This window comes from Burkholderia sp. BCC1999 (assembly GCF_905339975.1).
In the GTDB taxonomy this organism is placed as follows: Bacteria; Pseudomonadota; Gammaproteobacteria; order Burkholderiales; family Burkholderiaceae; genus Burkholderia.
Map to the genome: position 1 here is coordinate 1 of NZ_CAJPHP010000032.1, position 57,671 is coordinate 57,671.

52 protein-coding genes and 1 pseudogene (1 of these 53 running past the window's edge) are annotated in these 57,671 nt (G+C 56.4%); 26 read left to right on the forward strand and 27 right to left on the reverse strand.

The features are described from left to right. Positions 1–286 precede the first annotated feature (286 nt). Positions 287–730, reverse strand: coding sequence for a hypothetical protein (locus U5809_RS31720; protein WP_322089422.1), 444 nt, complete (start codon positions 728–730; stop codon positions 287–289). Positions 731–1,822: 1,092 nt separating this feature from the next. Between U5809_RS31720 and U5809_RS31725 the strand changes: the two genes are divergently transcribed. The 3 genes from U5809_RS31725 to U5809_RS31735 are packed head-to-tail and all read left to right on the forward strand — an operon-like array spanning position 1,823 to position 5,138. Next, complete coding sequence (locus U5809_RS31725) at positions 1,823–3,340, forward strand: recombinase family protein (RefSeq protein WP_322089478.1); 1,518 nt, start codon at positions 1,823–1,825, stop codon at positions 3,338–3,340. Further along, entirely contained in the window at positions 3,337–4,239 is a 903-nt protein-coding gene (locus U5809_RS31730; RefSeq protein ID WP_322089423.1) for a ParB/RepB/Spo0J family partition protein, read from the forward strand. The genes U5809_RS31725 and U5809_RS31730 overlap by 4 nt, the downstream gene beginning before the upstream one ends. Beyond that, positions 4,236–5,138, forward strand: a complete 903-nt coding sequence (locus U5809_RS31735) for a plasmid partitioning protein RepB C-terminal domain-containing protein (protein ID WP_322089424.1) — start codon at positions 4,236–4,238, stop codon at positions 5,136–5,138. The genes U5809_RS31730 and U5809_RS31735 overlap by 4 nt, the downstream gene beginning before the upstream one ends. A gap of 547 nt (positions 5,139–5,685) precedes the next feature. Here U5809_RS31735 and U5809_RS31740 read toward each other — a convergent pair. The 4 genes from U5809_RS31740 to U5809_RS31755 all read right to left on the reverse strand — a co-directional run bounded on the left by U5809_RS31740 (position 5,686) and on the right by U5809_RS31755 (position 9,926). Continuing rightward, the gene (locus U5809_RS31740) at positions 5,686–6,690 is read right to left on the reverse strand and encodes a hypothetical protein (RefSeq protein WP_322089425.1); all 1,005 of its coding nucleotides are present in this window, start codon (positions 6,688–6,690) and stop codon (positions 5,686–5,688) included. A gap of 2 nt (positions 6,691–6,692) precedes the next feature. Next, complete coding sequence (locus U5809_RS31745) at positions 6,693–8,321, reverse strand: hypothetical protein (RefSeq protein WP_322089426.1); 1,629 nt, start codon at positions 8,319–8,321, stop codon at positions 6,693–6,695. 289 nt (positions 8,322–8,610) lie between these two features. Continuing rightward, positions 8,611–9,276, reverse strand: a complete 666-nt coding sequence (locus U5809_RS31750) for a hypothetical protein (RefSeq protein WP_322089427.1) — start codon at positions 9,274–9,276, stop codon at positions 8,611–8,613. A 110-nt stretch (positions 9,277–9,386) separates the two neighbouring features. Then, on the reverse strand, positions 9,387–9,926 hold the full coding sequence (locus U5809_RS31755; RefSeq protein ID WP_322089428.1) for a hypothetical protein: 540 nt from the start codon (positions 9,924–9,926) through the stop codon (positions 9,387–9,389). A 304-nt stretch (positions 9,927–10,230) separates the two neighbouring features. On the opposite strand from U5809_RS31755, the gene U5809_RS31760 reads away from it, so the two are divergent. Beyond that, the gene (locus U5809_RS31760) at positions 10,231–11,583 is read left to right on the forward strand and encodes an OmpA family protein (protein ID WP_322089429.1); all 1,353 of its coding nucleotides are present in this window, start codon (positions 10,231–10,233) and stop codon (positions 11,581–11,583) included. A gap of 103 nt (positions 11,584–11,686) precedes the next feature. Then, a complete protein-coding gene (locus tag U5809_RS31765) occupies positions 11,687–12,154 on the forward strand; it encodes an HAD domain-containing protein (RefSeq protein WP_322089430.1) in 468 nt (155 codons plus the stop codon). Between the two features lie 22 nt (positions 12,155–12,176). Here the strand turns inward: U5809_RS31765 and U5809_RS31770 are convergent, their stop codons facing one another. From U5809_RS31770 to U5809_RS31800, 7 genes are all read right to left on the reverse strand, one after another. Continuing rightward, a complete protein-coding gene (locus U5809_RS31770; RefSeq protein WP_322089431.1) occupies positions 12,177–12,653 on the reverse strand; it encodes a 3'-5' exoribonuclease in 477 nt (158 codons plus the stop codon). Positions 12,654–12,781: 128 nt separating this feature from the next. Next, positions 12,782–14,155 carry a hypothetical protein gene (locus tag U5809_RS31775; RefSeq protein WP_322089432.1) on the reverse strand — a complete coding sequence of 458 codons (1,374 nt, stop codon included), beginning with the start codon at positions 14,153–14,155 and terminating at the stop codon, positions 12,782–12,784. Positions 14,156–14,481: 326 nt separating this feature from the next. Next, a complete protein-coding gene (locus U5809_RS31780) occupies positions 14,482–15,990 on the reverse strand; it encodes a TniQ family protein (RefSeq protein ID WP_415877977.1) in 1,509 nt (502 codons plus the stop codon). Between the two features lies 1 nt (position 15,991). Next, the gene (locus U5809_RS31785) at positions 15,992–16,930 is read right to left on the reverse strand and encodes a TniB family NTP-binding protein (RefSeq protein WP_310634996.1); all 939 of its coding nucleotides are present in this window, start codon (positions 16,928–16,930) and stop codon (positions 15,992–15,994) included. Next, positions 16,920–18,881, reverse strand: a complete 1,962-nt coding sequence (locus U5809_RS31790) for a DDE-type integrase/transposase/recombinase (RefSeq protein WP_322089434.1) — start codon at positions 18,879–18,881, stop codon at positions 16,920–16,922. The genes U5809_RS31785 and U5809_RS31790 overlap by 11 nt, the downstream gene beginning before the upstream one ends. Positions 18,882–18,894: 13 nt before the next feature. Next, on the reverse strand, positions 18,895–19,524 hold the full coding sequence (locus U5809_RS31795) for a TnsA endonuclease N-terminal domain-containing protein (RefSeq protein ID WP_322089435.1): 630 nt from the start codon (positions 19,522–19,524) through the stop codon (positions 18,895–18,897). Positions 19,525–19,802: 278 nt separating this feature from the next. Next, positions 19,803–20,276 (reverse strand): helix-turn-helix transcriptional regulator, encoded by a 474-nt coding sequence (locus U5809_RS31800; protein WP_322089436.1) that lies wholly within the window; start codon positions 20,274–20,276, stop codon positions 19,803–19,805. Between the two features lie 380 nt (positions 20,277–20,656). On the opposite strand from U5809_RS31800, the gene U5809_RS31805 reads away from it, so the two are divergent. The 5 genes from U5809_RS31805 (at position 20,657) to dndE (ending at position 28,399) form a co-directional block, all read left to right on the forward strand. Beyond that, on the forward strand, positions 20,657–23,233 hold the full coding sequence (locus U5809_RS31805; protein ID WP_322089437.1) for a DNA phosphorothioation-associated putative methyltransferase: 2,577 nt from the start codon (positions 20,657–20,659) through the stop codon (positions 23,231–23,233). Between the two features lie 123 nt (positions 23,234–23,356). Continuing rightward, entirely contained in the window at positions 23,357–24,490 is a 1,134-nt protein-coding gene (gene dndB / locus U5809_RS31810) for a DNA sulfur modification protein DndB (protein ID WP_322089438.1), read from the forward strand. Continuing rightward, positions 24,487–26,019, forward strand: a complete 1,533-nt coding sequence (gene dndC, locus U5809_RS31815) for a DNA phosphorothioation system sulfurtransferase DndC (protein WP_322089439.1) — start codon at positions 24,487–24,489, stop codon at positions 26,017–26,019. The genes dndB and dndC overlap by 4 nt, the downstream gene beginning before the upstream one ends. 11 nt (positions 26,020–26,030) lie before the next feature. Beyond that, positions 26,031–28,022, forward strand: coding sequence for a DNA sulfur modification protein DndD (dndD, locus tag U5809_RS31820; RefSeq protein ID WP_322089440.1), 1,992 nt, complete (start codon positions 26,031–26,033; stop codon positions 28,020–28,022). Beyond that, complete coding sequence (gene dndE, locus U5809_RS31825) at positions 28,019–28,399, forward strand: DNA sulfur modification protein DndE (RefSeq protein WP_322089441.1); 381 nt, start codon at positions 28,019–28,021, stop codon at positions 28,397–28,399. The genes dndD and dndE overlap by 4 nt, the downstream gene beginning before the upstream one ends. A 140-nt stretch (positions 28,400–28,539) precedes the next feature. Here the strand turns inward: dndE and U5809_RS31830 are convergent, their stop codons facing one another. The 8 genes from U5809_RS31830 to dnaA form a co-directional block, all read right to left on the reverse strand. Beyond that, positions 28,540–29,679 carry a DGQHR domain-containing protein gene (locus tag U5809_RS31830; RefSeq protein WP_322089442.1) on the reverse strand — a complete coding sequence of 380 codons (1,140 nt, stop codon included), beginning with the start codon at positions 29,677–29,679 and terminating at the stop codon, positions 28,540–28,542. A gap of 9 nt (positions 29,680–29,688) precedes the next feature. After that, entirely contained in the window at positions 29,689–30,522 is an 834-nt protein-coding gene (locus U5809_RS31835) for an HNH endonuclease (RefSeq protein ID WP_322089443.1), read from the reverse strand. A gap of 104 nt (positions 30,523–30,626) precedes the next feature. Further along, complete coding sequence (locus U5809_RS31840; protein ID WP_322089444.1) at positions 30,627–32,759, reverse strand: DEAD/DEAH box helicase family protein; 2,133 nt, start codon at positions 32,757–32,759, stop codon at positions 30,627–30,629. Between the two features lie 2 nt (positions 32,760–32,761). Continuing rightward, positions 32,762–33,229, reverse strand: coding sequence for a hypothetical protein (locus tag U5809_RS31845; RefSeq protein WP_322089445.1), 468 nt, complete (start codon positions 33,227–33,229; stop codon positions 32,762–32,764). Beyond that, a complete protein-coding gene (locus U5809_RS31850) occupies positions 33,230–35,260 on the reverse strand; it encodes an AAA family ATPase (protein WP_322089446.1) in 2,031 nt (676 codons plus the stop codon). 731 nt (positions 35,261–35,991) lie between these two features. Next, positions 35,992–38,466: a DNA topoisomerase (ATP-hydrolyzing) subunit B gene (gene gyrB / locus U5809_RS31855; protein ID WP_322089479.1), complete on the reverse strand. Its 2,475-nt coding sequence runs from the start codon at positions 38,464–38,466 to the stop codon at positions 35,992–35,994. 192 nt (positions 38,467–38,658) lie between these two features. Beyond that, positions 38,659–39,765 carry a DNA polymerase III subunit beta gene (gene dnaN / locus U5809_RS31860; RefSeq protein ID WP_006756934.1) on the reverse strand — a complete coding sequence of 369 codons (1,107 nt, stop codon included), beginning with the start codon at positions 39,763–39,765 and terminating at the stop codon, positions 38,659–38,661. A 168-nt stretch (positions 39,766–39,933) separates the two neighbouring features. Next, on the reverse strand, positions 39,934–41,508 hold the full coding sequence (gene dnaA, locus U5809_RS31865) for a chromosomal replication initiator protein DnaA (protein ID WP_322089447.1): 1,575 nt from the start codon (positions 41,506–41,508) through the stop codon (positions 39,934–39,936). Between the two features lie 421 nt (positions 41,509–41,929). Between dnaA and rpmH the strand changes: the two genes are divergently transcribed. The 4 genes from rpmH to yidC all read left to right on the forward strand — a co-directional run bounded on the left by rpmH (position 41,930) and on the right by yidC (position 44,556). Beyond that, the gene (rpmH, locus tag U5809_RS31870; RefSeq protein ID WP_004198824.1) at positions 41,930–42,064 is read left to right on the forward strand and encodes a 50S ribosomal protein L34; all 135 of its coding nucleotides are present in this window, start codon (positions 41,930–41,932) and stop codon (positions 42,062–42,064) included. 15 nt (positions 42,065–42,079) lie between these two features. Then, positions 42,080–42,541: a ribonuclease P protein component gene (gene rnpA / locus U5809_RS31875; RefSeq protein WP_322089448.1), complete on the forward strand. Its 462-nt coding sequence runs from the start codon at positions 42,080–42,082 to the stop codon at positions 42,539–42,541. Between the two features lie 75 nt (positions 42,542–42,616). Further along, positions 42,617–42,883: a membrane protein insertion efficiency factor YidD gene (gene yidD / locus U5809_RS31880; RefSeq protein WP_059232865.1), complete on the forward strand. Its 267-nt coding sequence runs from the start codon at positions 42,617–42,619 to the stop codon at positions 42,881–42,883. Positions 42,884–42,891: 8 nt separating this feature from the next. Next, entirely contained in the window at positions 42,892–44,556 is a 1,665-nt protein-coding gene (gene yidC, locus U5809_RS31885; protein ID WP_322089449.1) for a membrane protein insertase YidC, read from the forward strand. Positions 44,557–44,659: 103 nt separating this feature from the next. Here the strand turns inward: yidC and U5809_RS31890 are convergent, their stop codons facing one another. Beyond that, positions 44,660–45,091, reverse strand: a complete 432-nt coding sequence (locus U5809_RS31890) for a transcriptional regulator (protein WP_282506245.1) — start codon at positions 45,089–45,091, stop codon at positions 44,660–44,662. A 336-nt stretch (positions 45,092–45,427) separates the two neighbouring features. Between U5809_RS31890 and mnmE the strand changes: the two genes are divergently transcribed. From mnmE to U5809_RS31925, 7 genes and pseudogenes are all read left to right on the forward strand, one after another. Continuing rightward, the gene (gene mnmE / locus U5809_RS31895; protein WP_322089450.1) at positions 45,428–46,822 is read left to right on the forward strand and encodes a tRNA uridine-5-carboxymethylaminomethyl(34) synthesis GTPase MnmE; all 1,395 of its coding nucleotides are present in this window, start codon (positions 45,428–45,430) and stop codon (positions 46,820–46,822) included. Between the two features lie 140 nt (positions 46,823–46,962). Continuing rightward, positions 46,963–47,190: pseudogene (locus tag U5809_RS31900) on the forward strand (Arm DNA-binding domain-containing protein); the annotation flags it as partial. A gap of 10 nt (positions 47,191–47,200) precedes the next feature. After that, positions 47,201–47,377, forward strand: a complete 177-nt coding sequence (locus U5809_RS31905) for a hypothetical protein (protein ID WP_322089451.1) — start codon at positions 47,201–47,203, stop codon at positions 47,375–47,377. A gap of 75 nt (positions 47,378–47,452) precedes the next feature. After that, on the forward strand, positions 47,453–48,628 hold the full coding sequence (locus U5809_RS31910) for a hypothetical protein (protein WP_322089452.1): 1,176 nt from the start codon (positions 47,453–47,455) through the stop codon (positions 48,626–48,628). Between the two features lie 309 nt (positions 48,629–48,937). Beyond that, positions 48,938–49,423 carry a hypothetical protein gene (locus tag U5809_RS31915; RefSeq protein ID WP_322089453.1) on the forward strand — a complete coding sequence of 162 codons (486 nt, stop codon included), beginning with the start codon at positions 48,938–48,940 and terminating at the stop codon, positions 49,421–49,423. A gap of 460 nt (positions 49,424–49,883) precedes the next feature. After that, complete coding sequence (locus U5809_RS31920) at positions 49,884–50,696, forward strand: HNH endonuclease signature motif containing protein (protein ID WP_322089454.1); 813 nt, start codon at positions 49,884–49,886, stop codon at positions 50,694–50,696. 63 nt (positions 50,697–50,759) lie between these two features. Continuing rightward, complete coding sequence (locus U5809_RS31925) at positions 50,760–51,488, forward strand: hypothetical protein (protein ID WP_322089455.1); 729 nt, start codon at positions 50,760–50,762, stop codon at positions 51,486–51,488. Here U5809_RS31925 and U5809_RS31930 read toward each other — a convergent pair. Both U5809_RS31930 and U5809_RS31935 read right to left on the reverse strand, forming a co-directional pair. Continuing rightward, the gene (locus U5809_RS31930; RefSeq protein WP_322089456.1) at positions 51,428–51,877 is read right to left on the reverse strand and encodes a hypothetical protein; all 450 of its coding nucleotides are present in this window, start codon (positions 51,875–51,877) and stop codon (positions 51,428–51,430) included. The two genes, U5809_RS31925 and U5809_RS31930, sit on opposite strands and share 61 nt — an antisense overlap. Further along, positions 51,858–52,439, reverse strand: coding sequence for a hypothetical protein (locus U5809_RS31935; RefSeq protein WP_322089457.1), 582 nt, complete (start codon positions 52,437–52,439; stop codon positions 51,858–51,860). The genes U5809_RS31930 and U5809_RS31935 overlap by 20 nt, the downstream gene beginning before the upstream one ends. Positions 52,440–52,614: 175 nt before the next feature. On the opposite strand from U5809_RS31935, the gene U5809_RS31940 reads away from it, so the two are divergent. The 4 genes from U5809_RS31940 (at position 52,615) to U5809_RS31955 (ending at position 55,112) form a co-directional block, all read left to right on the forward strand. Next, on the forward strand, positions 52,615–53,064 hold the full coding sequence (locus U5809_RS31940) for a hypothetical protein (protein WP_089484700.1): 450 nt from the start codon (positions 52,615–52,617) through the stop codon (positions 53,062–53,064). Positions 53,065–53,116: 52 nt separating this feature from the next. Continuing rightward, positions 53,117–54,049, forward strand: a complete 933-nt coding sequence (locus tag U5809_RS31945; protein WP_322089458.1) for a hypothetical protein — start codon at positions 53,117–53,119, stop codon at positions 54,047–54,049. Then, entirely contained in the window at positions 54,046–54,774 is a 729-nt protein-coding gene (locus U5809_RS31950; protein ID WP_322089459.1) for a hypothetical protein, read from the forward strand. Before U5809_RS31945 ends, U5809_RS31950 begins: the two co-directional genes overlap by 4 nt. Positions 54,775–54,899: 125 nt before the next feature. Further along, positions 54,900–55,112 (forward strand): hypothetical protein, encoded by a 213-nt coding sequence (locus U5809_RS31955; RefSeq protein ID WP_322089460.1) that lies wholly within the window; start codon positions 54,900–54,902, stop codon positions 55,110–55,112. A 126-nt stretch (positions 55,113–55,238) separates the two neighbouring features. Here the strand turns inward: U5809_RS31955 and U5809_RS31960 are convergent, their stop codons facing one another. From U5809_RS31960 to U5809_RS31975, 4 genes are all read right to left on the reverse strand, one after another. Beyond that, entirely contained in the window at positions 55,239–55,361 is a 123-nt protein-coding gene (locus U5809_RS31960) for a hypothetical protein (RefSeq protein ID WP_021157980.1), read from the reverse strand. Positions 55,362–55,511: 150 nt separating this feature from the next. Further along, complete coding sequence (locus tag U5809_RS31965; RefSeq protein WP_322089461.1) at positions 55,512–56,870, reverse strand: sensor domain-containing diguanylate cyclase; 1,359 nt, start codon at positions 56,868–56,870, stop codon at positions 55,512–55,514. 110 nt (positions 56,871–56,980) lie between these two features. Continuing rightward, entirely contained in the window at positions 56,981–57,229 is a 249-nt protein-coding gene (locus tag U5809_RS31970; RefSeq protein WP_322089462.1) for a DUF2795 domain-containing protein, read from the reverse strand. A gap of 116 nt (positions 57,230–57,345) precedes the next feature. Beyond that, positions 57,346–57,516, reverse strand: coding sequence for a hypothetical protein (locus U5809_RS31975; RefSeq protein WP_322089463.1), 171 nt, complete (start codon positions 57,514–57,516; stop codon positions 57,346–57,348). Positions 57,517–57,667: 151 nt separating this feature from the next. On the opposite strand from U5809_RS31975, the gene speG reads away from it, so the two are divergent. Beyond that, positions 57,668–57,671, forward strand: partial view of a spermidine N1-acetyltransferase gene (gene speG, locus U5809_RS31980; RefSeq protein ID WP_226267621.1) — the beginning only. 554 nt of this gene lie beyond the right edge of the window; 4 of the gene's 558 nt are visible here — the first part of the coding sequence; the start codon lies at positions 57,668–57,670; its stop codon lies beyond the right edge, outside the window.

Sequence of the window (57,671 nt, forward strand, 5' to 3'; positions counted from 1 at the left end):
AGAAATGCACGCGGAGTATTCGGCATGATTGCACGTCGTGCTGCACGCACTGACGCTTGGGATGCCGTCGGATGCGAAGAGGACGGAACGCAACTTTTCGTCTGTTGTGACGATTGTTGACGTTACTCGCAGCTCCGCTGCGGACCATTTGCATCAAGGCGTGTGCCGAAGTACTTCACGCCGAGCCATCACCAGACAACAGAGCGACGCAAAGGGGCCAGCGCTGCGTATTCCAGCTCCTTGTCCTCTTCTTGGGCAGCTGCACCATAGGGCTGCTCTCGCCAGTTCAGCGCGCTGTAGTCGGGCGTGATAATGACCCTTCGGGAATCAAAGTTGAACCGAAGATAGACGCGATCACCCGGCTTGAATCCGAACATCTCGAAATGCGCAGCGAGCGTTGCATCCACCCTTCGATTCTCGAAGCAACGTTGCTCACACCGTACGAACGACGCAACCCTACTCTAAAAATGAAATCATTAATCAGTGCAAGAATAAATGACGAAATTATATAGAGCGTGCTGACAAGCCAAAACTGCCCCTTGTCGAATCCGACGAGATCTTTAATGCCGACATCTTTAAGTGCAAGCAAAGGTGAAGACGCCGAAGCGTGGTCGATTCTGAATAGCAATATCGTCATTAGAAACACGAAGATGATTTGCTCGGTCGGAACAACGCTTAAGATAGCCTCAAGACATTGCTCCTTAAGCTTGTCCGTGACATTTTCACTCATTGTACAACACTCAAAAATTGAATATCGCCTGCATTCGGATCAAATGCATCGTATTCAATTATTGGGCAAGCTATTATCGTCATCTGATCTTCATTGAGATACCGTAGGGCGACTTAGTTGATGAGACGCCGCTCACTAAAAATCAAAGACTTACGAAGACGCCCGCCACAAGCACTTTGTGGCGACGACGGAGTTGTTGCGACTGGTCTACTTCCGCGCCGAAGTAGTAGCGTTTGGGTGCGACCCCAATAATACGTGAGCTCTCTAAGCGGCTCGTGCGACCCTTGGAAGGTCCAGGCCTAGAAAAAGCTCAAGAGCGGCTCCAAGAGCGGGAAAATCTGCGAGGGTGGGACGCCGCGTCCCGTGAGCTGGCTTCAACTGACCCTGGCCCCGAACACGGCCGGCCCCACTGCGATTCCTCTGTGGAGCACGGCCATGAAATCGGATCGGATCTGTGCTGCCTGCGGCACACCCTTCACTCCGCTCGTACATATCCCGCATCAACGCTTCTGCTCAGCCAAGGCGTGCCAACGTGCTCGCCGGCGTGCATGGCAGCACGAGCGCCTTCGAGCCGATCCCGACTATCGAGAGAATCAGATTCGGGCTCAGGCCACTTGGCGAGCCCGACATCCTGACTACTGGCGGCACTACCGCGAGACGCACCCGGCCTATCGCGATCGCAATTGCGCGATGCAGCGACGACGAAATGCGCGGCGCACTGATAGTGCTGTTGCAAACATGGACGTGTGGCCGGCCCATCGCCCGCTGGCATCTGGGTTTTATATCCTGCGCAACGCGGTTGAGGCCGGCGTTGCAAAGATGAACGCGTGGACGGTGCACATCGCCGTGCTATCTGAGCCGAGGCCGGCTCCGGCGTGATTGCAAAGAGATGACGTGTACGACAAGGGTCTATGGCCTGCTACCTTGGCTGTGTACTCGCTCGCATTCGACGTCATTGCAAGGCGCGATGCGTTCGCCGATACAAATCCCCTAGTTGATGTCGGGGATGGCGCAGCGAGGGGCGTTGCCAGTGGGAGCTGGATCGTGGACCTCGATTGCACATGCGAATCCGTTGACGAGCAGGCCTGCAGAATGCGGGCTGCTGAATACGTTCGGATGTCGACGGAGCACCAGCAATACTCGACGGAGAATCAGCGTGATCGCATTCGCGATTACGCTGCTCGTCGCGATCTCGAGATCGTGCGGACCTACGCCGACGAGGGCAAAAGCGGTTTGCGTATCGATGGGCGCCAAGCGCTGCAGCAACTGATCCGGGACGTGGAAACCGGCATGGCTGATTTCCAGGTAATCCTCGTCTACGACGTAAGCCGCTGGGGACGATTCCAGGATGCAGACGAAAGTGCCTATTACGAGTACATCTGTCGACGCGCTGGCATCCAGGTCGCCTATTGCGCCGAGCAGTTCGAGAACGACGGCTCGCCAGTTTCGACGATCGTCAAAGGCGTGAAGCGCGCGATGGCCGGTGAGTACAGCCGCGAGTTGTCAGCGAAGGTCTTTGCGGGTCAGTGCCGATTGATCGAGCTGGGTTTCCGCCAAGGCGGCCCGGCGGGCTATGCGTTACGCCGGATCCTGGTCGACGAGCATGGCCTCATGAAAGGGGAATTGCAACGCGGCCAACACAAGTGCCTGCAGACGGACCGCGTCATTCTGATGCCGGGCCCGGACAGCGAGGTGCGTATCGTCAACCTCATCTACAGCTGGTTCATCAATGAGTCACTCAATGAGCACGAGATTGCCGCACGCCTGAACGGCATGAACGTTCAGACGGACCTTGGGCGACCTTGGACTCGGGCAACGATTCGGGAGGTGCTGACCAACGAAAAGTACATCGGCAACAATGTCTACAACCGTGTGTCGTTCAAGCTGAAGAAATCTCGTGTCACGAATCCGTCGGAGATGTGGATACGCAAGGAGGGTGCGTTCGAATCCATCGTGCCGAGCGAAACGTTCTATACAGCGCAGGGCATCATGCGGGCGCGCGCCCGGCGCTACTCGAGTGAGGAGCTTATCGAGCGTCTGCGAAACCTGTATCGAAGCCGAGGCTTTCTATCGGGCGTCGTGATCGACGAAACGGAGGGCATGCCGTCCACCTCGGTGTATGTGTATCGCTTCGGTAGCTTGATTCGTGCGTACCAGACGGTTGGCTTCACGCCCGGCCGTGACTATCGTTATATCGAAACGAATCGCTTCATTCGGCAACTGCATCCAGAGATCGTTGCCGAGACGGAAAAGAAGATCGCGGATCTCGGCGGATCGGTATCGCGTGATCCGGCGACGGACTTGCTGACCGTGAATCGGGAGTTCACTGCCTGCATCGTGCTGTCACGGTGTCAGGTGCGCAGCAGCGGCCGTAACCGCTGGAAGGTCCGGTTCGACACGAGCCTGCTGCCGGATATCACCGTCGCAGTTAGGTTGGACCAGAGCAACTCGATGGCGCTCGACTACTACCTGCTGCCGCACATCGATTTTTGGCAGCCTCGCATCAGCCTTGCGGACTGGAATCCGATCGAGTTCGAGAGCTATCGCTTTGACACGCTGGACTACTTATACGGTATGGCACAGCGTGCTCGGCTCAGGAGACGAGCATGACTCAGCGTGAGCAGCCCGGTGCGGTCCGAATGATCCCCATCAGCCAGATCGAGGTGATCAATCCTCGCGAGCGCAATGGTCGAGTTTTCGACGAAATCGTCACCAACATCAAGACGATTGGCCTGAAGAAACCCATCCTGGTTACGCCACGGGCAACGGCAAGTGGCGTGGAGAAGTATCTGCTCGTGTGTGGCGAGGGGCGGCTGAAGGCATTCCGATCGCTCGGCGAAACGACGATACCAGCGCTGGTGGTGAGCGTGAGCGACGAAGACGCGTTCATCATGAGCCTGACGGAGAACATCGCGAGACGACAGTGCCGACCGCTCGAACTGCTCGCCGGCATACGCGAACTGCAGGAACGCGGATACGCCCCGAAGGCGATCGCCGAGAAGACGGGCCTCACACAGCACTACGTGCAGGGAATCCTGACGCTGCTGCATCAGGGCGAGGAGCGACTTGTGATTGCGGTGGAGAAAGGCCGAATCCCGCTGAACGCAGCGTTATCGATTGTTGGTGCTGGCGACGACGATGAGGCGATCCAGGCCGCACTGCAGGAGGCATATGAATCGGGGAGATTGCGTGGGCGCCAGCTGATGGACGCTCGGCGCGTCATCGAGCGGAGGAAGGCGCTCGGCCGCACGGCGAATCGAAACATGACGCGCAAGGTGATGGACGTGACCACATCGAGCCTCGTCCGAACGTATCAGCATGAAGTTGAGCGGCAGAAGACGATGGTGCGGAAGGCAGAGTTTACGCAGCAGCGGTTGCTGTTCATTGTCGGAGCCCTCAGGCAGCTATTTGCCGATGAGAACTTCGTCAACCTGCTGCGCGCTGAGGAACTGGCGACGTTGCCGAAGTATCTGGCAGAACGTGTATGGCCGAGCGGGAGCCCAGCATGACTGGCGTAGCACTTGGGTTCATTCCGGAACCACTCTCTGTTCCGATCGCGAGCATCCTGCCATCACGGCGCACGCCTGCCGGCATGATGAACTCGCGAAAATTCAAGCAGATCAGAAGCTCCATCGAGGAGGTGGGCTTGATCGAGCCGCTTTCGGTGACGCCGGTCGATCAGGCATCGGGCAACCACGTCCTGCTCGATGGGCATCTGCGACTGATCGCGCTGCAGGAGCTCCAGTTCAATACCGTGTCGTGCCTCGTTGCCACGGACGATGAGAGCTACACGTACAACAATCGCGTCAATCGACTATCAACTATCCAGGAGCATTTCATGATTCGTCGGGCCGTTGAACGGGGGGTGTCCCCGGAGCGACTGGCGAAAGCGCTGTCCGTAGATGTGTCGCAGATCATCAAGAGGATGGCATTGCTGGACGGGATTTGTGCCGAAGCGACTGAGCTCTTGAAGGACCGGCAGTTTTCACCTGAGCTCGCGCGAGCTCTGCGGAAGATGAAGCCCACACGGCAAGTCGAATGTGTCGAGCTCATGGTGGCAGCAAACAACCTGTCTGTCTCGTACGCTGAAGCGTTGCTCGTTGCGACGCCGGCTTCGCGGCTGATCGAAGGGAAGAAACCGAGGAAGCTTGCCGGCGTGAGCCCGGAGCAAATGGCGAAGATGGAACGGGAGATGAGCAATCTGCAGGGACAGTACAAGGTGGTCGAACAGACTTATGGACAGGATGTGCTCAACCTCGTGCTAGCAAAGGGCTACCTTGCTAGGCTGCTTGAGAACGAGTCGGTGCGCCAGTACCTACAAGTCCAACAGGCGGACTTGCTATGCGAACTCCAGTCCGTCGCGGAAATGATTGCCTTAGAGCAGCCGGCTCTTGAACCCACTGCCTGAGCTCAGGCAGTTTGGCGGTGCATTGTTTCGAAAATCGGCCTGTTGGTCGCGAAAATTGCGCGATCTAGAATTCGTATGTTGAGGCGTTGCGAATTCGTCTAAAGAATCTTACCTTTATGTCGTTATGCGTTTAAAGGGGCTCACTGCGTGTTGCAGTCGAGTGGTTCTGTAGCCTAGATCGTGAAAATAATGAGCAATTTGACTTGTACCCACTGCCGCACCGGTGTCCCGCGCGGCGCGACGGTTTGCACGGGGTGTCAGGCTGAAGTTGAGTATGGACCGGCAAGAGGGCTTTTCGGCACGGCTCTGCTTGCCGCCGCGTTCGCGGGCTATCAAGCGCATCGGCACCTGCCCGAGTCCTTGTCAGTAGCCGGCTGGTTTACAGGTGCAGTTGTGTTTGTTGGGCTTAGCCTGCTCATACAGAAGATGTTCGGCGACCGCGTCGTGTTTAAGCGCGTATACAAGACTCGTCGATAGATGCCGAATGTGATCCGCGACCACTGCATTGTCTACGTCGACGCATTGAACACGGCGCCCGGTCGCTGGATTAATGCACCCACTGCATCACGAGCGCGCCGACTGAGATAAGGATCGCTATCGCAGCCACCGCTGTGCTCCAGCGTGCACGACGTGTAGCACGGTCTGCGATTGCCGAAATTTTCACATCAGTTGCTTCTGCCTGCCCACGCAATTCGCCAATATCGCCCCTGAGCGCGCTCGTGTCGTTCACGGTCTGCATGAGCATCGCTTCTAGCCGCGTAGTCGATGTTTCGTGCACTGCTGCACGCGCTTCGTGGGCGCGCAGCCCAGATGTCACGACCTGCTCGCGCGCCGTGATCTCTGCAAGCGTGGCGGCAATGGCGCGCGAGCGGCTATCGTGTTCATCGAGCCGCGCGGCGAGTGCGCTAGTTTGAGCTTCGACGCGCGATGTTGCATTAGCCTGCGCCGCACTTACCTGAGCGACATCGTCTGCCACTGCTTCGCGCATCGACGCCTGCTCCGTGCGCATCGCATCAATACATGAAGCGAAATGTGAAAGCAGATCGTCGCGAGTGGAATTGACATCATCCGCGATAGCGATGAGCTTCTTCGCACCTTCCTGCGTTAGGCCGCGCAGTTCAAAATACTTGTCGATGAGGTTGCGCAACTCGGTCGCCTGCTTTGCGAGTTCGCACTGCTGCGCGCTGACTTCTTTTGTCTGTTGCTCGATCTCGCGTGTCTGTGCAGCAATTTGATCCTGCTGCAAGCCGATCTGCCGCTGTTGCTGTTCGAGCCGCTGAGATTGAAGCAGGCTGATTACCATTAGCTGTGCGAGGCTCTTGGCGAATTCGGCCTGCAATTCCTGCGCGTCGAGTTGCGCGCCCTCGATTTCGTTCTGATACCACTTGCGCATTAGCCAACTGCGCCGTTCGTGCTCGTTGCGCGCACGCTTTAGGTCGCCGAGACGATGGAAGCGTGCCTTGAATTCGGACAGTACTTCATCGATATTGATTTGGTCGAGCAGATCGCGTGGCACTTCGATTTTCGCGAAATCGTGAATGAGGTCGGTCATGGTCAGTTCTTTAGTCGATAATCGGAAAGCAGGCGGTCGAGTTCGTCATCTTCCTGCTTCATGCGTTCGAAACCGTCATGCAGAGCGACAAGGGTGCCCGCACCAGTGTCGATGGCCTTGGCGCTCGCTTCGATCGTGTCGTTCAGATGTGTCTGCGCGTTCGCTAGATCGGTGACCATCGCCTCGTAAGTCACGAGCATATCTTGATAGCGGCGAGAATTCGCGTACTGCTGCTCAATGAAATTGCCGAGTTTGTTTGTGACATCGACTTGTGCATCCAGCAAGCTAATCTGCGCGTCGAGACGTTCGGTGCCTGGATCGGACAACCAGTCGAAGAGGCGATCGATAGCGAAAATGGTGAGTGCGGTCATCAGCCCGGTGAGAATGCCTGTCACGACCGGTGCGACGAGGCCAGCGATCGGCGCGAGAAACGGAATGGCGACGAGTAGGCCCTTTACCGATTCCTCGAAGATCATGCCGAGGCTCATCGTGATGACACCGGCTATCAGCTTGGTTGCCTCTCGAGCGACGTCCATGCTCGACATATGGGCGGGTGGAGACCAAACGACTTTGAACGCCTGCCACAGCGCTTTCATGCTTTCTCGGATGATAGTGACTATCTTCGCTGATGTCGTGATGAGGTTGTTGATGAGAAACGTCAGCACATTGCTCACGAGGCCCTGCACGCCACCTTTGATGAGCGCATCGAACGCATCGTGCATTTTGTTCGCGACGCTGCGCGCCGTTCGTTCCAAGGCCTGGACTACACGATCAACGAGATTTTCAGCCGGTGTAGGTGAACGCACGATCGCACTCACTTCCACGTAGCTACTGTTTACGAACTCGTGCAGTAGCACGCCCATCGCCTGACGCAGCGCGTTGCGACCTGCTTCGTTGACGCTCGTCGATAGCAACTCGGCGCTCTGTTTCTTCGCCTGCGCTTTGAGCCGTTCGATCTCGAAATGCCGTTCAGAGGTACGATGTGCTTCTTCAAGCCTTTCCATGTCGACACCAAACGATTCGGCGTTCGTCATGCCGGGCGTTTTTTTACGCTTACTATTTGCCCATTCCATCTTGTCCTTGTCGCCCATCGACTGATTGATGGGGGCCTCGACAGGCCGTAGGTTTTCCGGTGCATTCGCCATGTCAACGCGTTCAGCCTTGTTCATATATAAGTTGGCGCGGCTGTCGCGTTCGATGTCTGCTACCGATTTTCCGTGATCGAGATGGGTCTGACCGTCACGTGGCAATTCCTTCCCCGTGGCTGCGCTGATGATAGGTTCAGGCTTCTGGAACAGTTCCTTGCGCTTGCGCGGCAAGTCCTTGTCATACGCCTTGCGATCGATGGAGTTGTTTTGCGCATGAACCCAACCTTCGTATCGCGACGCATCTTCGGCGGTGGCTGTAATACCTTGCTCGAAGTTGTGCGTAGTGGTGATGTTGCCACCTTGCTTGTCGTCAAACATGGTAGGCGTGAGACCGAACGGACCGATAAGTTGCGAGAGCGTTTGCGTTCGACAACTCTCGAGCAACTCGTCGATGCGCCGCTCGCGCAATTCGCGACGCCCCAGAGCAGGCACAGACGTCTCCAGATACGACGCCGCATCGTCAGTCAACGACGAATGTTTCATTTCTTATCCATTGTGTTGGATGAACGGTCCGAAGAGGCCTTTCGGCCTGAAATTTGGCGCAACCTGGTTGATCTCGTCGACGATCGCCTGCGGAATACCTGTTTCCTGCGTGGTGAGATATTCGTCTCCAGTGCAACGTCAATAGGAGACGGCTCTTCTCCGGGCCTGGTCGGGAAACTTCGTGCCTGCTGCGAAAAGCCCTTGATGTCCGTGGTTCCTGAGCGGTCTGCAACGATCACTCGCGAACTCGAGCTGAGATCCATTTCCAGCTCTTTTCGGCTCTCTTAAGCTAACGAATTGTCGGGTCCACAAACTTCGCGAAGAAGAAACCTAACCAAATTCCCGCGGCATCTGCACTGACCTGACCCCACTCGATGAATCCTCGGGCCGGGTGAGAAATGGATACCGCGACAAACGGTTGTTGCCAAAGCTCGTACCAGAATGCCCCCAGTTGGCAAGCAATCGCAACGAGCAAATACAACCACCAGCATTGCGCCTTCGCCTTTGAGGCCTTCACTTGCCTCTCGTTCCTCTCCTGCTTTTTCTTCTCCCACTTGAGGACGAACGGAGCGACCACGAAGAACACCATGCCGACCACGACAAACGAAATAATTGCCTGCCCGACCGCTGCGAAGTAGGTCAACGAGTGCGCGATCAACCAGTCCTTCGCGAGAAACGCCGGACCAGAAACGAAAACCGCAAGAAGGGCTAGACCGATGATCGGCTGCCGCCCGAGCGAATAGTTCCTTGCCTCCAGCGTTGTGCCCGCTGCGAATACGACGACTCCAAAGAAACCGATAGCATGTGCCATCTCGGCCCGCAACGTCCATGAGAGGTATGCATGCGCACTCTCCAATGCTATCCCGATGAGCACAGCCGCCGTGCCAAGCGAAGGCAGATAGCGCCCGATATCTATCCGGCAGTTCTTCGCCGTGCGGCCGAAAGAGTCACTCATGCTGATTTCCGATTCTTCTTAGTTCCGTTGCGAGCGGACGCGCCACTTCACTCAGCCCAACTGGACGATGTGAGTCGATGGCCGCCCGGCAGCCAGTTGTGCATGTACTTCTAGTCGAATGACAGGCGGTCACCAGAACCGTCTTTGAAACCGTCGGCAATCTGGGTGATTCGCACTTGCGCACCTGTAGGCAACTCCTGCCAAAACGTCGTGAGCGCCTGCTTGTCGGCCGCCCACGCCATGCTGTCATCGACGATCATGTCCACGCCGAGACGGTGTGCGATTTGGTACCACCCACATGCGGCGCGCTTCGCTGCGATTTTTCGCTCCTCAGACAGCTCGCTGCGAGCAGCAAGAACCACGAAGTGCCGTGCCAACCACAATGCAGCGTCCTGCGCCGTCGTCTTGATCGCCGCGTGGCGCCCCTCGTGCACGGTCTGCTTGAGTGATTTTCGTTGTTCCACACTTAGCCGGATCTTCTGGCCTCGCCAGCGAACAATACTCGCGGGGGAAGGCTCCCAACCGGAAGCCGCGTATCTGAGGAACTGTGTATCTCCATTACTCAGCTCAACTTCGTACTCGCCAGTGAAAACAGGCTGTTTACTTCTAAACCACCTAGTCTGCTGAAACTTGAGTTCCATTTCGATCAATAGCGGCTCCCGGCCGATACGGGGCGCGACGTGCGCCGTTGGTTTCTAGATGCTTGACCGTGCTGCGATCGCGGTTCGGATCTAGGCTAGCACGTTGGCGTTTTAGCTGTGTCGTCCCCGATCCAGAATTTATCCTGAAATCCATCTGAGCATCACATCTGCGCCAAATTTTTTTAAAGAATTCTATCGCGGTGTCGTTATGTGCGTAATGCACCCAATGCCTAATTGGGGGGGCGTAAATTCTATACAGTGCAGATCTGTGGATCTTGCCGTACTGCACAGAGTGATCGTAAAGGAAAACGCAGTGGAAGAGAGCGACAAAAGAGATATGAATTCGTGCGACAGTTCCGATGACAAGGATTTGAAGGGCAGTGCCTTCAATCTCGATGACATGGATAAGCTGCTGAGGCTGTCTGCAAAGCTCGTTCCGATATTCGGGGTAGTGATTTTATTTGGCTATTGCACAAGCATCAATTTCTATCCGAGTGGACTTACGATTGGTGACACGATATTCTTCGTTTTTGCGATAATTGCCTTCGGTACAATATACGGATTTATTATCGCTGCGGCAATTTATTGTTCGGCAAACATATACGGCCTGATCTCGCGTATTTTATCGAAAGCGTCGCGGAGCGCTTTTTTTAAAGCTTTGTGTGAGCGGTCTTGGGGTAAGGTGGCCGAAAAGATTGTCACTATCTTCTGTCTTGTCGTCCCATTTTTGGCTGGCTCGTTGATCCTTTGGTTAATTTGTGAGCTGATTAACAAATCGGATTCGACTTGGGGGATCTTATCGGTACTTGGGTTGCTCGCTATAGGTCTTTGCATCTGGGTCATCATGGGGGTGCGACGAGATCTATTCAAAAAGAATCCAATTGTGGCAACTCTGATTGTTATGGTGCTAATATTTATGCCCCTTATCATGGTGCGAGGCTTGGGAAAGGCGGCAATAAACACAGCGATGCAGATGGTTGGTGTGAGAATCGAGCGGGCTTTGATTGACATACCTCTATCTGAGTACGCTCGGGTGAAGGCAACGGCCAGTCGCGCAGCAATGAGAGTTCCACCCTGCCGAAAATTCGCCCGTGATCGATGTATGTTGCGGGCAGACGTACTGTTTCAAGGCGTAGGACAACAGGCGCAAATTCGGCTTCCAGTTGGCGGTGCACAAAAGGATGGAAATGATGTGCTGCTTGAGGCTGAGATTTTTGTGACCTTGCAGCAGAAAGATATCCAATTTAGTGCAATCAACCCGTTTACTTATGGGGCCGATATAAATTCGGACACTACTTTCGATTTCGATTCGGCAAAACTTAGCGATGTGGGACGTTCAAGGCTGAATGAAATCGCTAAGGACGTTGAAAGCTACCGTATTCTAAGCCTAGAAGTAACGGGGCATACGGACCGTCTCGGCTCGGACAAGCACAATCTTGAGCTTTCGCAACTACGTGCGCAATCCGTGGCGGACTATTTGGTAAGTAGGTTCGATAATGTGTCCCCGAACGTTGTACATGCGCGCGGTGTCGGTGCTTCGGACCCGCGTCTCGATCAGGGGAACTGCCCTGGGAAAAGCGCAAGTCCTGCTTTGCAGCGTTGCTTAACTGAGGACCGCTTTGTTGAAGTCGATATCGTTGCAGTCAAGAGGTCGACCAAGAGATGAGGGTAGCGAACTGGCATAGAATTGTACGGTGAGGTGGCACGCGTGCCTGCGCTATCAGTGCCAGCCTGCTCCTCTTCTCTTGTTCTCTATAGGCGGTTTGGCTATGAGCAGAAGGGTAACGATATTCCTCGATATCGATGGCGTACTACACCCTAATACCGTAGGTGAGCTCGAATATGGGCCGAACGGACCGGTGGTGACGGGGCTCGGAGTGTGTGCGTTGCAGACGAAACTGGCGGAACGGGTCAGAGGGAAGGCGGTCGACATCGCGATCCATAGCACCTGGATCTACATGTTCGACCTCAAACGCTTGCACGATGAGTATCTGCGTGAACTGAGCGCGGCCGCCAAAATTTATCTCACGAACCGGCGTATCGAGAGCCGCTCGCTACGGATAATGGACTACATGCGAAGACACCGACTGACGTTAGCCGATGTCTTAATTCTGGATGACGCCCCCAACGAATTTGCCTCCGCCCCGCAACTGCAATCCCGCCTTGTTATATGCGATCCCGCTCGTGGGATCAACGATCCGACCGTACTTCAACGGATCGATGAGTTCATCTCCTAGGCAATCCGGCCTTCAATCGATATCAGTCGGAGCGCGGTTTCGCAGGATGTGTAGACGACGTTCCGTCTTGCACCGCGTAACGCAGGGCGCGGGCATCGTGTAGTGCGTGGTGTCGGCCGCCAAATCGCTTGTAATAGGACTCCAATCGGACCTGGTCTGCCTGATCACGTACAAGCAGCCCTTGCCAGCCATTCGGTACACCGTCGAGGGCGTCTACAAGAAGATCCCAGTCTCCAGGGAAATCCATGCAGAAGGTGCCACTCTCGAACGGTCGGAGCCACTCGAGGAGTGCCGACCGAAGGTTCTCGCGAGAGAACACACGATCAGGATATTGACCTAGCTGTTGCAATACCGCTTCATGGACGAACGGGCTGCAGGTGCGTCGCTCGAAATCGTTGCGTTCACCGTAAAATTCACGGCCGTCTTCGGCGACCAATGCAATGCTGATCAGTTCGCAATCGATGAAATCGGTGAATTCAGTGTCGACGTAAACTCGCATCGTTGGCTCGCTTGCTTTGCGCACTCAGTTGATCAAGGTCTGACACCTCCGCATCATGCAAACAAGTTGCATGGTGGTCGTCACGTGCCATCGTAGCGTGGACCGGACCGTCGTTGAACGGCGGTTCGTCACACATCCGGTTCAATGCTGGCGGGTTTGTCCCAGTCGACTGGTTTGCGGATCCAATACTGTCGCCCGCCATCAACTGACGGACCCGTGATGATCTCTATGCCGTGCTGTACTGCCCAATCTGGGGCATTGCGTACGGAGATTCCGGCTGACCGTGCGAACACGGCCAATGGTAGAAATGTTGCGGTGAAGTCTCGCAGGTCGTCTATGTTGACGGCTCGTATTGTGCGATTCCGCCGTCTAGCGATTCGTGTCCTAACGAGTCCGGCGTTGACGAGGTGGTACATCACTTCCTGTTTGATGCCGAGCCGCTGAGCAGCCTCAACGATGGACATCAACGTTTGCGATTCCGATGGAGTTCGACTGGCCGAAATTGCGTCGCCCTTGTCGATGTAGATCGTTCGCAATGTCGGCGTTTTGTCACGCGCGACAGCAAGGCGTACTGTGCCGTCGGTGAGTCGACGGACGAACGCGGCGGATGCGTCAATAGAGACATACAGCCGCAAAGCCTCGGCGATGCTAATCGGGTCTTCAAGGGGCCGAATGCCTTGGCCGCCGGCAGCCACAATGCTATCGAGTAGACGATCGAGTGACTTCGTATTGATCCGTTTTCCATTCGTGTCAATTATGCCGGCCTGAGCTAGTGCCTCGACACGTTTGACCGACATCTTAATGTAGCGGGCAGCAGTCTTCGGCGCGACGAGCGACCTCTGGATCTCCATGAGACGCTGAACATCGGTCTCATTGATCACAAACTTCTTTCGTCCTGTCCGAGTTCGTCGAATCGGCGCCACTTCGCCTGTCTGGGCGAGCATATTGGCAATCGTTCGGCTTCCGATTGGGCGACGACCGGGCTTATCAGTGTCTGCCGCAGCCTTAACAATTCTTCGTCTCCACGCGACCATAGGCTCATTGCCAGACGTATGCTCTACGTATTGGTCTAATAGATCGAGCATCCAGCGACGCTGAGCGTCGTTCAACTGCTTGCGCAACATGACGAGCAACTGCGGGAACGCTTCTGATAGTAGCGGGACGTTTTGTCCCTCGGTTCGAGGAGCGCGGAGGCGACTCAGCAGTTCGAAACAATCACAACGATCGCCCATCAATGGCGCACCAGCCGTCACGACGATCCGCTCGATATTCTGTGATTGCCGCGAGGACTTCTTCAACGGTTTGCCGTCTAGTCCGAACATTGACAATGCCCCAAGAAAGCGGGCGAGGCCCCAACGATCGGAAGCAGATAGCAGACCAGCACCGGTCTCGAACTGGTCGTTCAGCAACTGCAGGACATCATCTGAAAATGCTTCAACCTCCGCGCTTTGGAGCGATGCGCCGCAACTACAAGTCTCGAAGCGAACGTGTTTCCAGCGCAACGTTCGTCTGCACATCGCGCATTGCGAAGTGAGCCAGCATTTGTGAACGACGCATCCGGTGTTCCCCGCGTACCAATCATCACGCCAGTAGCTATCAGATGTTGCGAGGCAGTAGGGACACCAGCGCGCAACGCCGTGAGTCTTCGGTAGGTCTGGCCCGGAGTAGGTGAGCCAACTAGGTCTGGAAAGACCGTTCGCGAATGCGACGCGTAAGCGATAGCCTAGAAAACTCTCATCGGAATGTGCGGAGGGGCGCACCAAGAAATGATCCGAGAACAGGGCCATTCCAGTGGTGCGCCAATGTTCGCCACGGACCGGCTCACGCTTCATGACGGCAACAATGAAAGCTGGCCGGGCATACGCTCTTCGTACTTGCGCCGCGCGGTTTCTATGCGCCTGAGCTTCCGGAGGAGTTCGACTGCATATTGATCGATGAAGTAGGCCGATAGCCCGGTATCATCGGTTTTCTTGAAAACCGGTAGCTTTCCACTAAGTGCCTCGTTCACCAAAGTGAGCGAGGGGGTCATTGAGCGCTGGTGCCAGGACATCCAATTACCGAATAGTGGATAGAGTCGAGGGCCTTCAGTAGCAAACGGCTGCGATACTCTGTCTAAGGTTCTGCAGATATCAGTCACATCCGATTTTCGAACGAAGGTGTGCCGGTCAACAGTAAGCGGCCGAAGCAATCCCATGCTCGAAAGCGCAGCGTATCCTCGGTGCTCAATGTGAGATCTGCTTTGTACCTGCCGTAGGGGAACCAGCGACGCAAACCATCGTCGGCACGCCTCGACAGTCCGCCGCGGAAGATAGGTCTGGTACGTCATACCATATGCCACGATGCGAGCATACGAACCGAGCCTGTTCAGCGCAAGGTGCTTCAGAACACCATACGGGCATCCGATGAAAGACGCAGCTTCACGGAGCCTGACATAGCCGTCTGGTACACCATGAGAATTGGGGCGATACTGGTGGGCCGCCGCAGTACCGTCCGACCAATCGCTCATAAAATATCGTTGTCGCAGTTCTTCGATAGGTAGTTTTGACAGGCAGGTTGGTCGATGAGGCTCCTCAAGCAGCATGCGACGAAGACGGGAAAGTACCGCGAGCCTCGGGGCGCCTGTAGCCTCCTGCAAAAATGAGCGTATGCCGTCGAAGTTCGGCTCGAACGGAAGCTGCATTCTTTCGATTGTCTCGGCGACTCGGGTTGATCGTGGAATATCAATGTGTCGATATCCGACTTTGTCCACAGCTACCACAACCGCGTCGAACAGCGCTTCCAGGAACAGTATGCACGTGAGTTGAGCGTACGCCTGCGGAACTTGGCCGTCGACGATCAAGCGTTCGAAACCAGACCATAGCCGCTGATAGTGACGCCGCTCGACTGGCATGGGGCATACCGCGCCTTCACATAGCTGTTCATTCGTCACTTCGGTGAGGAAATGCTTGTCAGATTGCTTGTAGCCGAGTGTCATCACCGGTTCGGCTAGATCATCTTTGAGGCGAACACTGTGGATCGTGCACATCTCGAGCCGCGTTAGGCGCCAGCGTGATCGGATGTGCCGTGACTCCAGCATGCACTCGGGGCAATACCGAATCTTGTTGGCGCGGGTGACAACGCTCCAACGGGGTAACGCGGAATCGCCCCAAACGGGATAGCCAGTGGAATTGGTCGCAACTGTTGCCGCGAGTGTGGGTCGAATCCTCTCGATATCGCATAGTCGAGGGCGGTATGTACCATTTGCTCTGGCAACTCTGAATAAGTACGTCTCGGACCACTCATCCGGTTGAGGAGCCGGACGATACAATGGCTGGCCGCATGGAATCGTGAACTTCATGTTAGCGCTCCACTGGTGCAAATGGTTCGTCGCCCTTCACCAGCGGCATCTCGTTGAACTGTTTGTGGAAGGGATTCCGTTCGTTAGGACAGCCGGGGTAGATGACAGATCTGAAAGCCTCGGCAAGGACCGAGGTGGTCAGCTGCGGGGCCGGCTTTGCATAAGCTAATTCGACGGCACGAACCAAGAGCCTGCGAATGTCGCGAAGTCGCCCGTCAGTCGCAAATGCGAATACCCGGACCATGACCTTGTTCGAAATGTCCACTGTAGGCAGGTCTCTCAGATATCCCTTGAAAACGTTCAGTACGCTTCGGAACTCATGTTCGGCTCGGGCGTTTGCGACGGAGAAGCGCTCGATTTCGATGACTTCTCTGAAGCGTCCACGCAATTGATCGTTGGTCGCGAGTACACGTCTGCTGCGGGGGATGCCAGCAAGGACAAACGACACCCTGGTAGCGTCGACGAGACGTTTGAGCCAATCCGCGGTGGTATGTAAGGTCTTTTCTCCGCCTCGATCGACCAGATGATTGACCTCGTCGACAATGACAATTCTGACGCGACATGTTTTGATCAGGAAGACGAGTCTAGCTGTTAGGTCGGCTTCCTTTCCAAGATTCCACTTGGGATCGCCGAGTGCTAGGAGCATGGTGCTTGCCATCGTTTTCGGGGAAGGGGCCTGCCCAAGCGGCACATAAAGCACGGGTATCTCGGTGAGTTCTTGGTGCTCAATGACGGGATGCTTTCGCGCGTAATTGCTGAGGAGCGTCGACTTGCCCACGCCAGACTCGCCTATGAGCATGAGGTGCTCCGCTTCTTCATGCATGCACTGGTATTCGTACATATGTTCCAACCTCGCGAGCACGCGCTTGACGTGATGAAAGTGGACGAAGTTCGATCTGGCATCCTTAATAATTAAGGAAAGAGAGGGATCAATTTTCACGATCCACCTCAATATCAAAGGAATCGAGATCAACGTCGATGAGCTCATCTGCATTCGACGAAAGCAGATCTGAGTCAATATCGGATTGTTGCGTCGAGGGCGGGACTTGGGGGCGGTTGGCTGATTTGGATGTGATGTGTCCCTGACGTGCACCACGCTTGCGGTCTTTGAGCTTCTTCGACAGCATTGCGTCGTTGCTCATCTCACGAATTGTTTCCTCCGCACTTGCCCGAGTTCGTTGGTACGCGTCAACTTTTTTGTACTGATTCTTCACGGCCTTGGCTTGTTCCACCGTTAGATTCAGATACTGATCATCAGTGTTGCGTGCGCTTAAGTAGCGATTTTCGATCGGATCCCATACGTAGATCACACCAGCGTTTTCGTACGGCGCCTTGATATGTACGGTAGGGTTAGCTGGCATCATGAGCCGCAGGGTGCGTAGCTCTTGTGAGGTGTAACGGAAGGTGTTGTGGTCAATGCCGTAGTGCTGCAGCTTGCATTCAGCGTGTTCGCCAAATTCAATGCTTAGATCCTCGGCGTTGCATTTCAACAATGGAGGATGTGCAGTGGCGCCCTCGTTCCAGACGTCGATTGGCGCGCGTCCGTTCAGTCCCTTATGAGGTCTCAGGTGGTAGATCTGCGTGATCCAGGTATGGATTATCTCATTGAGCTTCTCGAACGTGAGGCATGCGTCATCTTCCGCCTTGAATCCGATGCGGTGATGCACTTTTGCGAGGGTGGTGCCGGGAAGTTTGTGTATGAAAGAGTAGTTGAACGTTTTGAGAAAACGTTCGACAAATGGTTTGTCGTTTGGGGAGCGCGATGCCGCATATTCGCAGATCACACCCAAATTGTTCATCGCGTCAACAACCGCCTCAGCATGCATTTCTCTCCCGTTGTCCATGAGTAAGCGTTCGGGCCAACCATGGCATGGCCATTCGTGCTCCAACTCCGGATAACGCTCTCGCAGATAGCTCTTGGGCATCATGGCGTGCCGTAACGCTTCGAACACCGCATGGACGCCATGTCCGGCCGAACTGATACAGAAGCCAAGAACGCATCTGGAAAACCGATCGATGACGACTGTAAATATCGGCCTATCGATAGCGCTGCCACTCGTATTCGTGTAAATGAGATCTATGGGCGTATGGTCGATTTCGACGATCTCGAGGATTCGCGATACCTGTCGTGCGCGATGCTGGTCAGCGAACCGGCGCCGAGCCTCGCGCAAGCCAAAGCGAGCTGCCGCTCGGTCGTATGCAGCGATGTCATGGATGCGCCTTTGAACTGTACGAAGCCCTGGAACCTTGAGCCACTCTGACTCGATGCGCAGCGAGTTTTGTAGTTGAATTTCGAGAAAAACGGCGTTGTGGACAGCTTCGGCAGTTCCCGTTTTGCTATCGAGGAAAGCTGTTTCTATTTTTTCGTGGATGATACCTTCCACAATCGGATCTAGCCTTGATTTCCTCTTTCCACCCCGATGTTCCGTCTGATCGAGCAGAACACGGATATCGAACCGCGATATGCGGTATCGGCGGCGCCATCGGTATATGGTGGTCTCGTGCGGCGGTTTGGGATCGGCGAGATCTATCGCGACTTTTTGAATGGCTTTGCATAGTTCAGATCGGTGATCCCCGAACGCGTCCATTCGATCGAGCATCGTTAAATAGTTGACTCGTCGGCGGGTCTCGAAATCGCCGACGTCGCACGTGGGGGCGGCGGCCTCCAATGCATCCCGGAAAGTGGCGCGTTTCGGGGCGCGCTGATATTGCTTGCTATCGGCAGTACGAAGATACCCTCGCACATATTCATCCAGAAGCTCGGCCTCGCTGTGGCTGGAGAACTTGCCCGTAACCGTGTTTTCCAACTGCGCAATGTCATCTTGTACCCGGACGATGCGAAATGAGCCTTCGCCCCGGAAGATGATCTGATCCATGATGAAGTTAGCCATGGTGAATCTCCAGTTAACGAATCGAGACAGGAAGAAGATCGTCCGGGTCGCGTTTCATGATCCGGTGGAGCAGTGCATCACACTCTCGTTTCGCGCTATCCCATTGCTGCTGCATCTCTGCCGACGGATGGGTTCCGTACTCGGGATCCCAGAGGGTTGCGTCGATACGTGGCCGATACCTGCCAGGCATTGGACGCGCCCTGAAGATTAGTTCGAGCTGGCGCTGGAGGTCGTTGGTGATGAGATCGCTTCGCAGCACAAGGTGAAACCGGACGCGACGTTGCCGGAAGTGCCGGGCGGCAGCTGAGACTCGAACGGCAGCTTGCGAGTGCTTGGTGATCGACCTGTCGTCCTTGACCTCGAGAAATATTGATCCGGCGGCCGTTTCGATTTTCACGTCGGGTGTGTAACGTCGCCTGCAGGGACCGTCGAGATATTCAAATACTTGTGGCTGAGTGGCGATTGATTTGACCGACGGGGCGATCTCCAGAATTCGCAGCATCATCACCTCGATGAGGCTTTCGTACTGCGCGGGCTTGGCGGATTTTCGACTGGGAAATATTCCACGCGCACCGTGACCAGAAACGGTCACGACGCGGCGTGGCCTTCGTGATGACGAAGGAGTTGGTGATGATTCGAGCACGAGTTTGCTCCCTCGCGTCTAAAATAGACGCGCGCGATTGAGAAAGCGCTCCCCTTTCGACGACTATTCGTTGTCGAATCGGGCCCCGAAAAGTGCCAAGGAAGCCGGGATTCAACTAAAGGTTGTTGAATCCGGGGAGGCGCGCAAATCGATGGGCAGCAGAAGGACTTGACGCTGCGATCAGATGGGGGGAAACTCAGTCCGCCAAGACAAGTTTTACCGTTCCACTGACTGCGCAGCGCTACAGGCCTTCTATCCGGGTTTGTGGCGCTTTTCTTTTACATAGTCCCTCCATCAATGCTAACGGCAGCTGCCGTGGCGTTTCGAATCTGGACGATCGCAGCGTGTACCTTCGCGATCGTATCCATGTCAGCTTCTGTCAAGTGTTGATCGCGGACCAGAGCCGCGATTACTTGATATTTGTATAGGGGGAGCGGGTCAGATAGTCGCAGTAGTCGCTTGGAGCTTTCAGCGACCGCCTCGAGTTCAAGCCGACCAGCCGCATCTAGCGCTAGAGCGCGTCCCAACTGATCAATAAACACGACGTCGCCGGGCGTGCGAACTCCGCGCTCGATTGCGCTGATGTACGCGTCATCCACTCCGAGCAGTCGAGCGAGTTCGGTCTGCGTCAGCTTGAGCGCTTTGCGGCGGGTGCGAACGAATTTTCCAATGTCTGTCACGTTAAGTTCAACGACAAAGTTTTCTTGAATTTTTGCAGAATAAGATCGGCAAAAGCGAAGGTCAACAATCAATCTTGTCGAAAAGTAGACAGACAAAAGGCATATATTTTTTTGATCAATGGCACGCAAAAATCCAAATATGTTTTTAGTAGCTTGCCAGCCTTGCTGAGCCAGAATTTCTAGAAATGCGTGCGCTAGGTGAGCGATCGTATCGATGCGAGGTGTGGCTTCGAGCTATCGCGGTTGGGAATCGAGAGAAAAAAGTGATTGATGTAACGTGCCCTAAGACATCAGAGCAGGAGCGTACAGTCAGTGCTTGTCAGGCACGCTGAAATCTTGGTCTTCGGCAGCAGTGATGGCTAAAGCGAGTGAGCGGTGCCGATCGCGGAAGGCGGCGTCGATGTGGGACGTCGTCCGGAATGTTTGGATGATCGAGCAGAGGAGGTAGTCCGATGGAGAAGAAGTTCGCGTACTCACGCTCGTTTGGTGGCGTCGGCAAGCGTGTCGTCGATGATTGGTATGTCCACCGAACGGCGATCGAGTTCTTGGAGGACGAACTTAAGATAGCGATTGCAACGGAGCTCGAATCTGCCCCTGCGACTGCGCTCGAGCGAGCCAACGTGGTCAAACTGAACGTCTCATCTTCACGATTCTCGCTGCTCCGATACGATGATTTTTTCGAGACCCCGTTTCCCGTGCTGCTGGAGTCTTGGACTCTCCCCGTATCAAACGATCGCGCGGCTACATATCGCTCCTATCGCGACTCACTAAACCCTCCGATACTCCATCGTAAAGAGCTGCTGCTTTCGCCTGCGCATCCGATGCGGCCAAAATTTGAGGAGGTTACCCGTCAAGCTGAGGCGCTCGGCCTATTCGACGAAACGGCAACGATCGGATTTCGAGAAGATTGGTTTCGTCTGGTTGCAAGTAAGGGGTACAAGATCGTCGGATCTGACTTCATGCCCGTCGGAAATGAGGAACAGGAGTCAGATTTATCTCACTCTGATTTTTCTGAACACGCTCCGGTACGTCGGCACCTCACGGCTCTGAGTCGTGTGAGCCTATCAGCGCCTGTTCAGCTTTTGCTGCGACATGCGTTGCTATCGCTCGGGAAGGAGCTGTTCGACTACGGTTGCGGCAAAGGTGACGATATGGCGGCCTTGGGTGCATTGGGTTATTCGGTGCGGGGCTGGGATCCTTTCTATGCCGCCGAATGTGAGATCGCCCGTGCGCATGTAGTCAACCTCGGATTCGTGTTGAATGTCATTGAGGATTTTGAGGAGCGCCGCGACGCGTTACACCGGGCGTTTCGTATTGCCGACGAAGTTTTGGCTATTTCCGTTATGTTGGCGGGCGGGGCGACGCCTGGGGTTCCGTACCGCGATGGTGTACGTACTTCTCGGAACACCTTTCAGAAGTACTTCTCTCAAGAAGAACTGAAGCAGTACGTTCAACGAGAGCTTGGTCAAGAAGCCTTCCTAGTTGGGCCAGGCGTATGTTTCGTGTTTAAGGACAAGGACGTTGAACAGCGATTCATCGCAAATCGCTATCGACGCCGAGACTTGGCAAATCGGATCCTCAAACGGCCGCAACAGGAAGCTCGAACACGCACTCGAAAATTGCCGCGCGTTCGCGAGCCATTGTCGCACGATGCTCGCATTGTGCTCGAGCGTTTATGGAGTCTAGCGCTTGATCTAGGGCGACTGCCTGAGCATGACGAAATTCCATTTTTGTCGGACATTGAGCGGCATGCGGGATCTTACAAACGGGCGCTACGTGCGATTGATGCAGAGTTCGAACGAAGCCAGTTGACCGCAGCAGCAACAGCTCGTGCTGACGATCTCCGTCTCTTCTTTGCGATGGGCCATTTCGCAAAGCGAGCATCATACAAAACCCTCGAGGCAAGGTTGCAGAGAGACATCAAGTCATTCTTTGGCGATTATCGGTCGGCGCAGGCAGAGGGCTTGAGGTTGCTCATGGACGCTGCTAACGCGGATGCAATTCGATTGGCTTGTCAGGGTGCCGCGGAGCAGGGCATTGGATGGCTAGATAGCGAAGGTGCCTTGTACATGCACACCGTTGCGATAGATCGGCTCCCTGTCGTGCTTCGCGCATATGTCGGATGCGGCCTCTTGATATATGAGGAAGCTGGTGTTGCCCAGCTGATCAAAGTCCATCCATTATCCGGAAAGCTCACGTTGCTCGAGTATGAGGACTTCGATACGTCTCCTCTGCCGTTTTTGGTCAGACGCATAAAAATCAACATACGAAGGCAAGACTATGAGGTCTTCGAGTACGGTGGAAGATACGAAAAACCGCATCTATATTACAAGTCGCGCTATCTAACCGAAGAGTACCCAGGATATGCCGATCAATTGATGTTTGATCGTGAGCTAGAGCAACTGGCGCTGTTTGATCCAGACGGGCGTGGTGTTCCGGCGAGTGAGCTCGCCGACTTGCTCGAGTTGAGTCGTCGATCAATCCGTGGCTTCTCGTTGGTGCGAAGCGATACTATTCCACCAGTGGAGCAGCGATGCGGGAAATATTTCCGCTACCGTGATTTCGTCGAGTGTGGCGAAACGCAGCTGCGCTCTAACCTCGAGAATGTTCCACGGCAACCGGAATCGTTCAACGCGTTGCACGATTTGGCCACCAAGATCTTGGACCCAGTGATTGACTACTTCGGCGGTATCAGGCTGACGTATGGATTCTGTTCACATACGTTAAGTAAGAAAATCAGGGAACGTATCGCGCCGGAACTGGACCAGCACGCCTCCTATGAATGCAATTCGCGAGGGAGGCGGATTTGCGACAGGGGAGGCGCTGCGTGCGACTTCATTGTCCCGGACGAGGACATGGAAGAGGTCAGTCGTTGGATCATGGAAAACTTGTCATTCGATCGACTGTACTTTTACGGGAAGGCTCGCCCCGTGCACGTCAGCTATTCAGAGAAGCCTCAAGGCGCGGCGTATGAGATGCGTGAGGCAACTAACGGGCGTAGGGTCCCGAGGACTATGACCCTACGCTGATCTCACTGCTGGCGGCAAGGGCGCGCGGGAGCATCTGACGGCATGGCTGGGCGTTCAGAACCGTGGGGCCATGTCAACAAACGTTTGTGTGTTCATACACAAACTGCTAGAATCCCCTGCACTATGGCAGACGGTTTCACATATGTTTTCCCGGCGATCAGAGGGGTGCAGGCGGGACGTGAATACTACGTTTCCATGTGCCCGATGCGGCTATTGCCTCGCCTCTTCCAATTTGACAACGAAGAGCTTGTTCCGGAGCTCAGGGCTCAGCGTACCCTCAACAAAACCCGTCTCCCGGAGATTGTCCGGTACATCGTTGAGAACAAGGATAGCTACACGTTCTCGGCGATCACTGCCTCAGTGGACGGAGGGGTAACGTTCACCCCAATGGGGGCGGACTCCTCAACATCGTTTCGAATGGGAAACTTGTCGGTTTCCATGGAAGCCAAAATCATCGTGAACGATGGGCAGCATAGGCACGCTGCGATAAAGCAGGCGCTGGAAACAGCTCCCGAGCTCGGCGATGAAACGATTGCTGTGGTGTTCTTCTTGGATCGTGGACTCGAGCGGTGCCAGCAGATGTTTGCTGATCTAAATCGCTACGCAGTCAAGCCGTCAGCGTCGCTAGGCATTCTCTATGATCATCGGAGCGCCGCGGCGAGTGTGGCGCGGCACCTCAGTAGGACCTCTGATGTATTCAAGAATCTCATCGAGACGGAGCGCTCATCCCTATCGGAGCGGTCCCGTAAGCTTTTCACTCTAAGCGCCCTGCATTATTCGATCGTAGAGCTGCTGACAGAGCACGAGCTTGAAGATTTTTCGTCGGCAACAAAGAAGTGCCTCGACTTTTGGGAGCTTGTCGGGCAGCAGATACCCGAGTGGATCTATGTCCGTGAGTCGAAGATGACCGCAGGCGAAGTTCGTCGCGATTTCATTCATTCGCATGCAATTGTGTTGCAAGCGATCGGGAGAGCAGGAAGGGCGCTCTTCGAGTTGCCCAAGTCGGATCTAGCGAGACGGATCAAAAGGCTCCGGGCCGTTGACTGGTCCCGCAAGAATGCGGCTACTTGGGAAGGGCGCGCCATGATTGGCGGCGCTATGGCAAAGTCGGGGCAAAACATCACCCTGACGACAAACGAGCTCAAGCGTGTACTCGGTCTTCAGCTTTCTGAGGACGAGGCGGCGGCGGAGCAGGCATTGATGGCGGCCCGGCAAGGGGCCCAGCGCAAAAGACGTACAGCGAAAGGTACAACGTGACAACTCCAGTATCTGACATCATCAAGGAGATCCAGGATCTCTATCTGTCGGATCCGGTACCCTGGATCATTGGGTACAGCGGCGGCAAGGACTCGACCGCATCTCTCCAACTGGTCTGGAATGCGGTCGCTGCGCTCCCGAAAGAGCGTCGGCACAAGACAGTGCATGTGATTAGCACGGACACGTTGGTCGAAAATCCGATCATCGCTGCATGGGTCGAGAATTCGCTCCTCTGTATCAAGCTGGCGGCTGCCAATCAGGATTTACCGTTCAAGGCGCATCGCCTTACCCCAGCATTGGAAAATCGGTTCTGGGTCAATCTCATTGGCCGAGGTTACCCAGCTCCGCGACCGAAGTTCCGGTGGTGCACGGATCGCCTGAAAATTAGTGCTTCGACGCAATTCATCCATGACCTTTCTGAATCAAGCGGAGAGGCAATTCTTGTGCTTGGTCAACGTCGTGGCGAGAGCGCTGCACGTGACAAGGTTATGGAGCACTACAGCGGTAGTACGCGCGATCGGTTGAGCCGCAACAAAGATCCTAAGTTGGCGCGCGTCTGGGTCTATCTGCCGATTGAGACCTGGAGTAGTGACGACGTCTGGGAGTACATCATCACGGAACCGAACCCGTGGGGTGTCGACAATCAAGAGCTGTTCAACATCTACCGTGGCGCCACAGCCGACGCTGAGTGTCCGGTCGTAGTGGACAAAACTACTCCCAGTTGCGGTGACAGTCGATTCGGATGTTATGTCTGTACGATGGTCACGCAGGATAAGTCGATGCAGGCCATGATCCAAAATGACGACCAGAAGCAGTGGATGCAGCCGATCCTGGACTACCGGAATCGTTATCTGGCTGTAAAGGATCGCGAGAAACGTGATTTCCGTCGAATGAACGGTCGTTTGACGGTCTTCAAAGAGGAGCTTGTCCACGGTCCGTACACGCAGGAGTATCGAGCAAAGCTGCTGCAAGAGCTGTTGAAAACGCAGAGGGGCGTGCAAGACGCGGCCCGTAGTCAGGGGAGCGGCGCCATCGAGCTTATCTCATTGGAGGAGCTCGATGAGATTCGCCGAATTTGGCTAGATGAAAAGCGCGAAATCGAAGATCTCGTGCCTTGCATCTTTGAAGAGGTTTATGGCGAACAGTATCCAGGCAGGGAGGTGGAGCCGTTGCCGCTCGAGCGCACCGATTTGTCGATCCTTAGGGAGGTCGCCAACGAGTTGGATCCGGACGCCTCGGATGAACTGTACAAGCTTACTCGCTCGCTGCTTGGCGAACAGTTCCAGGCTATGCAGACTCAAAAGCGCTCCAAGCATCTTGACCGTCTGGAGAGTGTCTTGCAATTTCATGCATTCCGAAATGAAGGCGAGGCCCTTGAGTTCGCTCTTTCAAATAGGGAGGGGGACATCCGCTCAGCGGAAAGCGATACGCCGCCAGGAAACCTCGAACCAGAGATCGCATCTGCTGGGGCAGATGATGCCCCTGAGCTAATGGATGAGCCCGTAGAGCCGGCTCCTCATCGCCCGTAATTTATTCGTTCATGGCAAAAATCACTTTTTCGAGCATCTCGATCCAGAATTTCGGTCCGTTTCGGGATCGACAGACGCTTGAGCTCTCTGTTTCCGCATCGCGTCCGGTGATTCTCGTTAAGGCGCTTAATGGCAGTGGCAAAACGACCCTGCTGACGGCATTGCAGGTCGGTCTCTATGGTGCTGGTGCCATTAGCTCAGGACGACGTTCGGACTACGAACAGTTAGTTCAGTCGCTTCAACGGGCCGATGCTGCAGGCAATGCGGTTATCACAATTGAACTACTCATTGACATTGGGGGTACCCGCCAGACAGTAACAGTCTGCCGCGAGTGGTTGCGACGCACAACGTTCACCGAGCGCTTTTCCGTGCTGATTGACGGCACTGAAGACATGGAGTTCACGTCTGGATGGGAACGTTTTATTGGCGACATTCTCCCAGGAGAATTGGTTCAATTATTCTTGTTCGATGGCGAAAAGATTGAAGCCCTCGCTAATCCAGACAGACTTCCAGATTTGCTGCGACGTGCGACAGAGGTATTCCTAGGGATCGGCGGCATCGACGTGCTGGGCAACGACCTCAAAGCTGTAGAACGGAGGACTGTCCTTCGAAGCAAAGGTGGTTCGACCGAATACGAGTCTGCTAAGCAAAACCTGTTGGAGTTGGATGCCCAGTTTGAGTCCCTCGAGCGTGTTCACGCCGATCAACTACAGGAGCAGGCGGCGGCACGCAACTCTCTGGACCAAGCCAGCTTGGTGTTGGAGCGCTACATCGCAGAAGCTAAGCGCAACGGACTTTCGGCATATGAACAGGCGGCGAGGATTCGGAGCGATGTCACTGGTACGCGGATGCAGGCGAAGTCCATGCACCACGCATTAGTTGATGCGATGTCCGATCCATTGCTGCCCATTGCCTGGCTGGGGGACATGTGGGCGCAGTACGAGACAGAATGGAGTCTCGACGAACAAAGTCGACACACTGCGAGGTTGAGCGAGGAATTCAGGAAACGGGACCGTCGGATATTGGCGGCAATGGCCACTGAAGTTTCTGGGAAATCGATAGATGTTTTGAGAAATCTACTGAAACAGGACTTAGCAAAAGCAAAAAGTATCGAAAATCGTAAGCCAGTTCTCATCGCCGAGGGTAATCCAACAGAGGTGAACTCGAATGTCGCAGATTCTCGTTTGCGTGTTCGGACTACTCTAAAAGAGCTAGACGGAATTCAACGAGCACTGGATGTTGCTGAGCGTGCTCTCGGAGAGATCCCCGCCGACGAGCAACTTGCCGATGTACTCCTGACCATGAAGGCTAGGTCCCAAGCTGTTGCGGTTGCCGAACAGCACCTCGAGAGCATTACGGCGGCATTGGCCGATACATGCAATAGCCTCAATCACGTACAGGCTCGCTTGAACTCTCTGCGGGCGAGAATGAACACTGAATTCAAGGACCGGGCGATCGAAGCGAAGGGATTGGAAGCCGCCGCCCGAGCACGGCGAGCGCTTGTCCTTTTTAAAGAGCGGCTTCTCGCATCCAAGGCACAGTGGCTTTCTGGTGTGATCACTGCTGAATTCCGGAATCTTCTTCGTAAGCGAAAGCTCGTATCAAATGTAGTTGTTGATCCTGTCACCTACCAGGTAAAGATTGAGGATGGGAAAGGGCAGGAGCTTCCCATGGATCGTATGTCTGCTGGTGAGCGGCAGATGCTTGCAATCTCTGTTCTGAGTGCTCTTATCAAGGAGCGAAAGGGGCGTTTCCCGGTAGTCGTTGATACCCCCCTCGCTCGCCTCGATGGGCAGCATCGAACCTCGTTGATCAAGCGATTTTTCGCGACAGTGTCGCATCAGGTGCTTGTCTTGTCGACGGACGAGGAAGTTGAAGGTTCGGCATACGATGCGCTGCGTCCGCATATGAATAGGGAATATATCCTACATTTTGATGACGAGCTGGGTTGCACGAACGTTTTGCGACCTGAAATTCGATCGAATACGTTGGAGATCGCATGAGCGTGATTGAGCGAGTAAAGCTAACATCTGTTGCAAAAAATCAACTCATTGCACTTAAGCGAAAAACCGGAATTGAGCATAACAATGTGCTGTGTCGGCACGCATTGTGTCTTTCACTCGCGAACGCATCTGCCCCCCCCGAGGAAACTTTTAATTTCTCGGGGGGGCTTGAAATTGATTGGCGGACTTTTACCGGGGGCAATGAGGGTCTATATAGTAATTTGCTTATTGTGCGACTACTGCGAGACAAGATACAGCCTACGCCTAATTCGATTCGTCAGGCTCTTCTTCTTCATTTGCACCGTGGACTTTCCTACTTGGCAAGTCGGCGCGAGGAAGATCTGCTTATAGAACTCGCACGCGCGGTATCTAGCTGACATTTCAGTAAAAAAGACCCGCAAATTCGATGATTTGTTGCGGTGAGGTGCGGCGTGAGGTACCGCCGCCAACTGGGCACCCACGAGTGGGTGCACCAATTGAGTGGCGGTGTAATGTTATCGGCCAGGGCATGTGTTAATCAACTTGCCTGGTCCTCATCGGCACCTGCTTGCCCGGACTTGATAATTTTGAGATCTGTGTACCATGGTTGCTTGTAGCGCATATTTTGCTGAATATTTTTTAAAGTTTCGTCTATTTCGTCTCGCACCGATTTTGTGTCAGAGATTGAAATGGACCAATCAGCTAACCAAAATTGTTCATCCTGCAGGGCAAGTACACGCTTTACGGCTTTCGTAACATCATCTGAATTGGATAAATTGAAATCGTGGTCACTGAAACTGGCCATGAAATCAACCGTGTCGACGACGTATTTTGTCATCGAGAGCACACCAACCTTAGATAGTAATTTACTTGTCTTTGAAAACGCGCTGCTCCATGCTTCCTTAATCGTGGACCACATGGAAATAAAGAATTCATATTCTGAATCCTCGTCAACTAGTTGCCTAAGTTTCTTCGACTGAATATATGCAATAGAAGATTCGATGGCAGCTGGAACCACTATTTGGTTCTCTTCGGGAACGGCCGGCAGCGCAACAATTCCACGGAACGGACTCTCATCAGATTCATTCGCTGCACCGACATAACTAATATTTCTGCTTAAAGAAAGTCGTGCAGTCTTCAGTCGTCCTTCCAGTCCCTCATTTCCGTCACTATCGGTAAAATTCAGCGACAGAGCTCGAATGTGGTCGGGGGCGACTTTGGAAACCTTGTTATTTATGACAATGAATTGGAATGCCTTTTCCTCATTTGTCGAATCGAGAATCGCAACTACTGGAACTTCAGACTCCGGATTGAACTCATTCAATCCGTAGAGGCGATGCTGTCCATCAACTACAAATACGCCATCACGATTTTCTGGGTCGATCGTCAGCTTCTGAAAATCAGCTTGTCCATCCACTGGTGAGAGTGTATAGCTACCTGGTGTGAACGTGAGAACGATCGCAGTTGGAATAGTGTTTCGCTTATCATCGACGAGGAATTTTCGTATTGCTCGAACCTTGAAATTATTTCGAGCTCTTTGAATTCCCTCAGTATCTTCGGGAGACAAGCGTGGAATTGTGGTCCAAGAGATTACTTCTCCAACGGGCGCCCGGAAAACACAGAATCGAGGTGCTTCTTCCTCTTGGCGCTGCGAGAAAACGATGCATGGATAGTCCATATCGAATGCCTAGTAAAAGTTGAAATTGAAGAAGTCAACGGAGTCTTCAACGTCATGTTGCGTAATTTGTGACATATTGACTGGCCCAACTGCAAGTGCGGCTATCTTAACAGAGGTGCCATCGCGACACGCGTGGTCGTAAATATTCATAGTGTGCTTCGCAATCTTTTCACGTCTGGAAATCGACTTGAGCTCTTCCTCTGACGGCTGTGGCTTCAAGACAAAAGACGAAACATGACCGGTTTGCCACAAGAGCATATGACCTTTCGCTCGATTACATGCAGGGCAGGCTGGTAGCAAATTCTCCGCAATGCTATTTCCACCAAAACTCGCCGGCCACAGATGCTCAAACTCGGCCTTCGAATCGGGGTCCTCGGTCTTACGGAGAACTATTGCACCGCAAATATAACAATTAAGCTCCGTGCGTCCTGCACAGACTGCGTCTTTAACTGCATCCGAAATCTTCCTCTTTGAATCAGCTGCCGCAACCAGTGCCATACTCGCAATGCGTTGAATGGCGTCGGATTCACTTCGACGAGGAATTCCCAAGCTTGCCTGCATATATCGAATCATTTCAGGTTGATGTAAGTTGGGATCGTCGATGGATCTGATTCGCTCAGCCTTTTTGATCATCCTTGCGAGGATATTGAAGCAGCTAATTCCAATAAACAAATCTGAAAAATACTCGGAACGAGCGCCGAAGCTTAGCATCGGCAGAGACTGCAGTGAAATCATTGCATTGTTTCCATACAGCTCCCTCATAATCAACTGAAAAAGGCGCTCCCCGGAAGTCTCTGCGATGTGATCGAAATACTTCATTTTGTCGGATTCAAGGATGTGCAATTTATGATCCTAAAATGGCTCTGGCAAGCCATCGATCTGAATCATATCATCTGTCGCTTTTCGGATTTTTCCCTTCAGAAATTGCTTGAAGAAATAGAATCTCGTTAAATCAAGTAATGCTCTAGATCGTATCGCTTCAAAATCGGGCGCAACATCATGTACGCCTCGCCTCTATTCTTCGCCAATTTCGCAAACTCAGCGACACGGCGAAGTTCAGCCAAAAATAGGTTTCGCTCTAGAGTTGGGACACCCAAATCAAGATCGGGCAGCATCACAACGTAGTCATGAATCACTGCCTCCTCTTTGCCCGGGGCAGATCTGAGCAGACGTCCCCGCCGTTGGATGAATTGACGAGGATTCCGTCCACTAGCAAGTATGTGTGCGACTCGGCAGTCAGGAACATCGATCCCCTCATCCAGGCATCGAATTGCCACGAGGGCTTGGGTCTCTCCGATGCGAAAGCGTTCCAATTCGGTTTGGCGTGTGCGCGCACTTTGTCGTGATGTAAAGTGAGCAACGCGCCAACCCAAATTAAAGAGATTTTTCGAAATGATATCTGCTTGGCGCTCGATTCCATTATCATCGTTTCCCTCTACGGCGCCGTCGCCACAGAAGAAGAGATAAAACGGACTGGGGGAGGTGTCTGACAGGGCTTTCATTAAAGCATCGATTTTTCCTTCCGCATTGGCCAGTAATCGGGCACGCTGAAAGAGGAGCATCTCTATTGAGCTATCCCCACTGCGCTCGACGCTTGCTGCATCATCATTTGCCGCCATACGAGCCAATTTTTGAGATAGATCGACGTAGCGTTCAGCTTCTTCGTGCGTGAGCTCCACGAAATGCAGGTGATACCTGTACGGGCACAGGACTTTGTCCATCGCTTCAGCGAGAGTATATTCGTAAGCGATTTCGCCGTAGTAACTGGTGAGCCGAGATGTACGTTGTACGTCAAAATAATGTTCCGGAGTTGCAGAGAGTCCGAGCCTCATTTGGGCTTGGAGGGGCAAAGCCGACGAGACATTCTCCGCAGCATGGTTGTGACATTCGTCACCAACGAATAACAACGTTTTTCCGTCCACCCGCTCTAAAATTTCTTGAAATGCAGGTGTTGCCAATGTCCGATTGACCACCACGCAAGCGATGAAGGGAACAACGCCAGCTTTGAAAAGTTGCGCACGTTGGGTGATTTCGTCGTACCAAGACTCACGCGCCTCGTAACAACGGATAGGCTGTATCCCGAACCGCGTCAGCTCATCGACCCATTGATCCGCGAGTGCCTGATACGGAACTGCGATAACGAGAAATAATCGTTTGATTTGTTGAAATATGCGTACCGCACCATAAATTGCGGTGAAAGTTTTCCCCGATCCTGTCGCCATGGCAAGTATTCCGCGAAACTCCCGCGCCCGCCACGCATTAAGAGCCTTTAGTTGATGCTCTTGCATCTTGAATGGGCGTCCGTCGATGAATGCAGGTACCGATATTTCCGTACGAACTTTCGCCCCTTGTTGGCGCCGCTGCATTTCCAACCATAACGTCCGCTCCCCTTGTGACGTGGGCGGTTTGGAGCTTTTTGCGATCTCTATGAGCTTCGCTTTGGCCGCCTCAGGAAAATCGACGACGATTGTATCTCGGGTGGTGTTGTTCCAGAGGCGCTCAAAGCCATCAATATATGGCACAAAGTGATCACTCAGCTCGACTCGCCAGCTTGGAAAGACATTTATCGATTCAAAATTAAAATCTGGCAATAATGCATGCGCAGTCTCATTTGCTGAGCCCTGAAATACCACTTGATCGCCATTTGCATCCGTAAAAATGCCAATCTTCTCGTGATACATGCCGCGACGTTTCAGAGCCAACTTTATATCTAGCCAGCCATTGGCGACCATCCATGACAATGCGGTTAGTCGATAATGAGCTAGGCGATCCGCGGTCTGTTCTATTGTCGAGACAAATTCAAGTCCAAGTTTCTGGATCGAGGATCGCATTTCGTATCCCGTCGTCATTGCATTAAGGTCATCTTCAGAGATCTCCCCTCCGAAAATTAACCTCATCCGACCGCCATTTTCTAATAGCTTCGAGATGCCTTCTGCCGCGTATGAAAGCATCGCGGACGAAAAAAAACCTACGGCGCGATCATATCGAACAGACTGAGAGAGGGCAGGGACGTAAAAGTCCTCTAGCAAATTGTCACTCTCGGATCGATATACTCCTTTGAATTTGAGTAACTTTAGCATGGCTAGAAAGTCACGTCTTGAATGGCTTGCTCAATGTTAATGGTCGGATTTTTGATGAAGCCGTTGTCGGTAAATCCGTTGAGTAGGGCGTCAAGGCCGTATACGTCGGATGATGTTTTTGTGAACCATTCTGAAATGGTACGTAAGCCTGTTGCTGCGTATTCTTCAAAAATTCTGAGCATCTCGTCTTCGCGATCCGGTGCCAGGATTGTAGCGTCTCGACTTTCTGTTAACGCAACCAAATATATAATGTCAGAGGAAGGAGCGTGCGTTTCAAAGACCCGCCCGTCGAGATCATGCGTATCACTGGGAAGCGTCAGACGAGTTCCAATATGAACGCCGAGAACTGCACAGAAACAAAGCAGATCCCGTTGTGTGACGAATATCGGGCGATTCCCATATTGCTGCGATCTTTCTGTCAATAATCGAAAGATATCTTCATGTGCAGCCGCGCGTCGGATATTCCTCATTTAAAGCACCTCGCGAATCTCAGTCATGTTACGCTCGCTGTCGTAAAGAGTCGTCTTTACCAGCTCGCCACCGACCTCTAGCAAGTCATCTGCTTTTCCATCCTGGGAGCCGGAATTATGAGCGATCAGTACATATTCCTTGCCAACACGTCCTGCAATCGCCGAGCGGACATCCTGACTACCCTGTGATGTAGACACTAATAATACGACTTGTGGGGACATTTTGGGGACAAAACCAACGGTGTCTAGCCTGTACTTGTCATCAAGTTGCCCAAACGGAGAATCAAGCACGAGCGGAGCAACTGTAGCAGGAATGTAAGGCCCAGCATCCTTTAGTTGGCTACGGCTTTCTGCCAATTGAACAAGGGCTGCGATAAACGCGAGACTCATTAGTTGATTCTCGCCGCTGCTCTTTGGGGACGGTCGGCCATCCTCCATCAGTAATCGAATGTCGAATGTCTCGCTAATCTCAATTCGATAATGCCGGCGTGCCACGAGACGCAGTATCTCGTTCACTGCACTCTCTATTTGCTGTCTAGCGTCATGCTCGTAGGTTCGTTGGAGTTCGACTAACATTGCACCTGCGCGGTCAGCAACTTCCTTCCGAATCACCAATCGGCGTGCTTGCACGCTTTCCAGCGCGAGATCTGCGATCTTTCGATTGATTGCTGTCTTTTCATTCGTGTCGTGCTCGATATCACGCTGAATTCGGACTCGCTCCATTTTGGTATTTTCGAGATCGCGTGATACTTGCCGTCTTGCGAATTCCCTTTGCTGAAGCTCGGCGACGGGAAGATTTGCAAGTTTCGTCTCTATTTCGACTTTTTGCTGCTCAAACATTGATCGTCGCTCAAGCAAAGTGGCCAATTTTTCTTGATAGGACAACAGCAATGCCGGTGCATCTTCGCGTTGCTCCGTAAGCGCAATCACTCGAGAACGCGCTCGGACAACCCGCTCTAAAATCTCAACGTTCGCCGCATCTTTTAGCAGATTTTGGACGGATACCCATTCGGGTGTGCCTGGCAATAACGGTCGGTTACAAACGCAGTTTTCCGCGTGGAGGAGTCCTTTGACAAACTCTTCGTTATACGGACTCGGAATGCGGCCACGTAGGCTTTCTTCGTCGACAAAGTCGAGAGCACGGCTGGTGAGCGAGAGAGAGACAAGAGCGGTAGCTTTGCTACCGACCCATTTTTCGATGTTTGCCCGACATTCGCAAATTTGCGATTCACAACCCTCGAGCTGCCCAACTATCGCCCTACGTCCCGCCTCTAGCGTGGCAGATTCTTGCGCCGCAGCCAGTTTCTGCTCTATTTCGGTGAGCTGATGCTCCAGGGCAGAAATATTATTGGTTAGCTCCTCAACTCGCAGTTCGTTTTGAGCGATTCTTTTATCGATATCGAGTACCGAGTCTTCCAATTGTGTTATTTCAGCTTCGCCGGGGAGCTGAGCCAGTTCCTCACCGAATTTTCGTTCAATGTATTTTAGGTCGGCGATCGTCTCGATTACAAGTGAGGATCCCAAGACATTGCGAATTGCTTCTGATATTGCTTTCGAATTCGTTTGAGAGGCGTATGTCTCCGCTTGCTCGCCATCAAAGAAAAAATAACGAGCCATTTCCCGGGGGATGACGGAATTAATAAATGTGCTGGGATTGGGGAGTGCATCCGAAAAAGTGCCATTCGGATTTATTTTGACTATTGAGAAGCGCGATCTTCCGTTGCCGCGAGCAGTTGTGCAATCGCGCTTCGCAAGGTAAATAGCCCCCTCATGCTCGAATGTTACTTCGACAGTTGCAGTTTGGATTCCCTCTTTCTCGGCGACGTAGTTGAGAATTTGTTCTTTCTCTTCAAATTTTGAGGTCGTCTCTTCGAATAGCGTCCAAAGCACTGCATTGAGTAACGTAGTCTTTCCTACTCCATTTTCGGCGTGGACCAGTGTAACGTTCTTGTTACCCGGTGGCGCGACCTGAATGCTCTGGTCTCCATAGAATTGTCGAAAATTCTGGAGGCGTATTTTGTCTAGTCTCATTTCTGTGCGCCCTCCAAGTGCTCCGATACCATTCGATCAAGCAAGCGCTTCAACTCCTCTCGACGTGCCCGCTGAACTCCTGCTTGTTCATGGGCATATCGTTTTTCGAGTTGTAAAGCGCTTCCGAGGAATTTCTCGAGAAAATCAGGAGAAAGTGGCTGCATCTTGTTGACCCCTGTTTATCATGATTCATTTTTATCAACTATTTGAGGCTTAAGCGCGGATCTAATATGAAAGCGACGTTGGCCCCAACATTGCTCAAAGTCCTTTGTCCTAGGTCATGACCATTTTGACCATGGCGGTGATGCCATTTTATCGGGGCCCTCTCGTGCTTAGCAGGCAGGAAATCTGCGAATGCGAACGGCTGACCAGCCTTGTGCAGAGCCCTCAACTGGCTCCAGCCTGAACACGATACGGTCATGATCTTGCTGGGGCCCAAATACCTGCGAACGTGTCTCGTTGCTGCGTTCGGGCATCGTTGTTCGTCAACTACTGATGAAACGCCTCCGCCACCGAGTGCTCCCACACGCGTAGCTGTCACGGAGCTCGGTATCTCGACGCGCTTCGGCGTCGACTTGCTCCATCTGGGTCAAACTTCAACTTTTTGAACGATTCGCCAACAATTATTGGATGTTCGCCCCAAGTTGGCCAGTCGCACCAACTTTGTCGCCCAGTCGCAAAACTGTGGCGCCAGTCGCACATACTCTGGCGCCCTACGACTACAGTATGAGTTAAACGTCAATATTCCCCGCCCGCAACGCATTCGACTCGATAAACGCTCGCCGCGGCTCCACATCATCCCCCATGAGGGTAGTAAAGATCCCATCCGCAGCAATCGCATCCTCAATCTGCACACGCAGCAGACGCCGCACGGCCGGATCCATCGTCGTTTCCCACAGCTGCTCGGGGTTCATCTCGCCGAGGCCCTTATACCGCTGCTTCGAAACATTCCGCTCTGCATCCGCCAGCAGCCACTTCATCGCGCTCTTGAAGTCCGCAACAGCCATACTGCGCTCACCGCGCTTGATGACCGCACCTTCGCCGATGAGCCCCTTGAACGTATTCGCGGTGGTCACGAGCTGCTGATAATCCGCCGTGTGCTGGAATTCCTGATCGATGACCGAAACTCGCACGTTGCCGTGATGAGTACGTTCGACATGCAGTGACCGCTGCTCGCGCACCGGATCATACGAAGGCACCACACGCACTTCGTTCTTCAGCGCATCATCATGCAAAGCAGCATGAAGAGCCTTCGCCGAAGCCTCAGTCGAAGCCTCAGTGGAAAGATCGATCACCACCCCATCCATGACAGCTTCCAGCGCGGCCGGGTCATACAACCGGCTCAACCGTTCGATCACGCTCTGCGACAGCAGATACGACCGCGCCAACTCCCCAAGCGCATCGCCCGAAATCGCAGCAGCATTCTCACCCGGCACCAGCTCCGACCCTTGCAGCGCCAACCGCAGCATATGCGCGTTCAGCTCGACATCATCCTTCAGATACCGCTCGTCCTTGCCCGCCTTGATCTTGTAAAGCGGCGGCTGCGCGATATACACATACCCGCGCTCGATCATGTCCGGCATCTGGCGATACAGGAACGTGAGCAGCAGTGTCCGGATGTGCGCACCGTCCACGTCCGCGTCGGTCATGATGATGATGCGGTGATAGCGCAGCTTGTCGAGGTTGTAGTCTTCCTTGCCGATGCCGCACCCAAGCGCGGTCACGAGCGTGACGATCTGTTCCGACGACAGCAGCTTGTCGTAGCGCGCCTTCTCGACGTTCAGCACCTTGCCGCGCAGCGGCAGGATCGCCTGGAACTTGCGATCACGCCCTTGCTTGGCCGAGCCACCTGCCGAGTCACCCTCGACGATGTAGATTTCGCACTTAGCCGGGTCTTTCTCCTGGCAGTCCGCGAGCTTGCCCGGCAGACCAACGCCGTCGAGCACGCCCTTGCGGCGCGTCATCTCACGCGCCTTCCGCGCAGCATCCCGCGCACGCGCGGCTTCAACAATCTTCCCGCAGATGATCTTCGCGTCGATCGGCGTTTCGAGCAGGAACTCTTCCAGCGCCTTCGCCACGACTTCTTCAACCGGCGCGCGCACTTCCGACGAAACCAGCTTGTCCTTCGTCTGCGAGCTGAACTTCGGCTCCGGCACCTTCACGGACAGCACGCACGACAGCCCTTCGCGCATGTCGTCGCCGGTCGTCTCGACCTTCGCCTTCTTCGCGATTTCGTTGTCGGTGATGTACTTGTTGATGACGCGCGTCATCGCGGCCCGCAGGCCGGTCAGGTGCGTGCCGCCGTCGCGCTGCGGAATGTTGTTCGTGAAGCACAGCACGTTTTCGTTGTAGCTGTCGTTCCACTGCATCGCGACTTCGACGCCCACGCCGTCCTTCTCGCCGTTGGCGAAGAAAATCGTCGGGTGCAGGTTGGTCTTCGTCTTGTTGATGTACTCGACGAAGCCCTTCACACCGCCGGCGAACGCGAAATCGTCTTCCTTGCCCGAGCGCAGGTCCGTGAGACGAATCCGCACGCCGTTGTTCAGGAACGAAAGCTCACGCATCCGCTTCGCGAGGATGTCGTAGTGATACTCGACCGTGCCGAAAATGGTCGGATCGGCCATGAAGTGCACTTCGGTGCCGCGGTTCTCGGTGTCACCCGTCACGAGCATCGGCGACACTTCCACGCCGTCCACCGTCTCGAGCACGCGATCCTGCGCCACGCCACGGTGGAACTCCATGAAACGCTTCTTGCCGTCGCGGCGCACGGTGAGGCGCAGCCAGCTCGACAGCGCGTTCACGCACGACACGCCCACGCCGTGCAGGCCGCCCGACACCTTGTAGCTGTTCTGGTCGAACTTGCCGCCGGCGTGCAGCTCGGTCATCACGATTTCCGCAGCACTGCGCTTCGGCTCGTGCTTGTCGTTCATCTTCACGTCGGTCGGAATCCCGCGGCCGTTGTCGGTCACGGAAATCGAGTTGTCGGCGTGAATCGTCACGTGGATGTCGTTGCAGTACCCGGCCAACGCTTCGTCGATCGAGTTGTCGAGCACCTCGAACACGAGGTGGTGCAGACCGGTGCCGTCCGACGTGTCGCCGATGTACATCCCGGGGCGCTTGCGCACCGCTTCCAGACCTTCGAGGATCTGGATCGACGAGGCGCCGTAGCTGCTGTTATCGGGTTGCGAATTGTGCTGTTCACTCATGGATATCTTCCGGTTCTGCGAGGCCACTCAAGCGGCGGCGCGGTGCGTTTTCTTGCGAAAACGCCGGGCCGCTCCAGTTTTCCTGGCCCGTCCGAGGCGCCGTTAGGGCACCAAAGGGACGGGTTGTCGGTTCGCCATAAAAACGCCAAAGGGGCTTGCCGCCCCCTGGTGTGTGTCTTGATGTCGTGCGCGTCAGATGCGCATCGGCATCACGACATACTTGAACTCGTCGTTCTCGGGCACGGTAATCAGCGCGCTCGAGCTGGCATCGCCGAGGCTCACCTGGACGGTGTCGACCTTCAGGTTCGCGAGCACGTCGAGCAGATACGTGACGTTGAAGCCGATGTCGACGGTATCGCCCTGGTAGGCGATTTCCAGTTCTTCCTGCGCCTCTTCCTGATCGGCGTTGGTCGACATGATCTTCAGCTGGCCCGGCGCGATGATGCAGCGCACGCCCTTGAACTTGTCCGAGGTCAGGATGGCCGCGCGCTGCAGCGAACGCTGCAGTTCTTCACGGCCGATCTCGAACGTGTTCTTGTGCGCCTTCGGGATCACGCGCTGGAAGTCGGGGAACTTGCCCTCGACGAGTTTCGACACGAGCTCGACCTGGCCGAACGTGAACTTGGCCTGGGTTTGCGCGATGTCGATGGTGACGGTGTCGTCGATGTCTTCGAGCAGGCGCTGCAGCTCGAGAATCGTCTTGCGCGGCACGATGACTTCCTGGCGGCCGAACGTGCCGCCTTCGAGCTTCATCGACGAGAACGCGAGGCGGTGGCCGTCGGTGGCCACGGCCATCAGCTGGTCGCCGTCGACGACGAGCAGCATGCCGTTCAGATAGTAGCGGATGTCCTGCTGCGCCATCGCGAAGTGGACCATGCCGAGCAACTGGCGGAACGACTTCTGCGGGACGGTCAGGGTCGCGCCGAAATCCTTCGCCTGCGCGACGGTCGGGAACTCGTCGGCCGCCAGCGTCTGGAGTGCGAAACGGCTCTTGCCCGATTGAACGGTGAGGCGCTTGTCGGCGAGCGACAGCGTGACCTGGCCGTCAGGCATCGCGCGCAGGATGTCGAGCAGCTTGCGGGCGGCGACGGTGGTCGCGACCTGGTCGCCACCGACGCCGAAATCGGCGCGCGTGGTGATCTGCAGCTCCAGGTCGGTCGACAGGAACGAAACGTCCGGGCCGTTCTTGGTGATCAGCAGGTTGGCAAGGATCGGCAACGTATGGCGGCGTTCGACGATGCCGCTGACCGTTTGCAGCGGCCTGAGGAGGGTGTCTCGTTCGGTCTTGACCAGTTGCATAGAGTTCCTTCGTTGAGTAACGGCCTGCAGCGCAGCAGCCTCGCAGCGCCCCGCCGGCCGGGCTCTTGGCCCGCCACCACCGGGGCGGTCAAACCAGTATTGTGCCTCAAAACCGAACCGCCCCCCTTAAATTGGGGCGGAGGCCGAATTATCAAGCGCGCCGCGCGCTCAGCCCTTCAGCGTCTGTTCCAGCACGTGCAGCTCGTGGTTGAGCTGCGCGTCCTTGCTGCGTTCGTCGGCGATCTTGCGCACCGCGTGCAGCACGGTGGTGTGATCGCGCCCGCCGAACAGCTCGCCGATTTCCGGCAGGCTCTTCTGCGTGAGTTCCTTCGCGAGATACATCGCGATCTGCCGCGGCCGCGCGATGTTCGCGGGGCGCTTCTTCGAATACATGTCGGCGACCTTGATGTTGTAGAAGTCGGCGACGGTCTTCTGGATGTTCTCGACCGAAATCTGCCGGTTCTGCACGGTCAGCAGGTCCTTCAGCGCTTCCTTGGTCAGCTCGATCGAGATCTCGCGGCCGTGGAACTTCGAATACGCGAGGATCTTGCGCAGCGCGCCTTCAAGTTCGCGCACGTTCGAGCGCAGGTGCTTCGCGACGAAGAACGCGACGTCTTCCGACAGGTTCACGCCTTCCGACTGCGCCTTGCGCATCAGGATCGCGACGCGCATTTCCAGCTCGGGCGGCTCGATCGCGACGGTGAGGCCCGAATCGAAGCGCGAGATCAGGCGATCGTCGATGCCCGAGATTTCCTTCGGATACGTGTCGCTGGTGATGATCACCTGCGCCTTGTTCGCGACCAGCGCCTCGAACGCGTAGAAGAATTCCTCTTGCGTGCGCGACTTGCCGGAGAAGAATTGAATATCGTCGATCAGCAGCAGGTCGAGCGAGTGGTAGTAGCGCTTGAAGTCGTCGAACGCCTTGCGCTGGTACGCCTTCACCACGTCGGACACGTACTGTTCCGCATGGATGTAGCGGATCCGCGCGCCAGCTTTGTCGAGCAGCAGCTGGTTGCCGATCGCGTGGATCAGGTGGGTCTTGCCGAGGCCGACGCCGCCGTACAGGAACAGCGGGTTATACGAAATGCCCGGGTTGTCCGCGACCTGGATCGCGGCGGCGCGCGCGAGCTGGTTCGCCTTACCGGTCACGAAGTTGTCGAACGTGAGCACCGGGTTCAGCTTCGAGCGTTCGTACATCGAATCGGCTTCACCGCCGGCGGCGGGCGCGGCGCCCGAGCCCGGTCGCCACGTACGGCGGCCGGCGGCTGCTTCGTGCGCGGGCAGGCTCGGCAGGTCGATGTCGGCGTCGTCGGCGTTCAGGTGGTGCGCGGCGGCCGCCGATGGCGTCATCGGCACGTCGGCCGGCGCGGCAGCGGCATTCGCGGCGAGGTTGGCGGCGATCGCGGCGACCGTCGCGGCCGGGCCGCTCGGGGCCAGCGGCGCGCGCGGGGCAGCCGGTGCGGCGCCGGTCGCGGGCGGTGCACTGCGCATGCCTGCCTTGGGATCGAGGACGAATTGGACTTCGATCGGCGCATTCCAGAAATCACGGGCCAGATCGGAGATGCGGCCCGAAAACTGGCTCTTGACCCAGTCCAGCTTGAAACGGTTCGGCGCGGCGATGGACAGCGTGTTCGCCGACGCATCGAAGGCCACCGGGGCCAAGGGTTTGATCCACGTCACGTACTGCTGGGGCGTCAGCTCGCGCTCCAGCAGTGCGGAACAGTGTTGCCAGAAATCGTTCATCAAGTAACTGTCGTTTTTTGCGTGCACAGCGCGGCTCGCCGGCGCCCTTGTCGCGGTTGCGCAACAAGGCCCGAAGCGGTCGTGCGAGCGTGCCTCGGACGCCTGCGTCACAGTCGTGGAGGGGCAGGCGCGGGCCGAAGCGGCGTGCGGGATTCTTGGAGATAAGGCGAGATTCTACCGCCAAACGCGGCCACAGCGCGAGTTATCCACAGGCCGGGTTTGTGGGGCGCGGGGCCGGATCGCCCGGGGCTTGCACAGGCGATCGACTCCTAAAGTATTGACCGTCAACGGAAAAACGGTTTAAATAGCGGGTTCCGCGAAAACCAATCCTGTATTCCCGGCGATTGCGTTCGCCCGAATGCCTCCGGTTAAGGGCACGCGGTCCCCTGAATTTCGACATTCTCGAACAAGTGAGAACATCATGAAACGTACTTACCAACCGTCCGTGACGCGCCGCAAGCGCACCCATGGCTTCCGTGTCCGCATGAAGACGGCAGGTGGCCGCAAGGTCATCAACGCTCGCCGCGCGAAGGGCCGCAAGCGCCTGGCCATCTAAGGCAGGTTGCGCGCTGTGTCCGCCGTCCGCAGTCCTGCGGAAGGTGCCGTCGAGCCGGGTGCGAATCCGTCGCAGACGAAAGCCGCCTTCCCGAAAGCTGCGCGACTTCTGAAAACGGATGAATTTTCATCCGTTTTTCGTTTGCGCCCCTGGCGGCGCTCCGCGCACTTCGTGATCTACGGCAAGCCGACCGGTCAGCCCGCGCGTCTGGGGCTCGTCGTCGGCAAGAAGTATGCGCCGCGTGCAGTAACACGTAACCTCGTGAAGCGGCTGGCGCGCGATGCGTTTCGCCTGCGCCGGACCGAGTTCGCCGGTTACGACCTGCTGCTGCGGCAGCACACGCGCTTCGACAAGAAAGCGCTGCCGAGCGCGGCTTCCGCCCCGCTCGCGGCGATGTGCACGGCCGAGATCCGCGAACTGCTCGACAGGGCAGTCCGGGAAATCGCCCGCCGTGCGTCGAAGCCCGCGTCCGAGTGACGCATCCGTGCCCGGTGCGGCGTTCGCGCCTGCCCGGCCGGTTTTGACGCGGCGTCTTACGGCGCCGCCCAAGGTATGGAAACGGTATTGATCGCCTTGCTGCGCTTCTACAAGGTTGCCGTGAGCCCGATGCTCGGCAACCGTTGCCGTTTTTATCCTTCCTGTTCGGATTACGCGCGCGAGGCAATCCAGTATCATGGCGCCGCGCGCGGCACGTATCTCGCCGTCAGGCGCGTGTGCCGATGCCATCCGTTTTCCGCGGGCGGCATCGACCTCGTCCCGCCGCCCAACTCCGACACTCGCGCTAGCGGCGAAGCCGACGCGCGGTCCCATCGACTCTGAGACAACGCATGGATATCAAACGCACCGTCCTATGGGTGATCTTCTTCATGTCAGCTGTCATGCTGTACGACAACTGGCAGCGGTCCCATGGACGCCCGTCGATGTTCTTCCCGAGCGCCACGCAGACGACCCCCGCGGCCGCTGCCGGCGGCGCATCGGGCACGGGCGCGACGACGACCGCAGGTGAAGTGCCTGCTGCCGCAGCAGGCACCGCACCGTCGACCACCGCTCCGGCCGCCCAGGCGCAGCTCGTGAAGTTCTCGACCGACGTGTACGACGGCGAAATCGACACGCGCGGCGGCACGCTCGCGAAGCTGACGCTGAAGAAGCAGGGCGACGGCAAGCAGCCCGACCTGTACATCACGCTGTTCGACCACACGGCCGGCCACACGTATCTCGCACGCACGGGCCTGCTCGGCGGCGATTTCCCGAACCACAACGACGTCTACACGCAGCTGAACCCCGGCTCGACGTCGCTGACGGGTGACCAGAACGCGCTGAAGCTGTCGTTCGAGTCGCCGGTGAAGGGTGGCGTGAAGGTCGTGAAGACCTACACGTTCACGCGCGGCAGCTACGTGATCGGCGTCGATACCAAGATCGACAACGTCGGCACGGCGCCTGTCACGCCGACGGTCTACATGGAACTGGTGCGCGACAACACGGCCGTCGAAACGCCGATGTTCTCGCACACGTTCCTCGGGCCGGCGGTCTACACGGACGCGAAGCACTTCCAGAAGATCAATTTCAGCGACCTCGACAAGAACAAGGCCGACTTCGTGAACTCCGCCGACAACGGCTGGGTCGCGATGGTGCAGCACTACTTCGCGTCGGCCTGGATTCCGCAGCAGGGCGTGAAGCGCGATATCTACGCTGAAAAGATCGATCCGACGCTGTACCGCGTCGGCGTGAAGCAGCCGGTCGCCGCGATTGCGCCGGGCCAGTCGGCCGACGTGCAGGCACGCCTGTTCGCCGGTCCGGAAGAAGAGCGCATGCTCGAGGGCATCGCGCCGGGCCTGGAGCTCGTGAAGGATTACGGCTGGGTGACGATCATCGCGAAGCCGCTGTTCTGGCTGCTCGAGAAGATCCACGGCTTCGTCGGTAACTGGGGCTGGGCGATCGTGCTGCTGACGGTCCTGATCAAGGCCGTGTTCTTCCCGCTGTCGGCTGCGAGCTACAAGTCGATGGCGCGGATGAAAGAAATCACGCCGCGCATGCAGGCGCTGCGCGAACGCTTCAAGAGCGATCCGCAGAAGATGAATGCCGCGCTGATGGAGCTGTACAAGACCGAGAAGGTCAATCCGTTCGGCGGCTGCCTGCCGGTCGTGATCCAGATCCCGGTGTTCATCTCGCTGTACTGGGTGTTGCTCGCTTCGGTTGAAATGCGCGGCGCGCCGTGGATTCTGTGGATTCACGACCTGTCGCAGCGCGATCCGTTCTTCATCCTGCCGGTGCTGATGGCCGTGTCGATGTTCGTGCAGACGAGCCTGAACCCGACGCCGCCGGACCCCGTCCAGGCGAAGATGATGAAGTTCATGCCGATCGCATTCTCGGTGATGTTCTTCTTCTTCCCGGCCGGCCTGGTGCTGTACTACGTCGTGAACAACGTGCTGTCGATCGCGCAGCAGTACTACATCACGCGCAAGCTGGGCGGCGTCAAGAAGAAGCCTGCCTGACACCCGTTGCACGCGTGGGCGGCCAGCCGCCCGCGACGCACGCAAAAAAAGCCGCATGGTTCGTGACCATGCGGCTTTTTGTTTTTGGGGTTCCGGTGCGAGTTCAGCCCTTCTTCAATTCGCCCGAGTCGCCGTAGAACTGCTCGACCAGTTCCTGCACGAGGTAGCGATGATGCGGCGACAACGCTTCGATCTTCGACGCGAGTTCGATCGTCTCGGGCGTCGGCGGATAGCGCTCGTCGCGCGGCAGCGGTTGCGGCGTCGGGTGTTCGATCACGCTCGGCGACGGGCCGTAATGCAGCCAGTGGAGTTCGACGCGCAGCCATTCGGCAAGCGTTGCGAGTTTGTCCGACGTCGGAATCGTGCGGCCCGTCAGCCATTTATGCGCGGTCTGCGGCGAAACGGGTTGCGCTCCGCGGTGGCGCAGATTGAATCGGTTCGCCAGCTCAGTCGCACCAGTGACCTTCTCCGGGCTGCGCCGCAGGGCGAATTTCAGGCGTTCCGAGAACGCGGCTTTTTCTTCGGATGTCGGCATGGGGGAGATTGTGCAATTCCACCGTCACGTTTCAGACAACCATTCAAGATAAACATATCTCATTCAGACGAATCCCAATCTTGATCAGAGTAGGGGGCGGAATTGAGGGCCGCAGCGTGGGGCCGCTCCAGCAGGCATACTCGTCCGAAACGACGCCTGTGACATCACGCTGGACTGATACTTGGCTTATCCACGGCGGGATAAATTCGGGCGAGTCCGAATGCGGCGTGGCGACCGATGGTGTGTGAGCCGGCACGCTACAATGCCGGCGTTCCGATGCCCGAACTGTTGCGCGGGCGCACCATATTCACCGATCAACCGATTCATCCGATTCCCATGCTCGCTACCGATTCCGATCCGATCGTCGCCATTGCCACTGCTGCCGGCCGGGGTGGCATCGGCGTCGTCCGTGTATCGTTTGGGCGCGGCGGCGAGGCGGCCGCGTTGCCGCTGATCGACGCGTTGTGCGGGCAGAAGCTCGCACTGCGCCATGCGAGCTACGTGCCGTTCCTCGACGAGCACGGCGCGCCGCTCGACCGCGGGATCGCGCTGTATTTCCCGGCGCCGCATTCGTACACGGGCGAGCATGTGCTCGAGCTGCAGGGGCACGGCGGGCCGATCGTGATGCAGTTGCTGCTGCAGCGCTGCCTGGATGCGGGGCGCGGTTTCGGGCTGCGGCTCGCGGAGCCGGGCGAGTTCACGCGGCGTGCGTTCCTGAACGACAAGCTCGATCTCGCGCAGGCCGAGGCCGTTGCCGACCTGATCGAGGCGAGCACCGAAGCGGCGGCGCGTTCGGCCGGGCGTTCGCTCGACGGCGCGTTCTCGCGGCAGATCCATGCACTCGTCGACGACGTGATCACGCTGCGGATGCTGGTCGAGGCGACGCTCGATTTTCCGGAAGAGGAGATCGACTTCCTCGAGGCGGCCGACGCGCGCGGCAAGCTCGCGAAGATCCGCGCGCAGCTCGCGCACGTGCTCGGCGATGCGCGGCAGGGTGCGCTGCTGCGCGAAGGGCTGTCGGTCGTGCTCGCGGGACAGCCGAACGTCGGCAAGTCGTCGCTGCTGAACGCGCTGGCCGGCGCGGAGCTGGCGATCGTCACGCCGATCGCGGGGACGACGCGCGACAAGGTCGCGCAGACGATCCAGGTCGAAGGGATACCGCTGCACATCATCGACACGGCCGGACTGCGCGAGACCGAGGACGAGGTCGAGCGAATCGGCATTGCGCGCACGTGGAGCGAGATCGAGCGCGCGGATGTCGTGCTGCATCTGCTCGATTCGCGCAACGGGATGACGGCGGATGACGAGACGATCGCCGCGCGGTTTCCGGGCGGCGTGCCGGTGGTGCGTGTGCTGAACAAGACTGACCTGACCGGTGTGCCGGCGTGTGTCGAGCATCCGGCGGCGGAGGGCGACCTGACCGAGGTGCATCTGTCGGCGAAGCGCGGCGACGGGATCGACATGCTGCGCGCCGAACTGCTGCGGATTGCGGGGTGGCAGGCGGGGGCGGAAGGCGTGTATCTCGCGCGCGAGCGGCATCTGATCGCGCTGCGGGCCGCGCAGGAACATCTCGCGCAGGCGGCGGATCATGCGGAGCAACGCGCTCAGTCGCTCGATCTGTTTGCCGAGGAGCTGCGGCTCGCGCAGGAGCAGCTCAATTCGATTACCGGGGAGTTCACTTCGGATGATCTGCTGGGGGTGATTTTCAGCAGGTTTTGTATCGGAAAATAACCAGTCGCCCAAGGTTGTCCAGGGGCATCTGGATCACCCTCTCAAACCATTGAAAACACTAGGATTGACTGCCTAGCGTCGCCCAGGTTTGTCTATTGATATCCAGCCTTTGATGGTACACATTTAGGTGCGAAGGGACGTTGTGTCCCAATCGATGTGTACCAACCACGCCGAAAACCGTTGTCCCACTGAATGACACTCGCATCAAGGCGCTCAAGCCGAAGGCGGCGCGCTACTGTATTTCGGACGGTGGCGGCCTCGTGCTGGAGGTCATGACGTCGGGTTCGAAGGTCCGGCGCTACCGGTACACACTGCACGACGAACGGCAGCCGATGGTGACGATCGGCGACTATCCCGCAGTCACGTTGCAGGATGTCGATGCCATTGCAATACTCTATGTCGTTTCTTGCTAAAACCATCGTCGGGATAGAAGCGCTTTGGCCAGATACACGTCTGGAAATGAGCAGTGACCTAAAAGACGCTATGGACGGCTGGCTTCTACTTGCCGAACGAGGCGTCATGGATATTGATCAAGAGGTATCAACGTTGTCGTAGAGCGTGCTACTGCCCCGCGAGAGTCGGCCAGTGTGATTCGCGAACACATAAGATCAACAGGAGAGCCTCTCGAAAATGGTTACTTTCAACCGAAACGGATCTTGGGTTCGGCTCTGGCTCGTGGCTTCCATTGCGCTGATATTGGCTGCTTGCGGCGGGGATATCAGTTCAGAAGGTGCCGGCGGTGGAGGTGGTGGAAGTGGCGGCGGAACGCAGCCTCCTCCACCGCTGCTCACGCTCGGAAGTGGCGGGAAGATGCTGGCTGCTGATGGCAATAGCCTGCTCTACGTCGCGGCGGACGGCTCGGCCCGCATGAGGAATTTCGGCAGTCAGACCGAAGTCGTCCTGAATGGCTTTGCGTCTTTGCAGAACGCCGGAGATTGGCAGCTTAGCGGTGGCTACGCTTACGTCTCCGCGGTTGATGCCGACTGCCCTCAGCCTTTGCCCTTTCATTGCATTTACCAGTGGGACGCGAAAGGCGTGAAGACGAACATGTCGATACTCGCTGGGACAGCCGGTCAATCCGATGACCTGGCGCCATCCGCGCATGACGGGTACCTGCTTTGGAACAGTTATGGGAGCGGTGCCCTTTATAACCAGTCGACAAAGACATTCATACGTCTTCCGCCTGGGGAGAGTGCTGTCGTCAACAGTTTCACTGTTTCGAATGGGATCGTGACTTACTACTATTGGCACCAGTTGCCCGAGGCCTTTTTCCCACAGCAGGTATACATGTGGTCATCTCAGACGCAGACGTCGACAGCGTTGTGGCAAATGTTCCCAGGTGGATCCGTTCAAACGGATGGACAGACCCTCGCTTGGCTTGGTGGTATCTATGCTCAGGGTGGGACGCACATCCAAAATTTGTTTTGGCAGGCTGCAACGGGCGGCCCCGTTTCGATTTCGCCTGATGAGGTCGGCGGAGGCGCCTACTTTCTTTTGTCAGAAGGGGTGCTCGCTTGGGTGGAAACACAGCAGACATTCTCTCGCCTCGATCTTCGGGCAGTGGTGGTGTCGACCGGGAAGATCAACACGCTGTCGACTGACATGACTGCTCGACTGCTCGGCAATGCAGCCGGAAATGTGATCTACCAAGAATCGGCGGCGAACAAGGTGTATCGCTGGCAGGCCTCGACGGGTGTAGTGACCCAACTGCTCGATTCAGTGCCAAACCAACTGATCCAGTCCGGGACGTACGTGTACTACACGCAGGGAAGCAACAACGACGTTTATCAGATTCGGTTGCAGTGAGGATCGGTGGCAAAGGTCGATGTGCCGATCATCGGGGCACGGGACAGGGCTTCCTCGCCGGCCTCACATCGTGCCGTTCGTGGGCGTGTGCCGGGAGGCATGGTGAAAGCTCTATTTGGCCGGACGGGCGCCGCAACCGATTCAACTATCCCCGCGGTGCACGGTGTGGAAGAACACGGAGATTCATCGCTATCTCTCCGATCCATTGCGATATCGAGACGGGTAATTCTAATTGTGGCGCACGTGAGGCAGCGTCACTCAAGTTAGATCGTTGGTGACCGATATGACGTGTCAAGGAGGTGTGACTGTATGGACATGGTAGAACTTGGTAATTCATTCGGCATCGCTTCGCTCATTGGTGCCATCGCTGTACTCTTTGGGGTGAAGGGGGTCAAGCCATATAGTTTCACGACCTTCCTGGTAGGCGCTGGGTTGGTCATAGTTGCGGCAAAAACAGCGGCAACGTTTTCGAACCTGGAAGTGCTTGCGAAGGCTCTCCACTTACAGCATCGGTTGAGCGACAAGGCGCTGGAGGAGAGTCTCCGTGTCAATAGTTTATGGGTGCTCATATACCCGGCGCTTGTCGGAGCGATGGGCGTAAACCTCTTGACCGCATGGTTTCAGTCGAGCAAGCCAAAGACGGATAAGGATTCGATCGAGGCGACTGTTCTGAGGCTGGTTGCGGAGCAACGCACCGCGAATGTCGACAGTAATGTTCAAAGCGATCAAGGATCGTCTGGACCCATGCGACGAGTGCGGAAAAATGAGAGAGCGACGCTTGTGCGGAGGCGCTGAGAGCCTTGCTGAGAAGCGGCCTTTGTATTCCGCGTCACGTTACTGGGATCGTTTGCCCCGACCTTCGGCTACTTGTTGGCTTAGCACGAAGAAGGAAAACAGACGTGGCGGACGAGAGGGCCGTAGCCGATGCGACTATATCGATCAGTCAAACGCCCGGACAGGAAGACCGGTGAGCACATCAAAGGGGCACTATGAGGCGGCTGCTGAGTGACGTGTACGAAGCGTGGTTGAATCTATCGTTGAAGGCGAAGGCCGCCATCGTTATGGGAATCGTAGGATTGGTTCTTGGCGTACCCACAAGTGAAAGAGCGATGATTTGGCTTGGGTTCAGGCAGAGCATGCAGTTGCAACACTGCGCGGACGATGTGACGAAGCCAATTTTGAGCGCTGCGACGAGTCTTGACGCGGAGGCCGTAGGGCGGGCTTTCAATACAGACCAGATGCGCGATATACAGAAATGCGCAAGCGAGGCCATCCAGAAACCGAAAGGCAGCGTCAGCTTTCTGATCGACGAATACCGCCGCCAAACAACGCCATGACAAAAATTACAACAGATCAGATCAAGGCTGCGTGCGAGGTAGCGAGCGCCGTTTTTGACGGCGATGTATCGACGCCTGAGGGGGCGCAAAGGCTCAACGAGAATCATGGACTGAACCTTGGAAGCGCCCGGGACTTTATCGAAAACTACCGACGCCTGATGGAGGGTAGAGAGTTTCAGCGAACCCTCAGCCTCGAGGCGATGGATTACTTTCTGCACCGAATCGAGGTGGACCGAGGTGCAGCGGCCGTAGATAACGCGATCGCTGCTGCATATGCGCATCTGGACTACTACGCTGGACTAGAGAGGGGAGGCCCGCAACCATCACTGCGTAAACTCATCGATAAATGGGCGGAAAAGCGGGCGGCACATTGTGATCTCGGTGCAATGCAGGCACAGTTTTCGGCTGCGGTGGAGCGGGCGCTGGGTGACTCACCAGCTTTGCGAAGGGCTCGGCTTGGAGAAGCCCCCAGATTGCCCCAGAAGACTCGGGTTGTCACCGAGGCCTATATTCGGAATCCCGATGTGGTTGCCGAGGTATTGATCCGAGCCAAGGGGGCTTGCGAGCGATGCGCGAAGCCGGCGCCTTTCATACGACGCAGCGATTGCACACCCTACCTAGAGGTGCATCACCATGTGCAACTGTCTGCGGGCGGGGAGGATGTGGTCGAGAACGCGATCGCTCTCTGTCCCAACTGCCATCGAGAGTTGCACTATGGCAAATTGGATTGAGTGCGAGATGTGCAAACAGGTTTGGGGTGCGCACATGGAACCGAGGTCTGGTGAGGTGGCCGAATGACGAATTGGGCCGAGGTGGACGCCGCTTTGCAAGAGGCAAAGGAAGTTGCGTCTCGGTTGAAGGCGTCGTTGCCCTCATCAGTCGACGCGGCGCAACAGGGCATCATGTTCAAGTCGTTGTTTTACGCCTTGGTAGTCCGAGAGGCGTTGTTGCATCGAATCGTGGCGCTTGCGGATGATGCTTTTGCGCTTCACCACGCGTCACGTTCGCTAAGTGCCGCCATCATCGCACGTTCGATGTTAGAGACGATGTCGATACTCGGGTACCTCCGAGGAGTCTTTGAGAAATTTGAAGTTACCGGAGACGAGAAGGTCCTGTTCGACCGGATAGCAAAGGCGGTTGTGGGCGCCAGAAACATGCAGGACGAGGCGCCCACCGCAGTTCATGTTTTGAAGGCGATCGAGGAGACGGAGCAGCGCATCGGTGTTCCAGGATTGATGGCGGTTTACGAGTCTCTTTGTGAGTTTACACATCCGAACTGGAGTGGGGTGCTAGGCTCTTTCGGCGAGCATGAACATGCGCATCGCGTGGTGTTCGGAACGCCCCCGAGAGCTATTCCTCCGGTGGAGGTGCATCTCGCAATTATCCTGACTACGTTCGAGCAGTTCTATACATGGCTCGGCGAGGCAATCTTCACGGCGAACGCAAGGCTTGAACAGAATCGTCAACGCGAAGGATCGTCTTCCTCGACGAGTTCGCGAAGTTTTTCGCAGAAGTCTCCGTAACGCATAGCGATGCAGCGCTTCCCTGTTGGAAAGCGCCGTAGACTGCGACGGTCCTCGGAGATGAACCAATCAGCGGCCGTAGCCGCAACATCAACGATAAAGGCATCTGCTTCGCTATTGGATGTGCCGCGGTGAGCGTCATAGACTTCGCCAGAGCCCAAGCAATCACCGGCGCGCATGATGCCGGCCCGCGCGACGGCGTGGCCAATGATTTCGACTGGGAATTGATCCGGGAAGCCAGCCTCGCGCTGGTGTAGCTCTTCAGCAACTTGGCGCGGCATCAGAATCGCGACAGCTTGCTGTTCTATTAGGTTGAGCAACAGCTCGACTCTCTCTGCATCCTGCTCGAGACGATCATAGATGTTTGAGTCAAGGATGATCTGGATCATTGGAGTTTGTTTGGCTAGGGAGCTGGGACGAGGGCGCGAGAAGGGTGGACAGTCTTCGAGCCGTCTCGGAGGGGGCGTCGATAGCGCCGGAGATTTCAGGCCAGGTATAGACGTGCCGCCCTGTTGCCCGAGCTCGTTTGAAATGACTGTCGTTCAAATTGTTGGTGATTACGACGGCACCTTCCGATAGCGCGACCAAGAACGCGTCCGTGCGGTTCTTCGGGATCGCTTTGCCGGGCCGCTCGGTCACTTTGACTGACTGCAGCGTCTGGGTCGCGCCTTCATCCGCCCAGTAGCCATGGTCGAACCCAGAATAGCCGTTACTCGAGCCGTCCGGGCCCGCAAAGCCGAAGACGCCGCGCTCGGGTGCGACCGCCAGGAGGTGCCGGCAAAGATCCTTCTCGGCCGCTGTTGCGTTGTTGCTCTGGATGCCCTGCTGGTACTCGATGGCAAGGTCTGGCGTCACCGCTAGAGTGAACTCGCTATCCACCAGCGCGGCGACAGGGTCGACGCCAGCTCGAGCCAGATCGGCCAAGGTGTTGTTGTCGAAGTAGACGTTCATGGCACAACTCATTAAGGGCGACAGGTCAAATGGTAGGACACGTTTCCCCTCGTGACAGCGTGATCTCTGGGTGTAAGGACTACGAGAGCTTCCAAGGTTCGCCTTCGTGGACGGTGCGTTGTGACAGGCGCTATTTTTCCTTTTGAAATTAAGAGTTTAGAGCTAAACTCCGAACATGCCGAAAAACGACCAACGTCCAATTCTTGAGTCTTTTACAGCTGCGCAGGCCGCTCGGCTCGGCGGGTTGTCGCTGGACATGGTCAACTACTTGTCGCGATATGGGATCGTTGTTGCAAGCGGCAATCACCGTCGCGGGCGAGGTTGCCAGAGAAAGTACCTATATGTCGACGTGTTGCTCCTCAAAATCGTGAGCAGTCTGCTGGAGAGAGGTGTCTCGGTCCTTCGCTTGAGGCGAGCAATGGCCGCGATTTTGAGACGGCGCGACAAGGGCGATATCTTGTCGGCACGCTACTTGGTGACGGATGGACGTGCGATGTACTTTCGCGATGGTGATGTACTAGAGGTCCTAGAGTCTGGGCAACTAGCCTTCGCCTTCGTCATGGATCTGTCAGGGGCACGCAAGGAGTTGGATCGTGAGATTCGCCGCGAGTCCCGCGTCGCATGAAAATCGTGACAGCTGCGTCCGGTGCTATGATGCGCCGCTCAACCGAGATGATGTGAACTACGTGAACGACATTCGCGTCCGTGTGACCCCTGAATTGGTTCGGGCCCGCTTTGGGCAGGATGCCGAACGTTATCTCGCCAATAAGGGGCGTGGCGGCGAAAATAACTTCAAAGGCGGCCGATACGAGCAATTTTTTGCGGCGCATCGCATTGCTCAATTGGCTGTTGCTTTTGTTAGCGACGGCGCAGATGCTTTGGTTGAGGCCCAAGCATATGGATTTGTCGACGACCTCGTCGTGACGACATCTGGCGACGGAGCATATAGCGCCTATCAGCTTAAGAATTCTGGCAACGTCAGTTGGACGGCTGGGGAACATCCAATCGCTGACGACTTCAGAAATCAGTACTCGATCACTCGAGATTTCGGTTACGCAAGCATCAGGCTGAAGCTGGTGTGTTCAGACGAGGCCTGTTGCGGGAGGCTGGAGCGCGACGTGCCGGCCGACATCAGCGAGTATTCGGCTGCTGAGCACTTTCCGTATGCAGCGGCCACCCACGAAATTTTGATGAGCAACGCTCGGCTTAGAGATGATTTTGCGAGCTTGCACATCAACGAGCGTGGAGGGGCACTCGAGAGTGATGAGGTCGCGAGCTTGCTTATTGGGGCTTGGGCAAGCTTGCCACCTGAAGCCAAAGTAAGCGACGTCTACGCAAAGGTCCGGCGACTCTCTCCAACGATCATTCGACCAGCACGTTCGGATGCTGATGCGCTGGCGATGTTGCTCCCCGCATGTAAGGCAATACTTGACGCTGTGCAGCACTTTTCATACAACATTCGTCGAGGTGTGTTTCGATGGAGCGAAGAATTCGGACTGTCCGGGCAATTGTCATACGATTGCTTTGACGACCGTTTCCGAGCGTTTCAGGACCGGATTTTGGACGCGCATCCCGCGACCCTTGACGACTTGCTGGAGTTGTTGCGATGAAAGCATACGGTCGCACTACCACTGACTACTCCTCGCACAATACGGACACGCTCCTGGCGGCGCTTGCTAGTGAGCGGACGGACGTCGAGCACTACCGTGAGACCATGAAATCACTCGGTGGTGAACTGGCGCGCGCGATTGTGCCGAAGGTTAAGGGGCCGGATGCTGGCTCCACGATTTGTATCGCTTGCACCGTAGAGGATGCTGACTATTTGGCGCAAGGTCTGATAGATGGGCTCGTCGCACGTGGAGTCGGCGCGGATAAATTGCGCCTCTTCTGTTTCTGGAATGAGCGACTGACGCGTTTCGACGATGAGCAATCGGGATCGTTCGATATCGCTCCCATTGTGAAGCAGTACGAGGAGCCGGTTGATCTTGGCAAGGCGGTATTGGTCGTCATTAAGTCGATCATCTCAGGTGCTTGCGTGGTCAAGACCAACTTATCGCGGTTGATCGATAGGGCAGAACCCGAAAAGATCTTTGTAGCCGCTCCAGTTATGCACGTAGAGGCGAAGAAGCGTCTGGAAGAACAATTCCCTCCCAGTGTTTCTGAGCGCTTTGATTTCGTAACGTTTGCGATTGACCGCGTACGAAGCGCAGATGGGCACACGGTGGTTCCGGGCATCGGCGGTTCGGTATACGAGCGATTGGGCTTTGAAGATCGACTTGGTGCATTGCCATCTTTGGTTCTGTCCCGCCGCAAGGAGCGTCAGCGCGCAGCCTAGCGATTGGAGCACAGACGTTTTAAGGTACACACTACGGTACACAAAGGCCTCGCCTATTTGGCGGGGCCTTGTTGTATATGGCCAAACAGGAAGTTGCTAGGTTCTGTATCGGAAGCCGTTGCCCGATGCCGTACATCGACGGCAAGCGGCCATACGGGGATCGCACTTACTACCCGTTCGACATGGCCGAACTGTTGGGTGAGCCATACAAGCGGGACGCTCGCGGCGATCTGGTCAAGGACGGGAGAAAGGACGCGCGCCTGGAGCGGCTTCACGGCGAAACGCTCGCCGCGCTACAGGTATTCCTGATGCATGCCGATCTGACCGGGCGCGCCTGATCGGGTTTCGGTCCGGTGCGTCGATCGCGTTGCGAACAACAGGGCGATCGACGGATTCGAACCCTTCACGACGACAACGACGCTTCGCGCCTTTACGCGATCGAAGCGCCGACATCTTCACCTGCCTCAATCCCAATGCCGGTGATGGTAATACCCGCCACCACCGTAATATCCGCCGCCGTCAGGCACCACGATACAGCCGCTCAGCAACACGGCGACGCCGGCAATCAGCAAAAGAGTCTTCTTCATGGCACTCACCTGCTCGGGTTCGATATGAAACCCAGCATAGCGAGCGCTTCCAACACCGGCTGTAAGCGATCGTTTCCCTGTTACGCAATCCGTAACGGCGGATTATTCCGGTCACAATGACCGTAACAAATAGCCAAACAGCAGACGTTTTCAGGTGGCGACGACCCGGTTTCGCCCCGTATCCTTCGCGCGATACAGCGCGGCGTCGGCGGCTTCGATCAATGCATCGGGCGTCGACAGATCGTCGGTCGACACAGTCGCGCAACCGACGCTGACACTCACGCGTCCGGCCGGCGAGTCGGGCATCTCGAGGTCGAGCCGCAACACGGCTTCGCGCGCTTCGTCGGCCACCACTCGCGCACCGCGCGCACCCGTGTTCGGCAACACGATCGCGAACTCCTCGCCACCGTAACGCGCGACGATATCCGCCGGCCGCCGCACCGCGCCGGCAAGCGCATTCGCAACCGCGATCAGGCACGCGTCGCCTTTCACGTGACCGAACGTGTCGTTGTAGGCCTTGAAGTGATCGACGTCGACCATCAGCAGCGACAGCGGTTCGCCCTGCCGCCGCGCCTGCAGGAACAGCATGTGGAAATGGTCGTTGAAGTGGCTGCGATTGAATGCACCGGTCAGCCCGTCGCGCGCGGATGAACGGATCAGCGTCGCGTGCGCCTCGAACAGCTGCTGATACAGCATCGTCACTTCCCACGCGAGCACGCACACGAGCACGCCGGGCGTGAACATGCTGAACACGCGCGCGACGTACCAGCCGACCGTGAAGCGGTTCGTCGTCAGAAGGTTCAGCGTCGTGTCGGTGAGGCACGCGAGCACCGCGATCGCGAGCCACAGGTCGAGCGTCGTGCGCAGCCGGCCCGTGACGAGCACCGCGACGAGCGCGAGCGCATTGAGGATCCACACGACGAGCGCGATGCCGTTGAAGGGCAGCACGGCCGCATTGCCGGGCGGATGGAACGCGGGCGGCAGCGACACGTTCAGCGCGAGCGCGCACAGGAGCGCGGCCGCGACGGCCGGCCCGCCGACGAGCGCGACCGTCCAGCGGCGCGTCTCTTTCTCGCCGACCGGCGCGCGCGTCAACCGCTCGCGGGCGAACAGCGCGGCCATCACGAAGCACGGGAAGCCGGCATGCCAGAAGACCCACATCCACGCGGCGCTCTGCGGGCGCGCGCCGAGCAGGCCATGCGGCGCGAACACGCCGGGAAAGGTGAGCAGCTGCAGCGCGACGGCGAGGGCGGTGAACGCATAGGCGCCGCCGAGCGCGCCGAGCACGGGCTGGCGCGTCACGGTGAACTGCGCGCCGAGGAAGAACGCGGCGATGCTCGCGGTCGTGAACACGGTGAGCGCACACATCGGCATGAACGGCTCGACGGCCGGCAACGTGACGTTCGCGTGCGGCGCGGCAATCCCGAGCGCAAGCAGGATGACGAGCGCCGTCAGCGCACCGAACCAGAGCTGACGTCGCGTCGTATGCTGGATCAGGATGCCTTCCATGGAGTCCCCCGGACACGCGTGCTCAAACACCCGTTCTTGCGCCGGGCGGCACGCCTCCCGATCGCGGCGCGACCGGTGCGGCCCGATCCTATCGCGTTATTGGCGTCCGCTCAAATGCCGAGCCCCGGGCCGAAGTTGCCGGCGACCCACTGCGTGACGGCATTGACGTCCGCATAGTCCTGTTCGGGCAGGCCGTCGAGCATCGACAGCACGTCGTTGCTGGCGCCGGCGTCGCGTGCGGCGTCGACGATTGCATCCTTGTTCGCCGGGTAGCGGACGGCCGCCAGCACGTCGGCGATCTGCAGGTCGATCGTTTCGTGAGGGATATCGTGAGCAGGGGCAGCGGGCTTGTCGTTCACGTCGGCGTCTCGCGGGTTGGGCGGGAATCGGATCGAAGCGGAAAGGCGGCGCGCCGCGCGTTACCGGGCCCGGGATGGCTCGGCCGGCGCAGGCTGCGGATCGATGATGAGCCGGTTCAATGACCGCGTCGCACGCGGCGCCACGGATGCTTCCAGTCGATATGCGGGGCGTTTTCGTCGCGCGGATGCTGGCGCCGATGTTCCTGCCACAGTTCGTCGGAAAACAGCGCCGCGACGATGACGAGCGGCAGCACGAGGAATGTTCCGAGTATGACTTGCTCGATCACGATAGCCTCCTTGCGGTGGCAGGAACCCTTGCTCCCATTCTAGGCTCTGAACCTCGCCCGCGTTCATTTTCTTACAGTGCGAAACGGGCCCGGACGCGGCCGCGCCGCACGGGCGTTTCGCACGAGCGCCGGCATCAAAAAGGACATGAACATGC

What these genes read in the sequence shown, in the direction of transcription:
- U5809_RS31925 (WP_322089455.1), top strand. Translation starts at nt 50,760, where the DNA reads ATGACGAATTGGGCCGAGGTGGACGCCGCTTTGCAAGAGGCAAAGGAA.
- rpmH (WP_004198824.1), top strand. Translation starts at nt 41,930, where the DNA reads ATGAAACGTACTTACCAACCGTCCGTGACGCGCCGCAAGCGCACCCAT.
- U5809_RS31805 (WP_322089437.1), top strand. Translation starts at nt 20,657, where the DNA reads ATGGAGAAGAAGTTCGCGTACTCACGCTCGTTTGGTGGCGTCGGCAAG.
- dnaN (WP_006756934.1), bottom strand. Translation starts at nt 39,765, where the DNA reads ATGCAACTGGTCAAGACCGAACGAGACACCCTCCTCAGGCCGCTGCAA.
- U5809_RS31845 (WP_322089445.1), bottom strand. Translation starts at nt 33,229, where the DNA reads ATGAGGAATATCCGACGCGCGGCTGCACATGAAGATATCTTTCGATTA.
- mnmE (WP_322089450.1), top strand. Translation starts at nt 45,428, where the DNA reads ATGCTCGCTACCGATTCCGATCCGATCGTCGCCATTGCCACTGCTGCC.
- U5809_RS31780 (WP_415877977.1), bottom strand. Translation starts at nt 15,990, where the DNA reads ATGAAGTTCACGATTCCATGCGGCCAGCCATTGTATCGTCCGGCTCCT.
- U5809_RS31955 (WP_322089460.1), top strand. Translation starts at nt 54,900, where the DNA reads ATGCCGTACATCGACGGCAAGCGGCCATACGGGGATCGCACTTACTAC.
- U5809_RS31890 (WP_282506245.1), bottom strand. Translation starts at nt 45,091, where the DNA reads ATGCCGACATCCGAAGAAAAAGCCGCGTTCTCGGAACGCCTGAAATTC.
- U5809_RS31725 (WP_322089478.1), top strand. Translation starts at nt 1,823, where the DNA reads ATGCGGGCTGCTGAATACGTTCGGATGTCGACGGAGCACCAGCAATAC.
- U5809_RS31730 (WP_322089423.1), top strand. Translation starts at nt 3,337, where the DNA reads ATGACTCAGCGTGAGCAGCCCGGTGCGGTCCGAATGATCCCCATCAGC.
- dnaA (WP_322089447.1), bottom strand. Translation starts at nt 41,508, where the DNA reads ATGAACGATTTCTGGCAACACTGTTCCGCACTGCTGGAGCGCGAGCTG.
- U5809_RS31790 (WP_322089434.1), bottom strand. Translation starts at nt 18,881, where the DNA reads ATGGCTAACTTCATCATGGATCAGATCATCTTCCGGGGCGAAGGCTCA.
- U5809_RS31930 (WP_322089456.1), bottom strand. Translation starts at nt 51,877, where the DNA reads ATGATCCAGATCATCCTTGACTCAAACATCTATGATCGTCTCGAGCAG.
- dndB (WP_322089438.1), top strand. Translation starts at nt 23,357, where the DNA reads ATGGCAGACGGTTTCACATATGTTTTCCCGGCGATCAGAGGGGTGCAG.
- U5809_RS31765 (WP_322089430.1), top strand. Translation starts at nt 11,687, where the DNA reads ATGAGCAGAAGGGTAACGATATTCCTCGATATCGATGGCGTACTACAC.
- U5809_RS31920 (WP_322089454.1), top strand. Translation starts at nt 49,884, where the DNA reads ATGCGCAAGCGAGGCCATCCAGAAACCGAAAGGCAGCGTCAGCTTTCT.
- U5809_RS31915 (WP_322089453.1), top strand. Translation starts at nt 48,938, where the DNA reads ATGGACATGGTAGAACTTGGTAATTCATTCGGCATCGCTTCGCTCATT.
- U5809_RS31830 (WP_322089442.1), bottom strand. Translation starts at nt 29,679, where the DNA reads ATGGACTATCCATGCATCGTTTTCTCGCAGCGCCAAGAGGAAGAAGCA.
- dndE (WP_322089441.1), top strand. Translation starts at nt 28,019, where the DNA reads ATGAGCGTGATTGAGCGAGTAAAGCTAACATCTGTTGCAAAAAATCAA.
- U5809_RS31745 (WP_322089426.1), bottom strand. Translation starts at nt 8,321, where the DNA reads ATGAAACATTCGTCGTTGACTGACGATGCGGCGTCGTATCTGGAGACG.
- U5809_RS31740 (WP_322089425.1), bottom strand. Translation starts at nt 6,690, where the DNA reads ATGACCGACCTCATTCACGATTTCGCGAAAATCGAAGTGCCACGCGAT.
- dndD (WP_322089440.1), top strand. Translation starts at nt 26,031, where the DNA reads ATGGCAAAAATCACTTTTTCGAGCATCTCGATCCAGAATTTCGGTCCG.
- U5809_RS31720 (WP_322089422.1), bottom strand. Translation starts at nt 730, where the DNA reads ATGAGTGAAAATGTCACGGACAAGCTTAAGGAGCAATGTCTTGAGGCT.
- gyrB (WP_322089479.1), bottom strand. Translation starts at nt 38,466, where the DNA reads ATGAGTGAACAGCACAATTCGCAACCCGATAACAGCAGCTACGGCGCC.
- U5809_RS31935 (WP_322089457.1), bottom strand. Translation starts at nt 52,439, where the DNA reads ATGAACGTCTACTTCGACAACAACACCTTGGCCGATCTGGCTCGAGCT.
- U5809_RS31770 (WP_322089431.1), bottom strand. Translation starts at nt 12,653, where the DNA reads ATGCGAGTTTACGTCGACACTGAATTCACCGATTTCATCGATTGCGAA.
- yidD (WP_059232865.1), top strand. Translation starts at nt 42,617, where the DNA reads ATGGAAACGGTATTGATCGCCTTGCTGCGCTTCTACAAGGTTGCCGTG.
- U5809_RS31910 (WP_322089452.1), top strand. Translation starts at nt 47,453, where the DNA reads ATGGTTACTTTCAACCGAAACGGATCTTGGGTTCGGCTCTGGCTCGTG.
- U5809_RS31965 (WP_322089461.1), bottom strand. Translation starts at nt 56,870, where the DNA reads ATGGAAGGCATCCTGATCCAGCATACGACGCGACGTCAGCTCTGGTTC.
- U5809_RS31950 (WP_322089459.1), top strand. Translation starts at nt 54,046, where the DNA reads ATGAAAGCATACGGTCGCACTACCACTGACTACTCCTCGCACAATACG.
- U5809_RS31735 (WP_322089424.1), top strand. Translation starts at nt 4,236, where the DNA reads ATGACTGGCGTAGCACTTGGGTTCATTCCGGAACCACTCTCTGTTCCG.
- yidC (WP_322089449.1), top strand. Translation starts at nt 42,892, where the DNA reads ATGGATATCAAACGCACCGTCCTATGGGTGATCTTCTTCATGTCAGCT.
- U5809_RS31850 (WP_322089446.1), bottom strand. Translation starts at nt 35,260, where the DNA reads ATGAGACTAGACAAAATACGCCTCCAGAATTTTCGACAATTCTATGGA.
- U5809_RS31840 (WP_322089444.1), bottom strand. Translation starts at nt 32,759, where the DNA reads ATGCTAAAGTTACTCAAATTCAAAGGAGTATATCGATCCGAGAGTGAC.
- U5809_RS31940 (WP_089484700.1), top strand. Translation starts at nt 52,615, where the DNA reads ATGCCGAAAAACGACCAACGTCCAATTCTTGAGTCTTTTACAGCTGCG.
- U5809_RS31960 (WP_021157980.1), bottom strand. Translation starts at nt 55,361, where the DNA reads ATGAAGAAGACTCTTTTGCTGATTGCCGGCGTCGCCGTGTTGCTGAGC.
- U5809_RS31750 (WP_322089427.1), bottom strand. Translation starts at nt 9,276, where the DNA reads ATGAGTGACTCTTTCGGCCGCACGGCGAAGAACTGCCGGATAGATATC.
- U5809_RS31905 (WP_322089451.1), top strand. Translation starts at nt 47,201, where the DNA reads ATGCCATTGCAATACTCTATGTCGTTTCTTGCTAAAACCATCGTCGGG.